The sequence below is a fragment of the Pseudovibrio sp. Ad46 genome (assembly GCF_001623065.1).
In the GTDB taxonomy this organism is placed as follows: Bacteria; Pseudomonadota; Alphaproteobacteria; order Rhizobiales; family Stappiaceae; genus Pseudovibrio.
This window is the reverse complement of the sequence record NZ_LMCG01000081.1, coordinates 1-57,085: the sequence shown is the minus strand read 5'-3', so window position 1 is coordinate 57,085 and position 57,085 is coordinate 1. Positions and strand designations below refer to the sequence as shown.

The window sequence follows — 57,085 nt, the reverse complement described above, 5'->3', positions numbered from 1 at the left end:
AGCGCAGCTGCGCTGGTTTCGTCTGGTGTTGCTTATGCAGCCGACCTCCCAGCACCTGTATTCGTAGAAGAGCCAGAGCTCCCACAAGTGGAAATTGGTGGTGGTTGGTATCTGCGTGGTGATATCGGCTACAAAGTCTATCAGAATCCAAAAGTGAAATTCTCCCATATCAAATTCAATGATGAAGAATTAGAGCCAACGGGAATTGTTGGTGTTGGTGTTGGTTATCGTGTGAATGATTTCATTCGCACAGACGTGACACTAGACTATGAATGGGATGCTGACTTTACAGCAAAAGCTGAGTGTATTGGTACTTGTAGTACCTCCGGTACCTCAGATGAGTTTGCGACACTCGATGTCTGGACTGTTCTTTGGAATGTCTATGCTGACCTAGGGTATTACAATGGCTTCACTCCATATGTTGGAGCTGGTGTTGGTGCATCTTATGTGAACGCAAAGAATGTACGTGCGATCAATCCAGATGGTACCAGAGTCAAATATCCAAAAGGACATTGGTGGAACTTCTCATGGGCTCTTATGGCAGGTACGTCCTATGAGATTGACGATAATTGGAAAATTGATGCAGGTTACCGCTATCTAAACATTGGTGCGGTGAAGACAAAGTCGTTCTCCAGCAATGGTAAAACCTCGGGTATCAAGTATGACAATCTTGCTGCGCATGAAGTGCGTGTTGGATTGCGTTATGAATTTGGTGGGTCTTCCAGTGGTGGATATGATCAGCCGATCGTCGCGAAATACTAGGTCACAGACTGGAGTGCCTCCAGTTTAACTTCTGACCAAAACTTTCAAGAGCCTGTCCTACGACAGGCTCTTTTTTTGAGCAAAACTAGAGGATATGCGGAATTGAAAGATTGGATATCCACTGGGTGGATATGTAAAATATATCCAATCGTACGCAGCGTTTAATTGATTGAATGTTGCTCTGCAAAAAAACAATTGTTGACGAGATAAGTCGTTTCGCATAGACCCGTCGGTGGGACACCCCTCCCCAACGAGGGGCACCTATCTGAAAGGGTAGTCATTATGACGAATACGACAATGCCGGCCACAAAACCGGTAAACCCGAACTTTTCTTCGGGTCCATGTGCCAAGCGTCCGGGCTGGACACCTGCAATCCTTGCAGATGCGCCTCTTGGCAGATCTCACCGTGCAAAGATTGGTAAGGCGAAGCTGAAAGAAGCTATCGAGTTGACGCGTGAAGTCCTCGAAGTGCCTGCTGATTACAAAATCGGAATTGTTCCTGCTTCTGATACAGGTGCTGTTGAAATGGCGCTGTGGTCGCTGCTTGGTGCGCGCCCAGTTGATATGGTTGCCTGGGAAAGCTTCGGGTCCGGTTGGGTTAGCGATGTCATGAAGCAGCTCAAGCTTGCGGATGCACGCAAGATTGAAGCTGGCTATGGCGAGTTGCCAGACCTCAACTCTATAAATTTCGACCACGATGTGGTCTTCACCTGGAACGGCACCACCTCTGGTGTGCGAGTGCCGAATGGTGATTTTATTCCGGCAGACCGTAAAGGCCTGACCATCTGCGATGCGACTTCTGCTGCTTTTGCGCAGGAGCTGGAATTCGATAAGCTGGATGTTGTGACGTACTCCTGGCAAAAAGTGCTGGGTGGTGAAGCTGCTCACGGCATTCTGATCCTGTCGCCTCGTGCTGTTGAGCGCCTTGAGAGCTATACGCCTGCATGGCCGATGCCGAAGATCTTTCGCCTTACTAAAGGTGGCAAACTGATCGATGGTGTGTTTGAGGGCGCCACCATCAACACGCCGAGTATGCTTTGCGTTGAAGATTATCTGGATGCTTTGGGTTGGGCCAAAGAACTGGGTGGCCTGAAAGCACTGATCGCGCGTGCTGATGCAAATACCGCTGCAATTACTACTTGGGCTAAGAAAACTGATTGGGTTGACTTCCTGGCAGTAGACCCGGCAACCCGTTCCAATACTTCTGTTTGTCTGAAGATTGTTGATCCGGAAATCACGAAACTTGATGACAAAGCGCAAGCTGCATTTGCCAAAGCGATCGTGAACCTGCTCGACAAAGAAGAAGTGGCATTCGATATTGGAGCATACCGTGATGCGCCGTCTGGTCTTCGGATCTGGTGTGGTGCAACGGTTGAAACTGCCAATGTGGAAGCGCTTATTCCTTGGTTGGATTATGCTTTTGCTGCTGAAAAAGCAAAGCTGGTTTCTGCTTAAAACTCCTTTTTTTGAACGAAAAAGTTCCGGTCGCCCTGTGTGACCGGTTAACCTGACGCAAGAAGTGTATCTGGCTCCCGCAACATGTGAATGGGAGGGTACCTTCGTTGACTTGAAAGGTTAGCCCGATGGCTCCTAAAGTTCTTATTTCCGATAAGCTCTCTGATAAAGCAGTTCAGATTTTCAAAGAACGCGGTTGCGATGTCGACTTCCTGCCAGACGTTGGCAAGGATAAAGAAAAACTCGCTGAAATCATTGGTAAATATGATGGTTTGGCGATCCGTTCCGCAACCAAAGCAACAGAGAAAATCATCAAAGCGGCGACTAACCTGAAGGTTATCGGTCGCGCTGGTATTGGTGTCGATAACGTTGACATTCCGGCAGCTACTGCCAAGGGTATCGTTGTGATGAACACGCCGTTTGGTAATGCCATCACGACTGCTGAACATGCGATTGCGATGATGTTTGCAGTGACCCGTCAAATTCCGGCTGCTGATGTTTCCACGCAGGCTGGCAAGTGGGAAAAATCCCGCTTTATGGGTAACGAAGTCACCTCAAAAACACTGGGTCTGGTTGGCTGCGGTAACATTGGTTCTATCGTTGCAGACCGTGCTATCGGCTTGAAAATGAAGGTGATTGCGTTCGATCCGTTCCTGTCTCATGAACGTGCTATCGACCTTGGTGTTGAAAAGGTTGAGCTGGAAGACCTCTTCAAGCGCGCCGACTTTATTACACTGCATACCCCGCTGACTGATCGTACCCGTAACATTATTGATGCGGATGCAATCGAGACCATGAAAGATGGTGTCTACCTCATCAACTGTGCCCGTGGTGGTCTCGTTGATGAAGATGCTCTGCGTGCTGCGCTGGACAGTAGTAAGGTTGCGGGTGCTGCGGTTGACGTGTTTACTGTAGAGCCAGCTAAAGAGAACGTTTTGTTTGGTGCTCCAAACCTCGTATGTACGCCTCACCTTGGTGCCTCCACTTCTGAAGCTCAGGAAAACGTTGCGCTGCAGGTAGCTGAGCAGATGTCTGACTATCTGGTCAATGGCGCTGTTTCTAATGCTCTGAATATGCCGTCTATTACTGCAGAAGAAGCGCCACGGCTTGCTCCATTTGTGAAACTGGCGGAGCAGCTTGGTTCCTTTGCTGGTCAGGCGACAGAGACAGGCATCAAAGCGGTTCGTATTGAATACGAAGGCGATGTTGCAGAAATGAACGTCAAGGCTTTGACTGCTGCTGCACTTACAGGTGTTCTGCGTCCTCTGCTGCAAACTGTGAATATGGTTTCTGCTCCTGAAGTTGCTAAAGAGCGCGGCATTGTGATTGAAGATGTTCGCCGCGAACAGCATGGTGCTTATGAAAACTATATTCGCCTGACAGTTATCACTGAGCGTCAGGAACGTTCTGTTGCTGGTACGGTGTTTGGTGATCAGAAGCCGCGTATCATTCAGATCAAAGGCATCAACATGGAAGCAGAGCTTGGCGAGAACATGCTCTATGTGACCAACCAGGATAAGCCAGGCTTTATTGGTCAGCTGGGCTCCATTCTTGGTGATGCGAAGATCAATATCGCGACATTTAACCTTGGCCGTAAGGTTGAAGGTGAAGAAGCGATTTGTCTTGTTGAGATTGATGGTGAAATTGCTGAGACGACCGTGGATGAAATCGCTGCGATTGCGCAGGTGAACCAGGCGAAACTTCTGCATTTCCCTCAACAGGGCTAAGCTATTTTGGGGAATAGATTAAGAAAAGGCGGTCTTCGGGCCGCCTTTTCTTTTTCCGGTGGTCATATGACTAGTGGAAATTGCTTATCTTTGAACTTGGCTCCATGATGCAGGCTGGTTCCATTTTGAAGTAGAAAGCTATTATGAATATTGATCTGCTGCGCCGTCTCTGTGAAACCCCCGGCGTTCCTGGGCATGAGCATCGAGTACGCGAGATTATTCTGAAAGAGATTGAAGGCCTGTTTGATGATGTTCAAACGGATGCCATGGGGTCTCTTATCTGCCGCCGTGATGCACGCAAAGCGCCTGAAAATGGTGAGAAGCCAAAAAAGGTTATGCTGCTCTGCCATATGGACGAGATTGGCTTCCTTGTTTCGCATATTACCGAGAAAGGCTTTGTCTATGTACAGCCGGTTGGCGGTTTTGATGCACGCAATCTCTTCTCCCGTCGCGTGCTGGTCTCCACAGATGAGGGTGATCTGAAGGCGGTGATGAATCCAGCCGGGCGACCGGTTCACATTGCTCCGCCTGAAGAGCGCAAAAAGATCCCTCAAGTTACTGAGTTCATCATCGATCTTGGTTTAGGTAAGAAGACCGGGGAAGTGGTCAAGGTTGGTGACATGGTCACTCTTGATGAGCCGCTGATCGAGATGGGTGAAAAGGTTGTCTCCAAAGCGATGGATAACCGGGTTGCATGCTGGCTTGGCATTGAAGCTATGCGTGCGCTTGGCGATGCGGATCATTCCTGCGAAATCTATGTCGCTTTTACCTGTCAAGAAGAGGTTGGGCTGCGCGGTGCGAAGACTGCGGCCTATGCCATTAAACCGGATATTGGTCTTGGCGTTGATATTACGCTTTCCTGTGATACGCCAGGGGTGCCGGAGCAAGATCAAACGACTGAGCAAGGTAAAGGTTTTGGGCTTCACGTGAAGGACGGTTGGTTCATTGCTGACCTGGAACTTGTGAAAGAAATCGAAAATCTGGCTATTGAAGAAGAAATTCCATACCAGCGCACCATGTTAAACGGTGGTGGGCAGGATGGGGCAGCAGCTCAGCAAGCCGCTGCTGGTGCTAAAGCAGTCGGTATCATGGTTGGCACTCGTTATGTGCACACAGTGACCGAGATGATTGATAAGAGTGATCTGCTTGCTGCACGCGATATTTTGGCTGCTTATCTGAAGCGCTGCTGATACCGCTGACTGTTGCTTAATAAGAAGCCTCCAGATCCTAACTGTGGTAGGGTCTGGAGGCATTTTTGTTATGCGATTGCTTGTTTCTTGCCTATCCATTTGCTGGTTAAGCGACCATCGATCAGTAGCAGTGCAATGAAGATTGCTGCCATGCCAATCCAGTGGTTGGCTTCGAGGCGTTCATTCAGGAAAATTGCGCCCAGAATGATTGCGCTGACTGGTATTACAAGCGTGACAGAAGCTGCGTTGGTTGCTCCTGCGAGTTTGAAAAGCTGGAAGTACAGGATGTAAGCAAAAGCAGTGCAAGCGAGAGCGAGAACGAGAACGCTTGCCCATGTTGAAGCGGATGCCTCCATCAGTTGCTGAGTTGGCGCTGTATAAATAAGCGCAGGTATCAGCAAGATTGTTGAAGCGGAGAGCTGGCCGGTTGCCAGAGCTGCTGGTGGTAGCTTTTTGAGGCGCATGATGATGAACGCGGCGAATGCATACGAGAGAGCGGCCCCTAAAACTGCGAGCTGAGGCCAAACCTGATTGCTGGCACCGCTTAGAGCATCACTGCCAACCATGATGGCAACTCCGATAACCCCGATCACTGCCGCGATGAGCTTGGTTGCTGTCAGCTTCTCCTCATTGCTGAGGACCTGCATGACAATCATCGTGAAGATGGGTGTGAAGGCGTTGAGCACGGATGCTAATCCGGAGGCAATGTATTGCTGCCCCCAAAAGATGAGGGAGAAGGGGACTACGTTATTTAAGAAGCCCAGCAGGAGGAAGCTGCCAATCCATTTTGTAGAGAGCGGTATGGACTGCTTTGAGATGAGTAAGAAGCCCCACATGGCGAGTGCTGCGATTGCTACTCTTAAGAAAACAAGTGTGATGGGATTAAATTCTGCAACCGCGACTTTGGCAAAGAAAAATGCGCCACCCCACAGGGTGCCCAGCAATAGAAGAATAGACCAGCCCAGCCAGTCAAGTTTTTGTGCGTTCATAAAGCGTATTCAACTTAGTGAAATTTCTTGCAGGAATTGCAAAAAATGAGAAATTGGAACTTACGCTAGTAATATCACTTGCTGTTGTGCCTGTACCACCCGATTTGCGAGTAAAACAATCAACAGAGGTTCACTCTGATCGCAAAAATTACAGTCTTGGCCTAATTTTGAAGGAAAAGGGCTCGTATTTAAGAGATTGACAGATTATAAGGCGCTGTAACTGCGCCCCGGCTCTTACGCCGGGGTTTCTTATGTTGTCTCTCACGATTTGCATTCTGAGCTGGCAAGCCACTTTATACAGAAATAGCAAATCGTATGACGGCGTATTTTAGGAATACGCTGGCAGCCGCAGGAGGGCTGAAGAATCATGGCCAACGTTGTCGTAGTTGGGTCACAATGGGGTGACGAAGGTAAGGGTAAACTTGTCGATTGGCTCTCTGAGCAAGCCGACATCGTTGTACGCTTCCAAGGCGGACACAATGCAGGTCATACGCTTGTAATTGACGGAACGAGCTACAAGCTGGCACTGCTGCCATCTGGTGTTGTTCGTGGGAAACTTTCTGTCATTGGCAATGGCGTTGTGATTGACCCTCATGCACTGGTTGCTGAGATTGCACGTCTTGAAGAGCAGGGCGTTAAGATCTCCCCGGAAATCCTGCGTGTTGCTGACAATGCTACTCTTATTTTGAGCCTGCACCGCGAGCTTGATGCTTTGCGTGAAGATGCAAGCCCGGCAGGCACCAAAATCGGTACCACCAAACGCGGTATCGGCCCTGCTTATGAAGATAAAGTCGGTCGTCGTGCAATTCGCGTGATGGACCTGGCAAACATGAGCACGCTGCCAGCCAAGATTGATCGTCTGCTGACCCACCACAACGCTATTCTGCGCGGTCTGGGTCGCGATGAGATCTCTGCTGAGACCATCTACAAAGAGCTGGAAGACGTAGCTGATAAGATCCTGCCGTACATGGATAAAGCCTGGTACATGCTGGACAAAGCGCGTCGTGAAGGTAAGCGTTTGTTGTTTGAAGGTGCGCAGGGCGCGCTGCTGGACAACGACCACGGCACTTATCCGTTTGTAACCTCCTCCAATACAGTTGCAGGTCAGGCTGCTGCTGGTAGTGGTCTGGGTCCAAACTCCATCGATTACGTTCTGGGTATCACCAAAGCTTACACCACTCGTGTAGGTGAAGGTCCGTTCCCAACCGAACAGCAGAATGAAGTTGGTGAGTTCCTTGGTACCCGCGGGCACGAGTTTGGAACGAACACTGGTCGTCGTCGTCGGTGTGGCTGGTTTGATGCAGTGATTGTCCGTCAAACCGTTTGCACCAGCGGAATCAATGGGATTGCATTGACAAAGCTTGACGTTTTGGACGGACTGGATGAAATTAAGATTTGTGTTGGTTATGAGCTAGATGGTGAGCGAATCGATTACCTTCCGGCATCTCAAGGTGCTCAGGCGCGGGTTGTTCCTATTTATGAGACCCTGCCTGGTTGGAAGGAAACGACCAAAGGCGCACGGACTTGGGCAGAATTGCCAGCACAAGCTGTGAAATACGTTCGGCATGTTGAAGAGCTGATTGGTGCTCCGGTTGCTCTGTTATCAACAAGCCCTGAACGTGATGACACAATCCTGGTTCAGAATCCATTCCAGGATTAAGTCTTGAAATGAAGCTCTGGGGGCAATGGGCAGTTAAATGGCGGACTACAATTCCGTTCTAAAAAAAGCGGTAGCTGGTTTACAAGAGAACACAGGTTCTGCACGGCGGGCAGTTTATCAACGCGCGCGGAATGCAATTGTAAAGCAACTTAAAAGTTACGACCCACCTCTGTCTCCCTCCCAGATCACTGAGGAGCAGCTGAAGCTTGAAGAGGCCATTCGTAAGGTCGAAGCGGAAGCTGCTCGTGAGTCTCTCGGGTTGGGGCGGTCTAAAACCACCCCAGCTCCAAGTGCTCCAAAACCTGCAGCTCCAGAAATCTCTGCTGCATCTTCACCTGCTGGCGATACGCCTAAGGCAGGTACAAAGGCCGATACTCCAGCGCGCGATGAGCCAAAAGCACCTGCTGCTAAAGCAGACGTGTTTAAAGAGGCGGTTCGTGCCGCGCAGGATCTCGGCAACGCCGCTCATCAGGCCAATCAGATGGCGCGTGATCAGCTGCCTGAATCTGCCAGCGAGCGCAAAGAGCCTGACCTTGGCTCTATGGATGACAAAGAGACGGGTGAACCTGCTGCGTCTCTGCCAACCAAAGGTGCTGTTGAGACGAGCGCAGAAGAGCGCTCCTGGGTGCCGGGTGAGGCACGTCGCACTAAGCTGGAAACAAAAGGTAAGTCGCGTCCTGAGATCGATGAGCCTGCCAAGGTTAAGCCAAAGACGAGCCGTAAACCTGCTTCCTCCCGCAAGCCAGCCGTTGCGCAGCGCGTTGGTGATGCGATTGAGCAGGAAGAAGGGCTGAAGCCTTCCAACACATCGGGTATTGTCGGCATCATTGTGGTCATACTGATAATCTTGGGCGTTACCGCAGGTGTCTATAGTCTGCGCGATGTTATTCTCTCTTTGGTTCTTCCAGTTGAAACCGGTGAGACTGTTGCGCCAGAGAGCGCACCTTCGAATGAAGATGAGCCGCTTCGGGTTCAGCCGGAACGCACGCCGAAGAAGAACACTGACCGCTTGTTGCCATCTGATGAAGGGGCAAAGGTTTCTCCGGATGCGACACGGGTTCAGACGACCCGGATTACCCGGAATTCATCCAGCGCTGCGCCAACCGAGACAACAACTGAGCCTCCAGTCGTGCGTGTGGTTGAAACTCCAGCAGCACCGGCAGAAGACACATCTTCTGAGCAGGTTTTGCCGGTGACGGAACCTGCTCAGCAAAGTACTGCAGTTGAGACCAATTCTGTTCCGCCAGCTGAAACCATTGGAACGGAAGCTGCGGTTTCTCCTGTTGCACAACAGAGCATACTTTACGAAGAGGCTTTGACGCCGGGTGCAGCAGGTTCTGCATCACGCGGGAACGTTGTTTGGTCATTGGATGAAGCTAATGGCGATTCTGTCATCAAGGCTGTTGCTACGCTGCCATCTCGTAACTTCTCTGTTGAGATGACGTTGAAGCCGAATAGCGATCAATCTTTGCCAGCCAGCCATCTGCTTGAGCTGAACTTCATCTTCCCAGAAGGGTTTGATGGCAAAGGTGTTGAGAAGGTGCCTGGCCTGATCCTGAAGAAGACAGAGTCCGAAGCAGGTGACCCGCTTGATGGTGCTGCCGTGAAGGTTTCTGACACTCTCTTCTGGATTGCGCTGTCTGACAGTGATGATGAAAAAGCGAAGAACCTGAAGCGTCTTGCTGAGCGTGAGTGGATTGATGTTCCACTGCTGTACAACAGCGGTCGCCGTGCAATGTTGACCTTTGAAAAAGGCACAACCGGCAACAAAGTTATCGCACAGGCAATCAAGAGCTGGAAGTAATCTAGTTTCAGCTGTTTAGCTTAGATTTCAAAGGCCTTGGCTCTCTTTGGGCTGAGGCCTTTTTCATTATGCAGTCGTCCATCAGAGTAAAATCTGCTTGCATCCTTCAGCAGAAACGCGCATGTTCCTTGCTATTCCGAGGGGTGCTTTTCTTTCGAAAAGCTGAGATTGCGATGAGCTAAACCCTTTGAACCTGATCCGGGTAATGCCGGCGAAGGGACGGGACCTGAGCCATTCTTCCCGGATCTCCATGTTTGCATTTTGCTGTAACGGGAGCTCCTGTGCTGAAAACATCCCAGAGAGCTAATGTAGCTCCGTTCTTCCGCCTGTTTGTGATGCCCAATACCATTGTTGGGAGTCTGCATGCTGAAGCGAGCTTTGAAACGAATTCTCCGAAGTCTTTTCGGGATTTTGCTTTTTATCGCCATTTGGGAAAGTGTGGTTCGGATTGGAGAGTTTCCTCCGTTTCTCTTGCCAGGTCCGGCGGCGGTTTTTTCCGCTTTTCTCAATCAGGGCGTCTTTCTGCTGCATCATGCAGGCATTACCGCTTGGGAGACTGTTCTCGGTTTTCTCTTTGGTGTGAGCGCTGGAGCTTCGCTGGCTGTTTTGCTGGCAGTGTCTCCTCGGATACGCCTGTTTCTGCTGCCTCCGATTGCAGCGACCCAATCTCTTCCTGTGTTTGCAATTGCACCGCTTCTGGTGCTGTGGTTCGGCTTTGGGCTCGCCTCCAAGGTTGTGATGGCCGTGATTGTGATCTTCTTTTCTGTGACCTCGACCTTCTTCGATGGTTTGCGCAGGACTGATCAATCACTGCTCGACCTTGGCAAGCTGCACGGTCTGAACCGCTGGCAAACACTTCGCTACATTCGCATTCCAGCCGCCTTGCCATCTCTGGCTTCTGGTATGCGCATTGCAGCGGTGTTCGCTCCTATTGGGGCGGTGGTTGGAGAGTGGGTTGGTGCAAAAGGGGGACTAGCTTTCATCATGTTGCAATCCAATGCACGCATGCAAACAGCGACGATGTTTGCGGCGTTGATTTTGCTTGCGGTGATGGTGTTGAGCCTGAGGGCAGTTGTTGAGTTCGCCACTTCTCGGATGATCTATTGGCAGAAAGAGATCTAGGTCTCAGAGTATGAGGACGTAACCTTATGAAAAAACTAGGTATGCTGTTTGGTGCGGCAATGCTTGCGAGCACGCTTCAAGTGCAAGCAGCGGACAAGCTGACTGTGTTGCTGGATTGGTTTGCGAATCCAGACCATGCACCAATCGTGGTTGCCAAGGCACGGGGTTTCTTTGAAAATGAGGGCCTTGATGTTGAGCTGATTGAGCCTGCTGATCCTTCCATGCCACCAAAGCTTGTTGCAGCAGGGCAGGGTGATATTGCGGTTTCCTATCAGCAGACGTTGCACCCTCAGATTGATGAGGGCATGCCGTTGATGCGGATCGGGACGCTGGTCTCTACACCTCTGAACACGCTAATTGTTTTGGAAAACGGACCGATCAAGGAGATTGCAGACCTGAAAGGCAAGCGTATTGGTTATTCCACATCCGGGTTTGAGAACGCCATGCTTGGGAAGATGCTTTCCAATGCAGGTCTAAGTTCTGATGATGTGGAGCTGATCAACGTAAACTTCTCGCTCTCACCATCTTTGATGGCTGGGCAGGTTGATGCGGTGATTGGTGGTTATCGTAACTTCGAGCTGAACCAGATGGAGATTGAAGGTGCGAAAGGTCGCGCGTTTTATCCTGAAGAGAACGGTGTGCCTGTCTATGATGAGCTGATTTATGTGGCTCACAAAGACAAGCTGGATGATCCGCGTTTGAAGAAGTTCATCAATGCGATTGAGGCAGCTACCGTTTATCTGCTTAATAATCCGCAGGACTCCTGGAAGAGCTTCCTTGAGATCTATCCAAATCTGGATGATGAGCTGAACAAGCGTGCCTGGGCGGATACTCTGCCGCGTTTTGCCAGCCGTCCAGCTGCTTTGGACAATGGTCGCTATGAACGGTTTGCAAATTTTCTGATTGAGCAGGGGCTCATTAAAACAGCGCCTCCAGTTGAAACCTACGCGGTTGAACTGCGCTAACCGGTATAGGTCTAAACTAAAATTTGAGCCTCCGAGTTTCGGGGGCTCTTTTTATTTGCAGGCCAAATGCCGTTATTGCGCTGCATCCTTGACCGCTTCGTGTTGAGCCAGATCGCTAAGGATGTATTTCTCAAAAGCAGCATAGATGGTGTTGTACTCGCCCTCAGAGAGTGATTTGCATTCATCTACCAGTGTCAGGGCTTTCTTCTTGTCATTCTCCTCAAACAGCGCGAAGACCATGTTGCAGTGGACGTTCTTGAGCTTGAGGAAGTTTTCTGAGAAGGCGAGCGACGGATCACCTAGCAACGCAAACGAACGCATCTGGTAACGGCTGGTTTTGACTGGAATTGTCTCCAAAGCTGCCAGTTCAGGCATCTGACCGCGTGTGGTTTCGCACATAAGAACGCTATGACCGGCATCTTTGCAATGACGGGCTAAATCTTCTGCTAAATCAACGCATTTACCGAGCGGGGCGTACCTGAAATGACGCCGTGTACCTGTTTCGCCAAGCGTTGCCAGGCCGGTTGAGATGCCGATATCGATTGTGACCGCGTGGTCCTTCATATTTTTCTGGTTGAAGTTGAACCGGTCCTTGAGATTGAAGCGCTTCATTTGCTTCTGCATTTCAATCGCTGTTCGACCGGCATGAGCAGCGTGGAATGGATCATCGAGCGGCGCGTTCCAGTAAGCGTTCAAGCCGGATGTGCTCAGCGTGTTCAGTGTACCATCGTGGATATGCACTTCATCGAGATGAGCTGTTTGGAAGCCGTTGGAGAAGCCTGCGAGATCCTGAGGAGACAAACCCTCATAATACCGGTGAAAGTGCCTCAAACGTGTCGAGAGGCTCGTGATTTCACGTTGCTGACCCTCAAGAGGGAGTTGCTCTGACTTCGCGAGTACTTTTTGCATTTGTTTGGGAGAAAGAATTCCTGCAAATCGTTCAGTTGTTTGGTTTCTGTGACTCTTGAATGTCACACGCCGGATTGTGCAGGAGAAAGCGAATATCAGCAGGACAACGAAGGATGGGAAGAATGGCTCAAGGACGGTGTTTTGCAGAGCGAATTGGTGGAATGCAACTCCGTTGATGACCAAGACAGCGACGCCTGTAAGTGACAGACTTAACCAGAAACCTTGCGTGGCGGATATGATCGCAATGGCGATGCCAAATCCGATTAGTGCCAGGATTTCAGCATATTGTGCCCAGGTGGATACATTGAGGAAGTTGCCAGACTGAAGTGTTTGCAGTGCCTGTGCATGTCGTTCTGAACTTCTGTCCTGAGTGCCTATGACGAACTGACTTCCAGAAGCTGGTGGCCAGAGTTTGGAGGATACTCTGTTCTTTAAGACATCGCTCGCCGCAAGGATGAAATTGCTGGCATTGTTTGTTTTGAACACCAGCATTTCCGTCTCTTCAGTGACAGGAATTTGGATATCAGTGCTTTTTAGCTGATAGCCATCTTCTGCTTGCGTGACTTGGAACGGTTGCGTGTTTGTCTGATTGGACAGGCTCCATGCCGCTAATGCGAGAGATGGCAACTGCGCTGTGTCGCTTTGGAGTTGAAGTGGATAGAACAGCGCATTTGAACCGTATGCGTATTGGGTGTCGCTTTGATACCCTGTGGCCTGCGAGAACCTTATGTAGTTGGAAAGAGGAGGTTTTTCAGCTACGGCCTCGCTCAACGGTCTGCTGAGCAGGACTGGGTAATGAGAGATGATGGTTTGTAAGAGCAGGTCGTGATTTGGATAAGTTGCCCTCAAGGAGGGCTGCAGATCGTCGTAGATTCTACTTCTTAAGGTGGGGGAGGTTGGATCGGCTTTTCTGAAGTCTGCATCTATAATCAGAAGCTTGGGATTATACTCCCCCAGTTTTTGAAGGATTTGTGCAAGCTCCAGACGCTGATATATCGGCTCCTGCGTTTGCTGGATTGATTCTGGCGTAAGATGGATCGTGTAAACTGGCGGCGTAGAAGTTGTGTTTGGCCATGCCAATTGCAGCGCGTTTTGGCTGAGATATCCGACGTTATCCAGTACCTGCGGGTATAGGGTACGGACAAGTATTGCTATTGCAATGAATAGACAGGATACAACCGCTGCAAGTGCACGGTTGGTTTGTGACAGCCAGCTAGAGCCGAACATGTAATTCCCCCCAAAAGGGGAAGTGACCCAACTCACATAAATTCCCCTCATCATTAACCTTAGGAAAGCTCTGAGGGGACGACAAGCTTAGCTGTTTATTTAAAAGGGTGTTCCTACAGTTGATTTGTATTTTAAGTTAATTCAACTCAACTTTTATGCAGCTGAGCGTCTTAAAGCACTTTGCAGCCATGTTGACTACGTGAGTTGCTTTAAGTTTTAGCCTTACCTGAGAAATCGGTAGCCCCGTGAGGGGAGCACACTTTATGCACCTGCCTCATGACCTGCCATTGCCATGGCGCTTTCCTGAACGGCCTTTTGAACCTTCTCAAAAGCACGCACTTCAATCTGGCGTACACGCTCGCGGCTTACGCCAAACTCGGTCGAGAGTTCTTCCAGAGTGATCGGGCTTTCAGAAAGTCGACGAGCTTCAAAAATGCGGGTCTCGCGCTCGTTCAGTACGCCCATTGCGTTTTTCAGCATATCGCGGCGGACATCGTATTCTTCCTGCTCAGCCAGAACTGCTTCCTGACTCTCGGCATCATCCACGAGCCAATCCTGCCACTCGCTGGATTCACCTTCGCTGGAGCGCAGAGGTGCGTTCAGGGAAGAGTCGCCACCCAGACGGCGGTTCATGGAAACAACTTCTTTCTCGGTTACACCGAGAGTTGTCGCAATGTGCTGGACCTGATCCGGACGCAGATCACCATCTTCAAACGCCTGAATTTTGCCTTTGACGCGACGCAGGTTGAAGAACAGGCGCTTCTGGTTTGCTGTGGTGCCCATTTTAACGAGCGACCATGTGCGCAGGATGTATTCCTGAATGGAAGCCTTGATCCACCACATGGCGTAGGTTGCCAGACGGAAGCCTTTGTCCGGTTCAAAGCGTTTTACAGCCTGCATCAGACCAACGTTACCTTCTGAGATAACTTCGCCCAGAGGCAAGCCATAGCCACGGTAGCCCATTGCAATTTTTGCAACGAGGCGCAGGTGAGAATTTACAAGTCTTTCAGCAGCTTTAGGTTCGTCGTGTTCCCGGTAGCGCTTGGCGAGCATGTACTCTTCCTGCGGCTGAAGCATCGGGAATTTTCTAATCTCATCTAAATAGCGGCTTAAACCGCCTTCGCCACCCGTGAGGGCTGGTAGGTTACGGGCCATAAAGCACCCCTCCTTGCTTGGTGTTCCCGCCTGATCGAAGGATCAGGCTTTTCGGCAAACACACATTGGTGCCTTCAGATGAAGCGCACCTGAAGTGTCTATATGGGAACATTGTGGCCAAAACGCTACCAGATCGGCAATCTTTTTGGCCTAAATTTTTCGTAATGATTGAAGAATACCAGCAAAATCAGCGGGTAACTCCGATTCAAACTTCATGAATTCCTGCGTTCTTGGGTGCGCAAACGCCAAAAGTCCTGCATGCAGGGCCTGTCGCTTGAAATCCGCCAACTGGGTTTTCAGTGGTTCTTGGAATTTATTGTATTTGGTTCTGAATCCGGAACCGTAATCCATATCACCTATTAGCGGATTTCCGATGTGGGACATGTGTACGCGGATCTGGTGGGTTCTGCCTGTTTCCAGACGGCACTCGATCAAGCTTGCAACGGGTGCTGCATCCTGAGGGCCAAACCGTTCCTGCACCTGCCAGTGAGTGATGGCGTGGCGACCGCCGGTTTTCAGCACCGAGATTTTCTGCCGGTTTGCCGTTGAGCGGGCAAGGTTGGCGTCTACTGTGCCTTTTGGTGCTGTTGGGGCACCCCAGACAAGAGCCTTATAAGCGCGCTCCAGTGGGCCGGTTTTGCCATGGTCGGCAAACTGAGCTGCGAGGCCCTGATGGGCCATGTCGTTTTTAGCAACAACGAGCAGACCTGTTGTGTCTTTATCGATGCGATGAACGATGCCAGGGCGCTTGACGCCGCCAATACCAGACAAAGATGAACCGCAGTGGTGAATCAAGGCGTTGACCAGTGTGCCCGTTGGGTTTCCGGCACCTGGATGCACAACAAGGCCCGCAGGTTTGTCGATGACGATCAGGTCGTCATCCTCAAAAACGATATTGAGCGGGATGTCCTCTGGCTGCGGTTCTGCGTCTTCCGGCTCTGGAACAATAAGAGTGATTGTATCTCCGGCACAGACTCTATATTTAGGCTCCAACACCGTGCGCTGGCCAATTTGAACCTGACCAGCCCGGATCAAGGCTTGAAGTCGGTTGCGACTGAAGTCATCTATATGCGCAGCAAGCACAGCATCCAAGCGGCGACCGGTATCTTCCGGCTCCGGGGTGATGACTGTTGGTTGCTGCTCGTCGGCAATTACAGAGTTTGTGAGTGGCTGGGTGCCCTCAGGAGATTTATCGTTCATGCGTGATCCTAATACTGACAGCGATGAGACTGTACAGAACGAACTTGATCCAGCAGCTTTGAGGCTTCAAGGGAAGTTACGTCGCCTCCTGATGGGATCAAGCCTTGTCATGGTGCTTGGCTTATTAGCTGTCTTTGCGGCTATCTTCTATAAGATTAACGCCGGCAATTCCAATGTTAGCGCAGATAGTATTGCTGCAACAATTGCGATTGGCCCTGAAGCACAGGTTATATCTGTTACTCAGATGGACGGAAATCTGGTGATGCTGATCAAAGAAGGTCCGACGCAGGCTCTTGTCTATGTTGATCCTGTCACCGGACGAAAAATCGCACGTACGGATTTTGTTGCGAGATAGGTGGATAAACCCCCTTTTCTTTCAAGGAGGGGGCTTGCCAAGCGGGGGATTAGCCAATATACCCCCGTCCATCGCGAAAGCGAAGCCTAGGCGCCCATCGTCTAGCGGTTAGGACGCCGCCCTTTCACGGCGGAAACAGGGGTTCGATTCCCCTTGGGCGTACCAAAGGCTTCTATTGCGATACCAGGCAGTTATCTGCTTGAAGACAAGACTATGAAAAGTCTTCTCACTATGTGAGCGCCCATCGTCTAGCGGTTAGGACGCCGCCCTTTCACGGCGGAAACAGGGGTTCGATTCCCCTTGGGCGTACCATAGTTGTCTTCTCAATACCGAGTGGTTATCTGCTTGAAGACCGAGCTTGAAAGAGTTCTCTCACTTTGTGAGCGCCCATCGTCTAGCGGTTAGGACGCCGCCCTTTCACGGCGGAAACAGGGGTTCGATTCCCCTTGGGCGTACCACTTTTTATCTCCCCAATACATCTTTGATAAATCTGAGCGCAGAGTTTTTCTCACGACGTATGCGTTGTGTTTGAGCTATATGATCCGCGATTTTGCAAAGAAGAAGATGTGGTCTTGGTTCCCCTAGATAGGGGGATGCAGCACTTCGAGATTGCGAATTGGTGTTTTGCAGCAAGCAGTCCTGGGACGTGATTTAGAACCAGCGGCCGTTTAGTCCTGCACCCAGGTGATGGTCTTCTTTGTCCCCGTCAACATCAGCCCAGAGTTTTTCGTCTGTCTGAGATTCATTGCTAACGGTTTTTGCCAGGCTTTCGCTGAGTTGAGCATTCATTTCTTTCAGGGCATCGATGTCATCAAGAACTTCGATGCGAGCCTCAGCAGTCTGGAGTTTGCTTTTCAGTGCAGCCGGTTTCTTGCCAGCAAACCTATTGGCACTGTATGGCCGTTCCATTACGCGAGTCACAGTTTGTCCCTCTTCGCTTTTTTAGCTGAACTTTGATAAGACAGTGTATTGATCCGCGTGAGCTTTAACGGGCTTCTTTGGGCGGTATCATGACAAAGATGGAAAAAGTTGCAGCTTGTCCCCTTTTTGTGACGTATTAGTACTAAGAGTAGGGGAGCAGAGGCAAGAGGACTTTTGTTTTGAACTCATCTAATAGTCGTCTGGATGCTTCTGTGCTTTTGGCTATAGTACTGTGAAACATCGCAGATTATAGACTGATGGCAATGTACAAAAAAATTATCGGACTTGATTCATGATGCTGGTTTCGCGCCACAACTCTATTCTTGATATTGCCCGAGAGACCGGGAAGGTGGAAGTTGATGAACTTGCCACACGGTTTTCTGTGTCTCCTCAGACAATACGTAAAGACCTGAAAGAGTTGAGTGACCAAGGATTGCTGACCCGTGTGCATGGTGGCGCACTTTTGGCATTTGGCGTTGAAAACCTTGGCTACTCTGCTCGTAAAGATCTGGCAGGCAAAGAAAAAGAGATTATCGGGCAGGCGGCAGCGGACCTGATCCCGGATCGAGCTTCTTTGTTCGTGAATATCGGAACGACCACAGAGGCGGTTGCGCGGGCACTCATCCAGCGCAGTGGCCTGATGATCATTACCAATAACCTTAATGTCGCGAGTACGCTGCGCCCGTTCTCAGAAAATGAGGTCATCATTTCTGGTGGGCTGGTGCGCGCAACTGACGGCGGCATTGTTGGTGAGGCGGCTGCAGATTTTATTCGCCAGTTTAAGGTTGATTATGCTGTGATCGGTGTTTCTGCTCTGGATCGTGACGGAGCGCTTCTGGATTATGATTATCGTGAGGTGCGCGTGGCACAGGCGATCATTGAGAACGCACGGCACGTTATTCTGGTGGCTGATCAGACAAAGTTCGAGCGTTCGGCGCCTGTCCGCATCGGCCATATTGCTCAGGTGGATACGTTTGTGACGGACACTCTGGTTTCTCAGGACTACCGGCAGCTGCTGGCTGACAATGAGGTGCGATTGGTTGAAGTGGCTGGTAAGGCTCAGAATGAGTCGGGTAGTGGCTCGCGAAGTACGACAGAGGCTTAAGCCTCTGCTTGGAGCTGTGTAGAGCGCGTCGAGTTCATGCGCATTCACACATCAAGCTCTAACTCTATATTTTCCGCGTATTCTTATCCGTAAACCGGGATCGATCTGCAAGAAACAAAAAAGGCGCCTTTTGGCGCCTTTGTCTTTGGATCAAGTTATTTGGGTTTAACCGCTCGAGCTTCCGGTTTTTCTAGCGTCTGCGATACGCTCCGCCAGATTTTTATCGGACTGGGGCGCGGGTGCTGCATCATCGGCCTTTGCAGCCGGAGTGCTTTTTGACGCGGCTGTCTTACTTGCTGCAGCTGGCTTACGGGTGCGAGGCTTTGCTGGTGCGCGCTTGGCACGTGTCGGTTTCGGCTTTGGTGCGTCTGCCTTTGGAGCACCTGCGGCGATCGTGCTGAGATCGTTCAGGACTTCGTCGTACTTTTCAGAGAGTGGTGGGTTCTCCGAGATTGCCTTCGCTGTAATCTGAGCCGCCAAATCTTTCAGTTCATTGCGCAGATCGACGGCTTCTTCGATCTTAGAGGAACTGTTTGTTCTCTCCTCAAGCTGCTTTGTCAGCTGCTCGATGGTTTTTTTTGCTTCGTCCAGATCGTTTTCTAGGCTTTTCATAGGCTCGGGCGTTTTAATGTTCGGATTCCTGGTGCTGCGCTTGGCAGTTTTTTCATTTGCCGCTTTTTCGAGTTGAAGCGCGTGCTTTAGGTTATCGCGCTCTCGTTCCAGCGAACCATAACGGCTCTTCAGTTTTGTGAAAGACCGTGAGGCCAGTTCGGCGGCTTCTGCTGGAGATGTTGGCTGATGTTTGGTTTCAGACTCAGCAGTCATTTCCGAAACTTGCTGGGAGATCTGCGTTGCCAGTTCTGCCAGAGGGTTGTCCATGTCCTGTAGGTCCGAGGTATCGATTGGACCTATCGGTTTGGTTGCAACTTCTTCTTCTTTCAGCTCTGCATCCAGCTCACGTGTTTTATCCGCAGCAGCCTGTTTGCTGAGTTGGATGATCTCAGCGGACGTGGTCTGATCTGCAGTTTGTGCTGCAGCTTCATCCTGAACTTCTGCTTCGGGTTCTGTCGTGATGCGATCATCTGCAGAGAACGGGATCGGCTCGGATGGATTTCTACGGCGGAGGAAGCGTGTTGCTTTCTGAGCCATGTTCTTCCGCTCGCGGGCTGATTTGAGCTGAACAACGCTGAGCTCTTCTTTGAGCTCTGCAAGTTGGGCTTCAGCTGCTGAACGGGCAGATGCGTTCTCAGCGAGTTTTTCCGTCATCCCTTCGAGGCGCACCTCCATCTGACGGATCGCAATGGCATGTTGAGCGCGTAATGCGTCTTTTGCCATTGTGGCACGGGCATAGCTTATGGGGTTGGACGTCTCAATCGCTTTCCGCGTGAGGCGTACAGCACGGCCCCAGATAAAGGGGAGGGCGGCGAGCGCTAGAATGCTCGCGAGGAAGAAACCCAGTGCAATGTATAGTGCAATTTCAATCACAAACTATGCCTGATCTGTTGAACGGTGTGAGGGACTGCCGCAGACTTAAGCGCATTCTCTCACACACTAACTTGCCAAAATATAACTAACGCAGGGTTAGTTATATCAGAAAGGATTCCATGTTGGCTTCCTAGTAAATTTCAAATAGCCCATGTTGAGGCCAAGGCGAGCGCCAACGCCTGCACGAACAGGCACAACGAAGATATCGTTGTTGGACAGAACCTGCATGCCGAAGCCGCCGACAAGGTAGGCTGAGCCCTTAGCGCCAACATAGCGGCGATAGATGGCATCGACACTTGGCAGATCGTAGACCAGCATCATAACGCGGGCGCCGTCACCGCCAACATCAAAGCCCAGGGATGGACCTTGCCAGAAGATCTGATGGTTGCCAGCGTTGCGAGTGTACAGTGTACCTTCGCCATAAGCAGCGCCGGCGAAGAACGCTGCTGAGCCTTCCTGCCCCAGGATATATCCGTTTGGTTCGCCGTACTGCTGAACTGCACGCTCAACAACCTTTGCGAGGCCGGTGGAGATGGAACCGAAAAATTCGCCACCGGCCGTGATGATATCTTTTTGGTGGTATCGCGACTGATCAACGGATGATTGCGCAAATGAATGTGTATTGAGCGCCAGCAGTGCGAAACTGGCGCAAAGGACGATTGCAGCTTTGTTGCGCAGATTGGCGAACAGGCTCGTCATCATGCCAACGTCTCCTTCTAAGAAACCCGAGAATTTGGATTGTTCAGAGCAATTCAAATGTTAAGGGCATAGTGCAACTTTTAGGTACAACAAGTTATAGTGTCTTACATCTACCTAGTGGTTAATCATGGTATAGCTGGGTAAATGATGTACATCCCGTTGGCCTGCAGTCATGAATTTTGTATCAGTTGTCGAACTTGCTCGTTTAGTTAATGCAGGTGATTCGGACTCTGGATGGACATTCCCATGATTTCTGAGGTTTTCTACAGAAAATTTGCGCGAACGGGCAAAATTCTATGGAGTTCTATCGTTTTTTTGTGTGCTGCCTCAGTTTTTGCAGGTGCGCAAGAGCGGTTCACCTACACACTCTCCATGTGTGATCCAGTGACCTATCAGGTCTCGGAAACTCCTGAAAAGGGGCGTGAAGACCTGACGCTGTCCTGGGGTGGACGGGTTTGGGCATTTTCCAATGAGGGCAACCGAGACGCTTTTCGGCATGCTCCGGAGGTCTATGCCCCATTATTTCAGGGATGCGACGCACTCTCACTTGCGCAAGGCTACCGAGCTGAGGGATTGGCGAAAATCTACCTTGTTTATAACCAGCGACTATTGCTGTTTCAGAGCCGTGAACACCGGGCTTTGTTTCTGACAGCACCAGAGAGTTTGCTCGCGAAGGCACAAAGTCGTGCACGCGATGTAAAATGCGGTCCATATCAATGATGTCCAGCTTGGAATTAAACCAGCAGGATTGTACCTTTTTCGCCACATCTCGAATCAATCATAGGGCCTATTGGCCAAAGTTCTGGAGCGGTTATGTCAGTATTTAAAGATTTGTCATCTCTTGATCTTGCCGCACTCGTCGCAAGCCGTGTGTGCCACGACATCATTTCACCAGTCGGGGCGATCACGAACGGTCTGGAAGTGCTGGATGAAGAAGGCAATGAGGACATGGCAGACTTTGCGATGGATCTCATCCGCAAGTCAGCGCGTCAGGCTTCTGCAAAACTTCAGTTTGCCCGTCTTGCTTTTGGCGCTGCCGGATCTGCCGGTGCTTCAATTGATCTGGGCGATGCGCAAGAAGTAGCGACTGGATACATGAGCAATGAAAAGGCGAATCTGGAGTGGACCATGCCACGCCTGCTTCTGCCTAAGAATCAGGTCAAACTGATTTTGAACCTGCTGCTGCTCATGAATCAGTGTGTTCCACGGGGTGGTACCATTACCATCAGTATGGAAGGGGATGAGGGTGCTCCGAACTTTCTCCTTAAAGCTGAAGGAACGAATGCGCGAATCCCTCAGGTTGTAAGTGAGATTCTTTCCGGTCAGGAGCCAGAACGCATTGATGCCCACACTGTTCAACCGATCTATGCGGTTTTGTTGGCAGGTGAAGCGGGTCTAAATATCGAGCTCCTGAAAGACGGTGATGCCGTCATATGCAAGGCAAATACTCAAGTTTCAGAGTCTGTCTGATCCTCTGTCAAAAACAACCAGTTATTGTAGGTTGGATGAATCTTACAATCTTTCAACCTATGTTAACCGTTTCGCTTAACACTCAACCTTAGTGAAATTTAGGAGTCTCGGTTTTTGAGGCTCCCCTAAGCATTGAGTGGGTGCGGGCCATGGACGATCTTCTCAGAGAGTTTCTCACTGAGACCAATGAAAGCCTGGATGTTGTAGATGTTGAGTTGGTGAAGTTCGAGCAAGAGCCGAATAACGCCACCATTCTAAATAACATTTTCAGGTTAGTGCATACAATCAAAGGCACCTGTGGGTTCTTGGGCCTGCCGCGTCTGGAAGCGATTGCTCATGCTGCTGAAACCCTGATGGGCAAGTTCCGCGACGGTGTTCCTGTGACACACGAAGCGGTAACACTTGTCCTCGCTTCTATTGATCGCATTAAGGATATTCTTGCGGATCTTGAGGCTGCTAACGGTGCTGAGCCTGATGGCACGGACCGTGATTTGATTGATGAGCTGGAACGCCTTTCCTTAAGCGCTGACAATGACGACATGGCTGACGAAATGGCGGCAGCGATGGCGGAAGAAAAAGCTGCTGAGGAAGAAGTTGGTACCGACATCTATCAGGTGCTGGAGCGGCCTCTGCGTCCTGGTGAAGTTTCTCTTGATGATCTTGAGCGTGCTTTCCAGGAAGCTGAAGTTGAGATTGAGCTGCCTGCAGTTGAAGAAGAAACTGAGGAAGATGGCGAGCCAGTTGGCGCTGCTGCTCCTAATTTTTCGGAAGCGAAGACTTCTCAGAAAGAAGTTGCCAAGCCGAAGAACCCAAGCGCGAAGGGTAAGGCATCCAGTCAGGGTGTTTCCAACCAGTCCATTCGTGTGAATGTTGAGACTTTGGAACACCTGATGACGATGGTTTCTGAACTGGTGCTGACACGCAACCAGCTTCTGGAAATTGTTCGTCGTCATGAAGACAGCGAATTCAAAGTTCCACTTCAGCGTCTGTCCAACGTTACCGGTGAGTTGCAGGAAGGGGTCATGAAGACCCGCATGCAGCCAATTGGGAATGCATGGCAGAAGCTTCCACGTATTGTTCGCGATCTCTCTCAGGAACTCGATAAGCCTATCGGTCTTGAGATGATTGGTGCGGAAACAGAGCTTGATCGTCAGGTTCTGGAACTCATCAAAGATCCGCTGACACATATGATCCGCAACTCTGCCGACCACGGTCTGGAAGATCCTGCAGATCGTGTGGCTGCTGGTAAGCCTGAGAAGGGTAACATCACCCTTTCTGCTTATCATGAAGGCGGACATATCATCATCGAAGTGAAGGATGATGGTCGTGGTCTAAACCTTGAGAAGATCAAGGAAAAAGCGCTTAAGAATGGCGTGACCACCGAAGCTGAACTTGAAAAGATGGTAGATCATCAGATCTACAAGTTCATCTTTGCTGCTGGCTTCTCTACCGCTACCAACGTGACCAGCGTGTCTGGTCGTGGCGTTGGTATGGATGTTGTGCGCAACAACGTTGAGCTGATTGGTGGCTCTATTGATCTGCGCTCGACACCAGGTCGCGGTTCCAGCTTCATCATCAAGATCCCGCTGACACTTGCCATCGTCTCCACACTGATCGTGGAAGCTGGTGGTGACCGTTATGCGATCCCACAGCTGTCTGTTGTTGAACTGGTTCGTGTTCAGTCCAACTCTGAACATCGCATTGAGCGGCTTAAAGATCGGCCTGTCCTGCGCCTGCGCAGTAAGCTGTTGCCACTGGTGCATATGTCGGAACTGCTTGGTCAGACTGAAGAGGCTGACCTTGATGAAGACAACGGCTTTATCGTTGTGATGCAGGTTGGCAGTCAGTCCTTCGGTGTTGTTGTTGATGGTGTGTTCCACACTGAAGAGATTGTTGTGAAGCCTATGTCTTCCATGCTCCGCAACATCAACATGTTCTCCGGTAACACCATTCTCGGTGATGGTTCTGTGATCATGATCATTGATCCGAACGGTGTTGCAAGTGCAATGGCAAGCCATGCTTCCGGTACTCTGACCGATACAGCTGAAGATGAGTACGAAAACGCGGAAGCTCATGTGATTGACGCTGATGCTCCAATTTCACTGCTGCTGTTCCGTGCTGGTTCTGAAGAGCCGAAAGCTGTGCCGCTGTCGCTGGTGACACGCCTTGAAGAATTCGATGTTAACAAGATCGAACACTCCAATGGCCGTGATTTGGTGCAGTACCGTGGTTCGCTGATGCCGTTGGTCTACGTAAATGAGGGTGATCGTCATAAGTCTGAGGGAACTCAGCCGATGCTGGTGTTCTCTGACAATGGTCGTTCAATGGGTCTGGTTGTTGATCAGATCGTAGACATTGTTGAAGACCGGATGACAATCGAAGTGGTATCTGAGCGTCAGGGTGTACTTGGTTCTGCAATCATTCGCGAGCGTGCAACTGAAGTTATTGACCTTGGCCATTACCTGCCATTGGCCTTTGATGACTGGTTCATGCGCAAGGAAATTGATACGACCACAAAGGTGAGAAAACTTCTCTTCCTCGATGACAGTGCCTTCTTCCGCAACATGCTGACACCTGTTCTGAAAGCTGCTGGTTACGATGTTACTGTTTGCTCCAGTGCCCAAAGTGGCTACGAGTTGATGGAAAAAGGCACCGACTTTGCTGCGATTGTGACTGATATCGAAATGCCGGACATCAGTGGCTATGAGTTCTGTGAGAGCCTGCGTCGTGATACCCGCTTCCGTCATATGCCAATCATCGCGCTTTCTGCTGTTGTGACACCGGCTTCTATCGAAAAAGGCCGTCAGGCCGGGTTCGATGACTATGTGGCCAAGTTTGACCGTCCGGGTCTGTTGGCAGCGCTCAAAGATGTTTTGACCAATGAATTCGGGGTTGCAGCATGACCGCTCATAAACTCACCACAGTCGACGGTGATGACAACCGTCAGGGCAGTGCCGATCACATCCAGTATGTGACTGTTGTGATTGGCAGCCAGTTGTTCGGTCTGCCAATTTCGCAGGTGCATGATGTTTTTGTGCCTGAAAAAGTAACGCAGGTTCCTTTGGCTCCGCCTGAAGTGGAAGGGGTGTTGAACCTGCGTGGACGCATTGTGACTGCTATCAATATGCGTCGTAAGCTTCATCTCAAGCCAAATGATGCTGACCAAGGCATGATGGCTGTTGGTATTGAGTACAAAGGGGAGTCCTATGGCCTTGTTATTGATGCCGTAGGAGAGGTACTCAACTTGCCAAGAAACGAGATGGAAGCAAACCCATCCAACCTTGATTTCCGTTGGGCCGAAATTTCTGGCGGGGTTCATCGTCTGGACGGGCGATTGATGGTGGTTCTTGACGTGGACCGTCTGCTCAGCTCCCTGATTGAACCTAAAGCTGCGTAAAGCATACCTTCGAAGCGAGAGAGCCGATTTAATGAAAAAGTGTCTGGTTGTTGACGATTCCAGCGTAATCCGCAAAGTGGCCCGCCGCATTCTGGAGGACATTGGATTTGAAATCACCGAGGCCGAGGACGGACAGAAGGCACTTGATGCTTGTAAAGCGTCAATGCCGGATGCGGTTCTGTTGGACTGGAATATGCCTGTCATGGACGGGCTGGAGTTTTTGGCCAAGCTTCGTGAGGAAGACGGTGGGGAAGACCCAATTGTTGTTTTCTGTACGACAGAGAACGACGTTGCTCATATCACCAAGGCTATCCGGGCTGGTGCGAACGAATACATTATGAAACCGTTTGATCGGGAGATTCTTTCAGCGAAATTTCAGGAAGTTGGATTGGTCTAAGTAATGGATATGGGCCGGCTGGGCATGTATGCAAAAGTTGAGGAGCCGAAGTCAGAGAGATCTGGTCAGATGGCACCTATCCGGGTCATGGTCGTAGACGATTCCGTTGTTATTCGTGGGCTTTTCAGCAGGTGGATTGAAGCTGATCCTGAGCTGGAAGTTGCTGCAACCCATCGTAATGGCGAATTGGCTGTAAAAGACATTGAGCGCAGCAACCCTGATGTGGTTGTGCTGGATGTTGAAATGCCCGTGATGGATGGCCTGACAGCTCTTCCTAAACTTCTTGAGAAAAAACGCGATCTTATCATTGTGATGGCGTCCACGCTGACGCGACGGAATGCTGAAGTGAGTTTGAAGGCTCTTTCTCTTGGTGCCACCGATTATGTCGCCAAGCCTGAAACGACTGGCCAAACGGCTGGTGCAGTTGAGTTTCAGAGAGAATTGCTGGAAAAATTGCGGTTGCTTGGGCGCGGTGGGAAGCGCGTTAAGCGAACCAGAACGACAGCAGAACCTGTTCGCAGAATGCGTGCTGAGATCGTCAATGATCCGCACAAAAAACGGAATGATGCCCTTACTGAGAGAACTGAAGCGCGCGCCGCGTTGCGACGTCCTCGCGGGACAGGGGTAAATGCTGCTGGAAAGCAGGAGATAACGCTCAAGCCGTATTCTTCGGTTGTGCCGCGGGCTCTTGTGATCGGCAGCTCTACCGGAGGGCCACAAGCGCTCCAGCGTGTGCTGACAGATGCGCGCGATGGTTTGCTGAAGGTGCCAGTTGTGATTACGCAGCACATGCCGCGTACGTTCACGACAATTCTGGCAGAGCATTTACATAAACAACTTCAGCTTCCTTCAAAAGAAGCTGAGCACATGGATGTATTGAAACCTGGGCACGTTTATATCGCTCCAGGCGGAATTCATTTGAAAATCGGCAAGCAGAACGGGCAGGCGGTTTCGTTGCTCGAAGACGGAGCTCCCGTCAATTTCTGTAAGCCATCTGTGGATCCACTTTTTGAAAGTGCAGCCGAAGTTTTCGGTACCGCGTGTTTGGCACTCGTTTTAACCGGCATGGGTAGTGATGGCGCAAGTGGCGTCAATGTCATTGCTGGTAAAGGCGGTAGCGTCATCGCGCAGGATGAGGCCTCCAGTGTTGTCTGGGGGATGCCAGGTGCTGCTGCCCGTACTGGGAACTGCAGCGGTATCGTGCCTCTCGATCAGATTGGTGCACATGTCAAGCGTATCTTAAAAGGAGCCGCGCGATGATGACTTCTGAATATGATTTCTTGAAGAAATTTCTGAAATCCCGTAGCGGCCTCGTTCTTTCCGATGAAAAGCAGTATCTGGTCGAAAGCCGACTGATGCCAGTTGCTCGACGTCACAACCTGAATGGACTGAGTGAGCTTATTCTTGCGATCAGCAAGCCGGGCTCCATGTCTATGCAGAATGATGTGGTTGAAGCTATGACAACCAATGAGTCATTCTTCTTCCGTGACAAGAGCCCTTTCGAGAACTTCCGGAATGTGATGCTTCCTCATTTGCTTGAGGCACGCAAAACACGCCGGAGTGCGCGCATCTGGTGTGCGGCGGCGTCTACGGGTCAGGAACCTTATTCTCTCAGCATGTATCTGAAAGAAGACAAGGCCAAGATCGGTACATTCCGTTTCGAGATTCTGGGAACTGACATTTCCACTGAAGTGCTGGAAAAAGCCCGTACTGGTATCTACAGCCAGTTCGAGGTCCAGCGTGGTCTGCCTATTCAGATGCTGTTGAAGTACTTCTCGCAGCAGGGCGAACTGTGGCAGATGGCTCCGGAAATCCGGGCTATGGTGCAGTGGCGTAAGCTGAATTTGCTGGAAAACTTCAGCCACCTTGGTGAGTTTGACGTTGTCTTCTGCCGTAACGTGCTGATCTACTTCGATCAGCAAACGAAGATTGATGTGCTCAACCGCATCTATCGGCAGTTGCCGGATGATGGTTTCCTCGTGCTTGGTGCTGCGGAAACTGTGGTTGGTTTGACGGATGGCTTTGAGCCCTATCCAAATCTGCGTGGTGTATACCGCAAAAAGCAGGCTGCAAGCCGTCCGGCTGGTTCTTCCAGCTTCTCACGCTCTACGGCGAAGCCTTCGGCCACACCTTCCAAAACGCGGCCCACCATTCAGGCCTTAGCAAGTGGTTCCCGGTTTTAGGGATACAAAACGAAACAGGCCAGCAGATTTGCTGGCCTTTTCTTTAGGCTTTGTTGCGTTCATATACATTCAAGCCCCAAGCTCTCACTCGTTATTTTTATGCGTATTCTCATCCGAAAACCGGAGCCGTTTTTCGGAAGTACGAGCTGACTCTCTCATTTTTTTGAACGAAGATTTACTATTTGGCTGGTTGTCGTCAGTCGCAATTCAAGTTCAATGCGAGTAAATTTCTCCAAACGATACTTAGAGTTTCCCGATAGTTTGTGACTGTTGACCACCTTTGTTTGTGGTGTGTCAGGCTAATGGAGTGTGAGTGATGAGTTCTCGTGATTTCTTGAAATTAAGCCGACGAGGTGCCCTTGCTCTGGGTGCTGGTGGATTGCTTGCCACAGGGATGCGGAGTTTGGAGGCAGCTGCAGAAACTCCGATAGAAAGCTCCAATCAGCGTGCGCCAGCAACTGAATTTCAGCTTGGTGAGTTCAAGGTCTACGCTTTGCTTGATGGCACCTTTATTGCTGAGCACCCGCAGGATACGTTTGGTATGGAGCAGACGAGTGAGGTGTTTGAAAAAGCGAGTCAGGATCACTTCATCTCCTCCAACAAATTCCGAGGTTTCTTCACACCGGTTCTGGTGAATACAGGCGATAAACTCATTTTGTTTGATACTGGACGAGGCGTTCTTTCTCAGCCGCAAAGTGGGAATTTACTGAAGGCGCTTGCGACAGCAGGCATCCGGCCAGCTGATATTGATGTGGTTGTGCTGACGCACATGCATGCGGACCATACGGGCGGGTTGATGCAAAACGGTGTCCCAACTTTTGCAAATGCGAAGTATGTCACGAGCCCGATTGAGTTCAACTACTGGGAAAAGCTCGGTCCAGCCGCTAATGGAAGCGCTCGCGTTTTTGCTGAAAATGTGCTGCCTCTCAAAGATAAATTCGACTTTATTGATCCGGGCAGAGAAGTTGTTCCCGGTATCACTGCCGTTGAGGCTTATGGCCATACACCCGGGCATATGGCGTATTTGGTTGAAGCCAATGGACGCAAGCTGATGCTCACGGCTGATACAGCCAACCACTTTGTATGGTCACTGGCCTATCCTGATTGGCGTGTTGTGTTTGACATCGATAAAGCGCGCGCGGCGGAAACGCGTCGGCGTATCTTTGGGATGATTGCGGAAGAACGCATTCCGTTTATTGGTTACCACATGCCGTTCCCTGCCATGGGCTTTGTTGAAGCCGTGGGAGAGGGCTTCCGATTTGTCCCTGCAACTTATCAGCTACAGCTTGGCCATGAGGATGAGCAGAACAGGCCTGAGTGATTGTCAGGGTGTGTTGGGTTTTCTCCGGTAGGCGGAAATCCCAACACCGCAGAGCACCAATGTGGTGGCGATGATGAAGCGGCTATCGATGGCTTCTGCAAGGAAAACAATTCCACCGGCTGTTGCGATGATTGGCACGGTGAGCTGAGCAACTGCTGCCGTGCTTGTCTGTAATTGTGGAATGATTGCGTACCAGAGAGCGTAGCCAAGTCCAGAGGTTATAGCACCGGAGATGATGGCGAGGAGAACGCCTGAAGCTGTGATGGTGGTTGTGTCCGGAAACAGAAGCAGTGCCAATGAGATGATTGGCACACCGTAGAGAAAGTTCATTCCTGTGTCTTTGAGCGGGTTTGCTGCGCCTCTGCCGATGATGGAATAAATCCCCCAGCCGATGGCGGCAATTGTCATCAATCCTGCTCCGAGCGGGTCTATGCCTGCGTTTGACGGGGAAAGAAGGTAAACGAGGCCAGAGAATGCGAGTGCTGCGCCGATCCACTTCTGGAGTGTCAGGTTTTCGCGCTGAATGAATGCACCGATGAACATGGTGATTTGTACAGCGCCGAAGAGCAAAAGCGCACCGAAGCCAGCATCAAGGGAGATGTAAGCATGCGAGAAGCCAAGAATGTAGGCACACAGCGCAAGGACTGCTGTGACGCTGGGCTTTGAGAATGAGAGCTTGTTGCCGCCTCGAAAGAAGATGAGTGCCAGAAGCATGAGTGCGCCAGCGACAATGCGAATACTGGCAAATGCAGATGGACCAATCTCTCCGTCTGCCAATGCCAGACGATTCAGAACTGAGTTGGCGGCAAATGCGACCATGACAATAGATGTAAGAATAAAAAGCCTCATGGCCGCACCATGGCAACAAAGACAGCCCATGGGCAATACACTTAGGCGTTATTGAAGGTGTTTTACCTGTTAGCCTCCACTAAGACCGCAGAGGCTAACAGTTGGCTTTACTATGTGAACTCAGCTGCCCAGTTGAAGTCGGCTGATGCCTCATAGGATTGCGGCCAGTGTTTGCACCAGTTTGGTCCATGACTGGTTTCTACTCTGTCTGAGGCAGGGAAGTAGGGCTTTATGTCCAGCAGCGGTGTGCCGGGTGCTGCGTCAATGTAAGGGACAGTGATGAGACCATTTTGCTCATCCACGTTTAGAAGCGAAACCGAAGAGAGGCCGATTGGGTTCGGACGGGCAGGGGACCTTGACGCAAACGTGCCGATCTCATGATTTGTTTTGGCATATGGAGCTGGGAACTGCAGAGTGCTCCGGTCTTGTACTGTTGCTGCCTGATCTGCCCACCACAGGATGAGTGCGTGGCTAAAGTCTGACAGGTGCAGAAGGGCTGGCGTGTACTCTGGGTGGATATTGAGTTGGAACTGCCCGTTGTTTGCTGTGATGATCCCGATAGATCTCAGGTCTGCAAGAGATTGCATCTTCGTATCCTCATATGTGTTTCGGAAGTCATCAAGCTTGATGAACCTACCCTCCGCTTACTTTCATGAAAGTGCAAGCTTTGGTTGAATTGAGGAGGAAGTGCTTTTGAATTCAGATGGTTACAGAAGAATCAGAAGGGTGTCTTCTTTCGGGTTAATGCGGGAGTTTTGGTTTCATTCCGAGTGCTCGGCGGATCCTGTTCTTGATCTGCTTTGATCTGAGTTTTGTTACGCGGCCTCTTAGGTCTGCGACGGTATTCTCGTAAAGATCGGGGTGAATGATATCGAGGGGGAGCGGGGAAGTCGATTGTGCCGCTTTATGATTGGTTTTGGAGTACAGCAGGACGTTCTGCTTGTACCAGACGCTCACATTAGGGTTGTTCCATATCGCTGGTCTGACAATATCTATCGGGAAAAATCCTTTCTCCTCCATCAGTTTCGCCCAATAGCTTTGCCGTTGCTCGTTGATATGATGGATACCGCCTTGCTCTGGGACGGCAACGGAAAGCAAGACATTGTCTGCGCTTTCAGTCATCTTCTCCAGGACTGTATGCGCTGCAGAGCTTGACAGATGTTCAAGCACTTCAAGGCTCATGGCCAAGTCAAAATGTCTTTTTGTTTGAATGCTCTCCGGCTTTTCCAGATTAACCTGAACAAAGTTTTCCGAGGGTATGCGGAGGGAAGGTTGAGGTACCCATGCGCCGTCCAAACCGAGGATTTCTTTTGCACCGAGTTGTGTAGCTGCCAGAAGCCAGCTGCCAGTACCGCATCCAAAATCTATGACGCTCTCTGGCGACAGATGTTGGAAGACGATGGGAAGGATTTCCTTAGCTGAAGCCAGCGAGCCATCCTGTTGGTTGTCGTAGAAACCTTCGTCATACGGTTGCATCTGGCTTGTTCCTTGAAACAGTGGAAGTGTTGCCGATGCATAATGCGAAGGGGAGCGCACATAAAAAACCCCCTTACAATCAGGGTTGTAAGGGGGCTTCTACTGAAACTCTCTGAAAGTCAGCTGATAAAGCTATTAAGCTGCTTTCTCTTCTGGTTCGCGCAGAACGTATCCGCGGCCCCATACTGTTTCGATGTAGTTTTTGCCAGCTGTTGCGGAAGCGAGCTTCTTGCGCAGCTTACAAATAAACACATCGATAATTTTGAGCTCTGGTTCGTCCATACCACCGTAGAGGTGGTTGAGGAACATTTCCTTAGTGAGGGTTGTGCCCTTACGAAGGGAAAGAAGCTCTAGCATCTGATATTCTTTACCAGTCAGATGTACGCGCTGACCTGCAACTTCGACAGTTTTGGTGTCGAGGTTTACAGTGAGGTCGCCGGTAACAATAACAGACTGGGCATGACCTTTAGAACGACGCACAATTGCATGAATACGTGCAATCAGCTCGTCCTTGTGGAATGGCTTTGTCATATAATCGTCAGCGCCGAACCCAAGGCCACGGACCTTGTCTTCAATGCCAGCCAAACCGGACAGAATAAGAATAGGTGTCTTCACCTTGGATACTCGCAGTGTGCGCAGTACCTCATAACCGGACATGTCCGGCAGGTTCAGATCCAGCATGATAATATCATAATCATACAGTTTGCCGAGGTCGATGCCTTCTTCGCCGAGATCTGTCGTGTAGACATTAAAGTTCTCGGATTTGAGCATCAGTTCAATGCTTTGTGCAGTAGCACTATCGTCCTCGATCAACAATACACGCATGTTAATCCCCTCGTGTTGCCTTTCCTGGGCAGTCGCGCCGGCCCAAAAACACAAACCGTTGCGAAGGAATACTATAAACCCGACTCAATTGAATGAGTTTATGGTTAACAGAACTCGAATCGCTACCGCAAGCGTTTTACTCTCACGTAGAACAGTTCTCTGGGTACAACCTAGAATTCAAGGGTGTAACCTTTCCTGTTCACCAATTTGAGACCGGTTGGCTTTCAATCGAATCAAGTGCTACTGAAAGCCATGTTTAGACGCTTCGTTTCCTTGAAAGGGCTATACGCCATTCAAAGTCTCCCCAATAACATTAAGCAGAAGCGTAAACGATCGGTTACCAACGACGAAAATGATTAATAGGGAATCTGTTTTGGACTCGCTTTTTGCAGAAATCGAATCATGCCTCCCAACCGAAATTTACGGGAGAGTAGAAGCAGTTAAGGGACTTCTGATTGAAGTTGCAGGGCCTGTTTACGCCATGAGCGTCGGCGCGCGTCTACTAATAGAAATAGGGGAGAACGCAGCGTCAATTCAAGCTGAAGTCGTCGGGTTTCGAGACGGAAGAGCGCTTTGTATGCCATTTGGCGAGCTCGATGGTGTGCGTCATGGTAGCAAGGCAAAGCTGATTTCACGCGAGAGTATTGTCCATCCATCGAGTGCCTGGCTGGGGCGTGTTGTTAACGCTTTAGGCGAACCGATCGATGGAAAAGGACCTCTTCCATTCGGTTCGATCCCGAGAAAATTACGTGATTCACCACCTCCGGCTGCAGAACGAGCCCGTGTTGGGAGCCCGATCGACCTGGGTGTGAGATCCCTTAATAGTTTTGTAACGTGTTGTCAGGGGCAGCGCCTCGGTATTTTTGCCGGGTCTGGCGTGGGTAAATCGGTCCTTATGTCCATGCTTGCACGTAACGCGGAAACAGAAGTGTCTGTCATTGGTCTTATTGGTGAACGTGGACGTGAGGTTCAGGAGTTCATCGAGGATGATCTGGGTGAAGAGGGGCTGGCGAAATCTGTTGTTGTTGTCGCAACGTCTGACGAAAGCGTTTTGATGCGTCGGGAAGCGGCTTATCTCACTCTTACTCTCTCTGAATATTTCCGTGATGAGGGCAAGAATGTTCTTTGTATGATGGACTCTGTTACGCGCTTTGCCATGGCGCAGCGTGAGATTGGTCTTTCTGTTGGAGAGCCGCCAACCTCTAAAGGGTATACGCCCACCGTCTTTACTGAATTGCCGAAATTGCTGGAACGAGCCGGACCGGGTGCAGTTGGCAAAGGGGCTGTGACAGCTCTCTTTACTGTGCTGGTGGAAGGCGACAACCATAATGAGCCTGTGGCCGATGCTGTTCGCGGTATTCTGGATGGGCACATTGTTATGGAGCGTGGGATTGCAGAGCGCGGTCGCTACCCGGCTATTAACGTGCTAAAATCCGTCAGTCGAACCATGCCGCGTTGTGTGCCTGAAGAAGCCTTACCGATTCTTCGGCGTGCCAAGCAGCTGATGTCTGCTTATGCGGACATGGAAGAACTGATCCGTCTGGGTGCCTATAAAGAAGGTGCAGACCCCCTTGTTGATGAGGCAATTGCCAAAAATGACGCCCTTGAAGCGTATTTGGGGCAAATGAAGGGGGAAAAAACTACAATTGAAGAGGGATATTTCCAGCTTGCTCATCTTTTGGAAATGACTCAGGCGTAAGCTCACTCTCCGGTAAAGGGAGTATTGCGTATGAAGAATCGTGAAGGCCTTTTGAAGCTTAAGAAGTTCAATGTTGATGAGAAGCGCCGTCAGGTGACTCAGATTGAAACGATGTTGAGTGATTTTGATCGAATGGCTGAAGATCTGGAGAACCAGATTGTTCAGGAGCAAAAGCGTGTTGGTATTGATGATATCAGCCATTTTGCGTATCCGACTTTCGCTCGCGCGGCTGCACAGCGCCGAGATAACCTGAAGCACTCGACTGAGGAATTGAAGTCTCAGCTTGAGAAAGCGCAGGACGAGCTGACTGACGCTGTTTCCGAGTTGAAAAAGATCGAGTTGATGGATGAGCGTGACCAAATGCGTCAACGTGCTGCCATGGATGCGATTGAACAAGACGGAATGGACGACATTGCGGGGCGGATGGCGCGTCGCTAATTCTTCCCGAGGTTGAGGGTGTCTCTCGTTCTTAGTCGGAATGACCTGATACTCTGATAACCCGAACTGGTCTTAACCTCTTCATAATCCTTTATTGATCGCACTGCGCCTGTTCGCGGTGCGATACCTCGTGGTTGCTTTCATTTCACCAATGTTTATTTATAGGCTGTTGCGTCCAGGTCTCGCGCTGAGAACTGAGCAGTGTCCACTTTTCGGGAAGACGCTTCAGGAGCCTTTATGCCTGTTTTACTTGGGTTTTTAATTCCACTTGCCGCGTTTTCGTTCGGTCTGGGGCTGACATTGCCACTCTTGAGTATGGAGCGCCTTTATTTTTTGGAGGATACGCCAAGCCTGTTGCAGGTGATTGGTGGGCTCTATGACGAAGGTGAGGTTTCAATTGCCGGGCTTGTTTTTGTGTTTTCTGTCTTTCTGCCTGCCCTGAAGATTCTCGTACTGGGTATTTCCGCGTTGCATCGGTCATCCAGCAAGTGGCTTCGGGCGCTCAGCTATCTTGGGAAGTGGTCCATGATGGATGTGATGCTAGTGGCCTTGGTGATTTTTGCAGCCAAGACAAGCGGGCTTGCAAGTGCTCAGGTTTTGCCGGGATTGTGGTTTTACGCTGCTGCGACCCTTTCAACGGCGACTGCTGCATTCATGGTTGGGCGGGTTGCCAGATAACCCATGCATGCTTTCACCTGTCAAAAACTCTGATTGCGCAGGGTTATTTTGTCGGTTTGTCTTCACTGGATCTTCTCGTTTATGGTGTAAAGCGATAGTGTTCGCTTGAATTTTGCTCGTTTCCATTCTGGGTGATCCATGCTTTTCCGGTTTCTAATCGCAGCGTTTGCTGCGGTCTTTCTCAGTTTTGCCAGTGCTGCGCAGGCTCAAAACTCGTCCACTTCTGCTGAGGGTGGGGCTGATGTGCAGCAAGCCAAGCAAGCTCTGATCAAGGTGCTTGAAGACCCGAAAGGGCGTGAGGCACTTGTCAAAATTTTGCAGGAGCAGCAGGCCAATGGCTCGTCTGGTTCCGGCACATCCACGGCCACAGCAAATCCGGCTGCCAAAGCAACGATTGCGGCGCAGATCGGGACTTATGTGCAGGATGGTGTTTCGAGTTTTTATGACTTTGGCACACTCATCATCTCCGGGTTGTCCGGTTATGAGGACTTGCTGGACGGCCAGTCAAAGGTGGACCATTCGCGATTGTGGGATGGTATTTTCAGCATTATTCGCGTGCTGCTGCCTGCTTACCTCATCTTGATTATCTTACATAAGGCATCAACAGCCTACATGCGGCGGCATGAGAAGGGGCCAGAGGCTCATTCCCTCTTCTTCCGTGTTGGGTTGCTGGCGGTGACATCTGTCTTTGATGCTGCCTTTGTCGGTATTGCGTCTGGTGTCGGTTATTTATCGGCCTATATTTTCTCGACAGATCCGACGGTGCAGAGCATCAACAATGTTGAGCTGTTTGCCATCAATGCCTTCTTCCTGATTGAAATGTCGCGTGTTGTGATCCGGTTTGTGTTTGCACCGCACAGGCCTTCCTTCCGTCTGTTGCCATTCTCAGATCCGGAGGCTGTTTTTTGGGCCCGACATCTGATCCTGATTGTCGGCATCCTTGGGTTTGGTGTTCGTCTGGCCGTGCCTATGGTTGGGGTGAACTTTTCTTCGCAGTTGGCGGGCAGTGTGCGTGTCACCGTTGTGCTGGTCTGTCTTATCTATCTTGTTGCGATTATTCTCCGGTCACGACTGCGGGTGCGCCATGCCATTCGCAAGTATGCTGAGAGCTTTACCGGAGCCAACTTCTCTGTTCAGCTCTTCAAGGGGCTGGGCTTTGTTTGGCATCTGTTGGCTCTGCTGTATGTGTTTGCGATCATGGTCGCGTGGCTGCGTACGCCGCTTGATGCCATCAACTATATTGCCAGAACCAGCGCAATGTCCTTGCTTGTGATCTTCATCGGGCTGGGCATTATGATGTTGCTGACACGGGTTATTCGTAAGGGTGTCGACCTTCACGATGCGCTGGACCATGTGTTGCCGACGTTTGAAAAACGCCTGAACTCCTTCCTGCCGACTGTTTGCATGGTGCTGCGAGTTATCGTAGGTCTTTGTGTGATCATTGGTGTTCTGGAAGTCTGGGGTGTTGGCAATTTCTGGCAGTGGATCTGGGCGGGTGACGGGATCTCCTTTGCGAATTCCCTGATGTCTGCGGTTATTGTTATTCTGATCGGCTTTGCTCTGTGGTTGACGATCATGTCCTGGATCGACCTTCGCATTTTGGAGCGGGAAGGCAAGACAGTGTCCAGCCGCACCAAGACGCTGTTCCAGCTGTTCAGCAATGCACTTTCGATCCTGATGATCGTGATGTTCACGCTTCTGGCGCTGTCAGAGCTTGGCATTCAGATTGCGCCACTGATTGCAGGTGCTGGTGTTGTTGGTCTGGCGGTCTCATTTGGCTCGCAAAAGCTGGTGCAAGATGTGATTACAGGGGCCTTCATTCAGCTTGAAAATGCGATGAATGAAGGGGACTTTGTTGAGGTTGGCGGTATTAGTGGCACCGTTGAGCGTTTGAGCATTCGCAGTGTCAGACTGCGTGATCTCAATGGTACGTCACACATCATTCCGTTCTCTTCTGTGACGAGTGTTTCCAACTCTACCCGCGACTTTGCTTATGCAGTTTCGGTTATGGGTGTTGGATATGACACGGACATTGAGGTGGCCAAAGAGGCCATGCAGGAAGCCTTCCGCCGGTTGGAAGAAACACCGCACAATGTTGCGATCCTTGGTGAGTTGGAAATGCATGGTGTTACGGCGTTTGGTGACTCTGCCATCAACATCCGGGCCCGCATCAAAACCTTGCCGGGCAGCCAGTGGGCAATCGGGCGGGCTTATAATGAGTATCTGAAGGTCGTGTTTGACGAGCGCGGCATCGATATTCCATTCCCGCAAGTGACCTACCATGTGGCAGGCGACAGCAAGCCAGAGGATGTGCCTCAGGTTGAGCAGAAAGGTGCGCAGACAAAAGCACAGGGTGCCAAAAGGTCTGGTGGAGAGGGAGAGGACATTCCGCCGGACGATGGTCCCAATTGATGTGATCTGAGTTGAAACAGATACCGAAACAACGCAGTTTCGGTTTCATATGAAAAAGGCGCGTTCGTTTTGATTACGAATGCGCCTTTTTGCTGTTGCCCAGTGTTAAACAAATTGACGAGAGAAATAAGCCAAAAAGACGATTTTTTCGCTTGCTTATGGGAGTTTCGTTTTAATACATATATATGATAATAGGTTTCGTTGACTTTCGAAAATATTCGAATAGGTTCGGCGTAATGAATATGCGTGCTTTCACGGATTCACTGGCGAGAACCGTGACATTGAGGGGCCAGTCATGAGCAAGACCATGAGTAAGAGCTATGATCTATTTGTCATAGGGGGCGGGATTAACGGCTGCGGCATTGCTCGTGATGCTGCCGGACGAGGACTTTCAGTTTTTCTGGCGGAAAAGACTGATTTTGCAAGCGCGACCTCTTCGGCCTCTACCAAACTGATCCATGGCGGACTGCGGTATCTGGAATATTATGAGTTCCGTCTTGTTCGTGAAGCTTTGAAGGAACGCGAAGTTCTTTTGAATATGGCGCCGCATATCATCTGGCCGCTTCGTTTTATTCTTCCGCATCATAAAGGCTTGCGTCCCGCGTGGTTCCTGCGCCTTGGCCTGTTCATGTATGACCATCTGGGTGGTCGTAAGCTTTTGCCGGCAACGAAGACTGTACCGCTGGACAGTGCTCCGTTTAATGATGGCTTGAAGTCTCTTTTTACACGCGGTTTTGAATACTCCGATTGCTGGGTGAATGATGCGCGTCTGGTTGTGCTGAATGCGCGTGATGCTGCTGCACGTGGTGCTGAAATTCGCCGTAACACTGAAGTTGTTCGCGCCTCCCGCACCGCTGGTGGTTGGGAGATTGAAATTCGTGATAGCGTGAGCGGCAAGAACGAGCTGGTGCATGCGAAAGCGCTGGTGAATGCGGCTGGGCCTTGGGTGTCTAACGTTTTGAAAGGCGCGATTGGGCTGAACAGTCAGGCGAATGTGCGTCTTGTGAAGGGCAGCCATATCATTGTACCGAAGATGTTTGGCCATGATCGCAGCTTCATTTTCCAGAATGCGGATGGCCGTATTGTCTTCGCGATCCCTTATGAGAATGATTTCACGCTGATTGGGACCACTGACGTTGACTATCAGGGTGATCCGGCAGGTGTTTCCTGTTCTGATGATGAGGTTGCGTATCTGTGCAGCGCGGTGAGTGAGTACTTCTCTAAAGAAGTGACCCCGGACATGGTTGTGCGAACCTATTCCGGTGTGCGTCCTCTTTATGATGATGGTGCGAGCGAAGCGCGTGCGGCGACGCGTGATTATGTTCTTGAGATGGATGAGGGTGAGAGCAAGGCTCCATTACTGAGCGTGTTTGGCGGCAAGATCACCACATATCGCCGTCTTGCTGAACATGCGTTGGAGAAGCTGGCGGATTATCTGCCGCAGGCTGCCAAGAAGAACAGCTGGACCAAGGACAGCGTTCTGCCGGGCGGTGACTTTGAGCCGAGTGACTTTGGCGCGAAGGTTGCTTCTTTGAAATCAGCTTATCCGTTCCTTGAGCATGATCATGCCTATCGTCTGGTGCGGTCCTATGGCTCTGATGCCATGAAGATCCTCGGATATGCGAAAACCACTGCTGAGATGGGCGCACATATTGGCGGCGATTTGTATGCCTGCGAGGTCAACTGGATGGTTGAGCAGGAATGGGCTGTGACTGCGGAGGACATTTTGTGGCGGCGTTCCAAGCTGGGATTGCATCTGCCGAAGGAAGCAGCAGGTGTGCTGGAGCATTACCTTGCCAGCTACTTTGAAGCGAGCCGCATGGCTGGTTAAGTTTCAGGCTCTGTTTTTCCTAGAGAAAGGCAGGGCCTGTTTTATGTCATGGCGCCTTGTATGGGATGGTATACACAAAGGTTGGTCGTTATCTTGGTGTTTTGACCCTTATATTTTGGTAAGTGACATTCTACGTTCATCATTAGAGCACATCACGTGCATTCTCATTTACGTGCCGTGCTCTAATTTGTTTGCTTAAGCGAATTCTTATCGCTTGATTGTGAGTAATCAAGCGGAACGCGCTGTAGATTGTTTCGGCGCCTCAGAAAAATAGCTGGTGCCAAATTGGATTTTCGAAGAGGGGAACCCTCTTCCGGGAGGAATAAATGACAGGGTGGGTGCTCTCCATTGATCAGGGGACGACGTCAACGCGTGCGATCGTTTTCAATGACAGTTTTGAAAGTGTGGGTGTCGGGCAACGGGAGTTTCCGCAGCACTTTCCGCATGAAGGCTGGGTAGAGCACGATCCTGATGACCTCTGGACGACGACTGTTGACACATGCCGTGAGGCTTTATCCGGTGCTGACCTTGCTGCAGGGCAGATTATCGGTGTGGGCATTACCAACCAGCGTGAGACAACGCTGATCTGGGATCGCGCGACGGGTGAGCCGGTTTACAACGCGATTGTCTGGCAGGACCGGCGAACTTCTGCCTTCTGCAGCACGTTGAAAGCGGCGGGTCATGAGGAACTGTTTACTAGCCGGACAGGTCTGCTGCTTGATCCTTATTTCTCCGGCACCAAGGTTGCTTGGATTCTGGACAATGTTGAGGGCGTGCGTGCGCGGGCAGAAGCTGGTGAACTGGCGTTTGGTACCGTTGATACCTGGCTGATCTGGCGTTTGACAGGCGGCAAGTCCCATGTGACTGATGCGACCAACGCTTCACGTACTCTTCTCTATAACATCGGCGAGAACCGTTGGGACGAAGAACTGCTGGCTCTCCTTAACATTCCGATGAGCTTGCTGCCGGAAGTGAAAGATTGTGCGGATGATTTCGGCACAATCACAGCTGATCTGTTTGGTGCCGAGTTGCCGATTTATGGCGTGGCTGGCGACCAGCAAGCGGCAACGGTTGGGCAGGCATGCTTCAAGCAGGGCATGGTGAAGTCCACCTATGGCACTGGCTGTTTTGCATTGCTGAACACCGGTGAAGAGCTGGTTTATTCCAAGAACCGGTTGCTCTCTACCATTGCGTATCGCCTCAACGGCAAAACGACTTATGCGCTGGAAGGTTCCATCTTTATTGCGGGTGCTGCCGTGCAGTGGCTGCGTGATGGGCTGAAGATTATTGAGACTGCTGCGCAGACGCAGTTGATGGCGGAAAATGCAGATCCGGAAAGCCATGTTTATCTGGTTCCGGCGTTTGTTGGTTTGGGGGCTCCTTACTGGGACCCTGAAGCACGTGCGGCGATTTTCGGTATGACGCGTTCTACCGGTCAGGATGAGATCGCACGGGCCGCACTGGAAAGTGTTGGCTACCAGACTGTTGATCTGATCAACTCCAAGTCTTCTGACATGGGCTCTCCACTCAACGGCGATACCGTGCTGCGCGTTGATGGCGGTATGGTTGCTTCTGACTGGACCATGCAGTTCCTTGCGGACATTCTTGGCCGTCCGGTGGACCGCCCGGTTGTTCAGGAAACCACGGCGCTTGGCGTTGCGTGGCTTGCTGGTATGAAGGCGGGTGTGTGGCCGAGCATGGAAGAATTCTCCAAGCGCTGGCATCTGGACCGTCGTTTTGAGCCGAACATGGACGCGACCGAGCGTGAGAAGCGACTCTCCGGTTGGCATGACGCTGTTTCCCGGACCCGTTCTCAGGCCTCCTGAGCTATATAATATTAAGCTGCGGGAGGTGCCGGATTGCCGGTTACACACTTTCCGCAGCGTTATTAACTTGCTGAATTTATTGCTTTTCCACTGTGGTTCTGGATTAATTTGTTTTCAGATATATCACAGTATTGACCTTTGAAGGTTTGAGGGTCATATTGCCTGTAATATATCACAGGTGAGGATAATCAAAATGTGGACTGGTGTTTACCCGGCTGTCACAACAAAGTTTACAGAGAACGATGAGCTTGATTTTGCAGAGATGGAGCGTTGCTTCCAGCTGCAGATGAACGCCGGCTGCGATGGCATTATTGTTTGTGGTTCTCTTGGTGAAGCGATGGCGCTGGAGCCTGAAGAGAAAATCGAAATTCTCAAGCTTGCCAAAAAGATTTGTGGGTCCAAACACGTTATCATGACTGTGTGCGAAAGCTCCACACGCCGCGCGATGAAAGCGGCAGCGGATGCAGCGGCAGCTGGCGCAAATGGTCTGATGGTTCTGCCCGGCGTTCCCTACCGCTCTGCACCGCATGAGACTGTGGCGCACATCAAGGCTGTTACCAAAGCTGGCGGCGTTCCGGTGATGGTTTACAACAACCCGGTTGCTTACGGTGTTGATGTGACATTGGATATGTTCGCTGAGCTGGCAGACGAGCCGCTTATCGTGGCGATGAAAGAGTCCACCGATGACATTCGCCGCGCAACAGAAGTGATCAACCGCTTTGGCGATCGTTTCAAGGTGCTGACCGGCGTTGATAACCTTGCGCTTGAAAGCCTGATGATGGGCGTAGATGGCTGGGTTGCTGGTCTTGTTGTGGCTTTCCCACGCGAAACTGTGGCAATCTACAAGCTGGCAAAAGCTGGTCGCTATCAGGAAGCGCTTGAGATTTACCGCTGGTTCCGCCCGCTGCTGGATCTGGATGTCTCCACCAATCTAGTCCAAAATATCAAGTTGGCAGAGATGGTCGCTATCGGCTCTAATGACCGTGTTCGTGCGCCACGTCTGGCTTTGTCCGGTGCGGAGCGTGCGCGTGTCATCAAGGTGGTGGAAGATGCAGTTGCATGCCGCCCGGAACTGCCGGAGCTTAAAGAGCTATGCGACACATCCATGTAATCGGAGCCGGGGTTGTTGGATTGGCAACAGCCCTGCGCCTTCAGCAAGAAGGCCATAAGGTTGCTCTGATTGACCGCAATGGTCCGGGTGAAATGGCCAGCCGTGGCAACGCGGCTGGCATTGCATGGACTGATGTTGCGCCTTTGGCATCCAAAGGCATTTGGCGGAAAATACCCGGCTGGTTGCTAGACCCGCTGGGGCCACTTTCTGTGCGCCCTGCTTATGCACTCAAGATCCTGCCATGGATGCTGCGGTTCTCGCGGGCATCGCTTCCTGACAAACTGAAACACAGCGTTCTTGGCAAAGCTGCGATCAACAAGGCTTCGTTGCCTGCATGGGAACGGCTGTGGCAATCCTCAGGCACGCGACATCATGTGTTTATGAAGGGCTGTCTTGAGGTCTATACCGAGCGCAGTCAGATTGAGGGTGTTCGCAAAGGCTGGCAGGAGCAACGTGAGCATGGCATCGAGGTTGAAGAGCTCAATGGCAACCAGATCCGTGAGTTAGAATCCGATTTTTCTGAGAATGTTGTTGGCGGAGCACTGGTGCCGGGATGGATGAGTGTTGATGATCCGCATGCCCTGTGCCTGAGCCTTGCAGAGGCTTTTGAGCGCAACGGCGGTAAGATCCTCAAGTCCTCGGTTTCTCATATTCAGCCGCAGGGCGATCACATTGTTCTGCATCTGGAAGGTGAAGAGCAAATCCTCAGCGATCATGCGGTGATTGCCTGTGGGGCCTGGTCCAAAACACTGGCGGCTCAGTTGGGAGACAAGGTGCCGCTGGAAACGGAGCGCGGATACAACACCATGTTTTCCGAGCCGAATGTTGCTTTGAAGCATGCTGTTATGGTGCCAGGACTTGGCTTTGCAGTGACGCAGCTTTCCCACGGACTGCGGGTTGGCGGTGCTGTTGAGTTTGGCGGGCTGGAGATGGAAGCCAACTGGAAGCGGGCTGACGCGATGGCCGAGAAGGCATCTCGTTTGTTACCCGGCCTGAACCGTGAAAACGGCATTCGCTGGATGGGACATCGGCCTTCTATGCCGGACACGCTACCAGTGATCGGACATTCTAAACAAAGCGACCGCGTGACTTATGCGTTTGGGCATGGTCATCATGGGCTCACACAGGCAGCTATTACGGCTGAGCTGGTCAGTGACCTGATTTGCGGTGAAACACCAAAAATAGATTGCACGCTTTACAGTGCTCAACGATTTTAAGCGCGGTTTTGCCGGGGGAGAGAGAGGGCTCCATCGGTTGACCGCCGGCATCCTGCATTGATGCCATGGAATTAGGGGAGGGGAGCTTGGTCTCCAAGAGTTTTTTCTGTGTTGATGGGCATACCTGCGGTAACCCTGTACGACTGGTTGCGGGCGGCACGCCAGCCTTGCGCGGCAATGATATGCTGGAGCGGCGGGCGGATTTTCTCAAGCGTTATGACTGGATCAGAACCGGATTGATGTTTGAGCCGCGTGGGCACGACATGATGTCCGGCTCCATGCTGTTTCCTCCAACACGGCCTGACTGTGATGTGGCGGTGTTGTTTATTGAAACATCCGGTTGCCTGCCCATGTGTGGGCACGGCACTATCGGTACGATCACTATGGCGCTGGAAGAGGGGCTTATTGAGCCTCGTGAGCCGGGCAAGGTGTATTTGGATACGCCTGCTGGTCTTGTGGTTGCCGAGTATTTTGAAAAAGACGGATATGTTGAGAGTGTTCGCCTGACCAATGTGCCAAGCTATCTGGCAGAAACTGGTTTGAGCGTTGACCTGCCGGGTGTGGGTGAGATCAGCGTTGACGTGGCATATGGCGGCAACTTCTACGCCATTGTTGAAGAGCAGGAAAACTTTCCGGGCCTTGAGAATGTAGGTGTTTCACAGTTGCTCGACTGGAGTCCACGGTTGCGGGCTGCATTGAATGAGAAGTACTCCGTGACTCATGCCGAAGATGAGCGCATTCACGGTATCAGCCACATTCAATGGACTGGCAAGCCAACCTCTGATGCTGCTGATCGGCGCAATGCCGTGTTTTATGGCGACAAAGCACTGGACCGTAGCCCTTGCGGGACCGGCACATCTGCCCGCCTTGCGCACCTTTACGCCAAAGGTGAGCTGAAGGTTGGTGACACCATGCGCCATGAATCCATCATCGGGTCTGTGTTTGTTGGCGGTGTGAAGGAAGCAACCAAAGTGGGTGGCCATGACGGCATCATCCCAACCATTGAAGGCTGGGCCCGCAAAACCGGCTACAACACCCTCTTCCTCGACGACCGCGACCCCTACATGACCGGTTTCCAACTGGCAGCCGACGGTGTGAAGCACTTTCCGGAGAAGGGGACATACGGAGAGTGATTGTGAATGGTAGGCAAGAGTGAGTTTCTTGCTTTGGCAAGCCACTCTTACCTTTCCAAGCATTAGAGCACGTCGCGTTCATTAGCATTCACGCATCGTGCTCTGACATCTTTGGTGGAGCGAATTCTTCTCGTTTGATTGAATCCAATCAAACGGAACGCGCTCTAGGTGTCAGATGTCGTTCCAGCGACCCAGAATTCGTTGCGGCGGGTGGTGATGCGTTGGGCTATGAAGTCAACGAAGAGGCGGACGCGGGCGGTGTTGCGGAGGTCTCGGTGGAGGAGGAGCCAGATGCTGCGGTAGGGCATTGGTTTTTGGAAGGGCGCGCGGATGAGTAAGGGATGCCTGTCGCCCAAATTGCAGGCAAGGTAAGCCATGCCTAAGCCTGCGGCGGCCAGAGAAATGAGCGGCACCAGTTCTGAGACCCTGTGCTTCAGGAGCGCTTTTGGGTAGCAGCCACTTTTGATCCATGGTGCCGTTGTCTCGCCTTCTGCCTCATGCCAGCCGATGAAACTCAGGCCTTCGCCGCTGTTGTCTTTGATCTTTTCAGCGTATTCCCGTGTGCAATACGCTGCTTGTGACATCTGCACGAGCTTTCTGCCCACAACGTCTTGTGTCACCTCGTCAGCGATGCGAAAGCCAACGTCTGCTTCTCGTCTGGTTAGGTCAGCGACATTGTTTGTGAAGTTCAGGTTCAGCTCGATTTCCGGATACTTTTCTGCAAACAAGACCAGATCATCCATGATGGACGTCATGGCCAGACCATGGGGCATGGTGACGTAGATGGTGCCGTGCGGCTCTGCATCTCGCCCGACGATGATGCGTGAGGCTGCCGTCATCTCGTCTTCAACCCGCTCTGCGTAGGGAAAAAGCGCTTCGCCCAGTTCTGTTAAAACAAGTCCTGTCTTGGAGCGGTCAAACAAGCGGTTGCCAACATGTTCTTCCAGAACTTCCAGTCGTCGGGCAAGAGTTGTGTGGTTGACCCGGATCAGGTTTGCGCCGCCTCTCAGTGTTCCGCTGCGGGCCACGGCCAGAAAGTACTTTAGATCATCCCAGTTCAGAGCGTAGTTTTCTTGCATGATCAGGCCTATACCCTGTGGTTCAAATTTGGAACATAACGTCCATTTTTACCTATCTACACTTCAAATTTCAACCAGCGTACGTTTCCTTCATCGAACATACTTCAACAGGAAACGCAGCAATGTCTCCGATCAGATCTGTTTTGATTACCGGTGCGAATGCAGGGTTAGGCCGTGAGGCGGCACGACAACTTGCAAAGACCAGCAGTATTGAGAGGATTTACCTCGCCTGTCGCAATGAAGCCAAAGCTTTGGCAGCAAAAGCTGCGCTCGAAGCTGAGGCCAAACGCGCAATTTTTGAAATTATCCTGATGGACGTGATGGACCCGGAGTCTGTGCGTCAGGCCATCAGCCAGATGGCGGCACCGGTGGATGCTCTCATTCTCAATGCAGGCGGCGTGGGTGGCCGGTCGCCCAATGGCATGACTGCACATGGCGTGACCAACATTTATGCCGTGAACCTGCTGGGTCATGTGGTGTTGGTGGACGAGATGCTTGAGCGTCAGTTGATCACCTCTACCGTGCTTTACGCTGGTTCTGAAGCTGCGCGTGGTATTCCTAAGATGGGTGTTGCCCGCCCAGTGTTGAAAGAAGCATCCGTGGACGAGTTCCGCGCTATGGCGGATGGGCGCACGTTTACTAAAAAGAGTGATCCAATGGATGCCTATGCGAGCGTGAAGCTTATTGGCGCTCTGTGGATGTCTTCCATGGCTCGTCAGCACCCGCATATTCGCTTTGTGACCATGAGCCCGGGCGGTACCACTGGCACCAACGGGTTTGATGATATGCCCTTCCTCAAAAGGCTTTTCTTCAAGCATGTGGGCGGCGTTCTGATGCCTTTGCTGGGCATGATGCATGGCGTTGAAGATGGTGCGAAGCGCTATGTGGATGGCATTCTGGATCCGAAGTTCAGGAGCGGTGTTTTCTACGCCAGTGCTGGCGAAGGTGCTATCGGCAAGCTGACTGATCAGGCCACTCTCTTTTCTGCTCTCAACAATCACAGTTTTCAGGACAACGCCAATCAGGCTGTCCATCAACTCATCTAATTCCCTAAAGCAGTTCGCATTTAAGTTGAAACACCTGAACTGCTTTCGTCTTTGTTTTTGCGTATCTTTATCCGAAATCCGGTTTCCACTTTTCGGAGACACGCTGTAGTTATTTAATCTGGAGAGAACCTATGGATCTTATCTATCTAATTATGGTTGGCGCCCCGACACTTATGCTTCTCGGTCTGGGGACCGTCTCAATGTTTGCTCCGTCGCGCATGACGAAGAACTTTGCGCTTGAGCCCGTTGGTGTTGCCGGTCTGAGCACGATCCGATCTGTGATTGGTGGGCTGTTCTTATCAAGTGTTGCGCTTTTGATTATTGGGTTTGTGACGGCGCAGCCGCAAGCCTATGTTGCCGTTGCCATTTTGCTGGGTGTTGTTGCGCTGGGCCGTGTTGTCGGCTTGCTGGCAGATGGATTTGTAAAAGAGGTTGTTCCGCCGCTTATTGTTGAGCTCGTTCTTATCGCAGCTTTGCTTGGTGCTTTCTTACGGCCTTTCTAAGAGGACCAATGCTCCTTTAAGGGCTTGGAGTTTTAGGCGGTGGGGAACCAGAGTTCTCCGCCGTTTTGCTTTTTTAAAAGGGTCGATAAGCTAGCGTGACCTGATCTTCAACCAGCGGAAGGCTTGGTCAAGGTAAGCAGCACCGTCAGTGGTTACAGGATCACCGTGTGCGACTACGACCGCTTTTGTCGGCCAGCCGAGAATTTTTTTGAGTGCTTTTCGGGCTGTTGTCTTATCGCGGAAGGCGACGCGGAACTTGCGTGGCACACTTGGTGTTGGCTCTGTCATCAAATCGAGCCGTGCAACGAGGGCCCGCCATCCTCTGAACCATCCTTTAGGAAACTGCTGCAACAGGTCTGTGAACAGCGTGGTTCTGCTGGCTTTGTGAAAGAACACCACCTCTGTTGTAATGGAGTTGCCACCCACGACAGACTGGGTAATCTCTGTTTGCCAATCTGCCTGAGGCGTGTTGCTCAGGGTAGAGGCGAAGGACAGATCTGGTCTCTTTTCAGCCAAACCGGGAGCGGCGTGAAGTTGGGCCTGAGGATAAGCCGTGGCCCATTCCGTGAGGAAGCTGTCGTGCAGATGGTTTGGTGCGATGATGTGGCGAACGGGGCCGAGCGCATCTATTTGGTCTTTCAACTTGTCTGACAAAGCTATGGGCGACCAGATGAAGAGCTCGCCATTTTGCAGGCGGATGACCGCCATGCGGGTTGAGTAACGAAAGCCAAGTGCGGCTGTGATGACTGGTCCACTTGCCAACCAAATTTCCGGAGCGAATGAGTAAAGCGTTGACATGACGTTCCTCATTGTGGAAGTCAGGCGCGTGGTATTTTGTGCCCTATGGTCATAATTCTAGAATATCCCGGGATGTGATGAAACCATCTGTTTTGCCAAGAGTGGAGGACAAAAGTGGGATGAATGCCAGCTTGATGAAGGGAATTCATGCTCTTTTGCGAAATTGAATAAAGTATAGGGGTAATAACCTATAATATATCCACAGTCACAAATACGCGGTTTGATAGCAAAACGTTTACATATATCTCGTGATAAACTAAGCGGTGGCCTATAAGACCTCCTGTCTTATTAAGATCTGCCGAGTATGCCTCGTATGCATCGCACAGATTTTGCGACCAGAACTCTCTGATTTACTTCTCGAAGGACTCTAAGACGATGTCTTGGGAAATGCTTTTCACCTTCTTCGTATTGTTTGCAGCCGTCATCCTGTTTGTTTCCGACAAGCTGAGGTTGGACCTTGTTGCGATCATGGTGATGTTGGCGCTTGGGCTGTCTGGTATTCTGACGCCTGCTGAAATGCTTTCGGGTTTCGGATCCACCGTTGTTATTCTGATTGCCGGACTGTTCATTGTTGGTGAGGCGCTGGCTCAAACCGGGATTTCTTATGCGGTTGGAGACAAGATCGTTCAGATTGCGGGGGATCAGGAGTGGAAGCTGATCGTGCTGTTGATGCTGACGGTTGCGGCGCTGGCGTCTGTTATGAGTGTAACCGGGGCAGGGGCGATCTTTATTCCGGTTGCTATCCGCCTTGCGAGCCGCTCCAACCTTTCTCCTTCGCGGCTGCTAATGCCACTTGCTTATGGGGCGCTGATTGGCGGGATGCTGACCTTGATCGGTACACCGCCCAACCTGATTGCCAATGCTCAGTTGCAAAATGCTGGCATGGAGCCGTTCAACTTCTTCATCTTCACGCCGATCGGGCTCGTTATTCTCATTGTCGCAGTGATTTACATGCTGGTGTATGGGCGCCTGTTTTTGCGCGGTCAGCAGCGACCACAAGGGGCGACGGAGCAGGGACGCCGGACGCTGCAGGGGTTTTTGGAAGCCTACGATATTGAAGACAAGATTGTCCGTCTGCGGGTCCGTGAGGATTCTGAGCTGGTTGGGCAGACTGTTGTGAGCGCGAAGCTGCGGCGGCGGATTGGGCTTACACTGTTTGGGTTGGAGTATACCTCCACCACGACCAAGCGGTTGAAGGTGACATCGACCCAGACAAACCGTGCCTTCAAGGCTGGTGATATTGTGTTTGGGGTGATGCAGGAGCCTATCAGCGGGGATGTGTTTGCCTGCATTGGGCTGGAGCTGTTGCCGATGGGCGAGGAGGGGCATCACCTTTCTGCTCGTGAGCTTGGCATGGCGGATTTGATTGTGGCGCCGGATTCCAAGCTGATCGGCAGAAAGATCAGTGGTGCCGGATTTCGGACCAACCACAACCTGAGCGTTGTGGGGCTCATCCGTAAGGGGGAAACTCTGCACGGGAACTTTGGGAACATCGAGCTGAAGTTTGGGGACCAGTTGCTTGTGGTGGGGGACTGGGAGAACATCAGCAAACTGCAGGCGGCGCGGGAGAGTTTTCTTCTGTTGGCGTTTCCGGAGGAGATCAAGAACTATCTGCCCCGGCGCAAGCTGGCGCCTGTCGCGCTTGGTATTCTGGCGGTTATGCTGGCGCTCATCATCTTCCGCGTGGTGCCCAGTGTGACGGCGGTTGTGCTGGCGGCGACGGCTATGGTGTGTGTGGGGTGTGTTTCAGTCAATCGGGCTTACACCTCCATCAACTGGCCCAGTCTGATTTTGATTGCGGGGATGATGCCCATGGCCACCGCTTTGGAAAAGACGGGCGGGCTGTTGTTGATCGTGGATCAGATCGTTGGGCTTTATGGCGATAGTCCGCCTTATGTGATGCTGATGTCGCTGTTTTTGCTCACCTCTGTTTTCAGCCAGTTTACGTCGAACACGGCGACGGCGGTGCTTATTGCGCCTGTTGCGTTTGAGGTGGCTGCGATTATGGGCGTGCGGCCTGAGCCGTTTTTGATGAGCGTTGCGATTGCGGCTTCGACGGCGTTTTGTACGCCTGTGGCCTCGCCCATTAACACGCTGGTGATGGGGCCGGGGAACTACCGGTTCAAGGATTATGTGGTGATTGGCGTGCCGCTGCAGATCATGGCGCTGGCGATTGCCACCCTGCTTATTCCGGTGTTTTTGCCGTTCTAGCTGAGGTTCAGGATCCAGTCTTCGTATTGTCGGCCTTGCTTGACTTCTCCCTGAGCGGCTGCGGTGATCTCAAAGGATTTTGAGCGCACCTGGCGGGGGGAGAAGCCGAAGTATTGTTTGAACATACGACTGAAGCTGCTTTCATTCATGAAGCCAAAATCCAAAGCCACCTGATAGGTTGCTCTGTAGGCGTTGCGCGGGTCTAGCAGTGCGCGCAAGACGGCCTTCATGCGCCTGTCGCGGATGTATTTGCTGACGCCGCCGAAAGACAGAAACAACTCGTAAAGTTTGCTGCGCGATACGTTTATGGCGCTGCCGAGATAGTCCGGAGACAGGTTGGGGTTGGTCAGGTTTGCCTCGATAATGCGGCGGGCGCGGGTCATCAAGGCCAGATTGACACCTTCCTGCCCTGCCTCGCTTTCATGAGGCATTCCATTCAGGCACGCTGCAATCAACCCCATGGTTGCGGGCACGAGTTGCTGGGCTTGCTGCATGTTTAGTTTGCTGGTCTGGGCGCTGACTGACGAGAGGTGTTCGCGCAAAATCACGTTTAGTGGATGGGCCGCCGGGAGTGTTTTTAAGTTGCTGTCATCGGGGCTGTGCAACAGGGGGGCAAGCTGCTCGCGTGCAATCAGAATGGAGCGATTGCTGTAACTGCCCGAGATTGAGCCACCTTCCTGTGAGAAATCCAGAAAAATGCAGTCACCCTTGTTGAGGTTGACGCTCTTTGGTCCTGCATAGAATTCGGCGTCGCCCTCATCATGAACCATCAGCAAATAATGATCTACGCCATCTCGTGCCATGGCCGCATTGGTGCGGTTGGCGATGTGGGCCTGTGCTGTCACCTGAGAGAGCATGAGGGAATCGAACAGCACAGACTGGATCTCACCAAAGAAATCCAGCTGATCCTCGCCGCGGTGAATTTCTGCCTCGCAAAGACAGGCTAAGCTCTCTCGCCAGAACGCAAATCTGTCTTTTCGCCGGATGGAATTTAATGAGAATGAGTTTTTTGGTAGGCCGACGATCGGTTCCGTTTGAATTGCCTCACTCAACGGCTCGCCTCCTGCTGCATGAATGCTTTAGACATGCATACTATGTGATGTATTTGACAAGTACACAACTGCAGGCACCTATATAATTTAGTAGATGCCTATGGCGTTCAGGAGGGTTTTGAAGCCTCAGTTATCACGAGCAAAAAAGCGTTTCGCAGCCTGCACCCTCATGATAGTTGCGACGGTTTGCTTCTTACCACCTGCAATCGGTTTTGCATCAGAAACAGGTTTGTTATCTGCACCCTCAATATTTTGGGAATATTGCGATGAGTTTGGGCGCTTTAGAGTTGCGTGACCGACTTCAGCGCACATGAGCAATATGGTGGTGAGATGTTCTATCTTGGGTTTAAAGGCAGGTTGGGCAGAGCGAAGTTCTGGCTACTGAGTTTGTCATGGACTGGCTTGCTTTTGTCTACTCTTTTGTATGTGGTCCATCCGCTCGAAGTTGGTTCTGACACTGTTAAGTTTTCACTCGTGGCTCTTTTGTTTGCAGCCTTCTACTACGTCCAGCTCTCATTGTTGGTCCGGCGCTTGCACGATATTGGCAAGTCTGGCTGGTGGTATGTTCCATACTTCTTCATTCCCACAACCTACCTCCGCTTTTTCAATCAAAACCCAGAATATGAAGCCCCACTTATTGTCAGTATTCTGATTGTTTTATTGGCTATCTTTGGCATGCTGAACGCCGGTTTTGCTGCGGGGACCAAGGGGCCGAACAAGTATGATGTGGAGCCGACCCCGGTAGCTGCGTGAGTTGATGGGGACAATGAGGATGAAGTTTTGTTTTCTGGTCAGTTGAGTTGTTGCTTCTAATCAACAAGCCGGCAAATGAACTAAGAATGCTGACCTAGCCTTAGTGAGGAACCCACCATTGTTGGTTTCCTCACAGTTCTTATTTTAGTCTTTGAAACTAGTTAGTTCGAGTAATAACGAACTGCTGTAATGACACTATCTCTGTTCCAACCAATAGGATCGCACCACGAAGCCTCTTGGACAATCCTTGGTATGCGTTCTTGTCCCCAAGGCCTAACTCCGATGATTGGCTTTCTCAAACGTTTTGCTTCAGAGATTTCGTATTCAATCCAACCGCTATGGGCTGCATACATTCCTCCAAGTACTAATACAACTTGGCTTGGATTGATCTGGCGGGTCATGCCTGCTTTCAGTCCTCTGACTGTTTTATCAGGTAAGCCATCATGACTTGGTACACTGCAGTTCCTCCAGGAAAAGTTGGCAGCGCCGTTAAACCATTCAACAATCTTATTATAGTGCTGGTTGTATCCCCAAGCATGGCTGATAAAAATCATTCTAGTTTTGAGGCTAGGCATCAACAGTGCTCCCTGAAATGCTATTGTTGTAAAAATCGATGACTTTTTGCTTTCCTTCGAGATAAGTTTCCTTTTGCCAATCTGCAGAAAGCAGCTCGAAGAAATGAGCTTCATAGACTTCAGCGTCTGCGGTTTTACCGAGTGCATAGCTACAATTCGCGAGCGTTGCATAAATCCAGTGCTTATCGGCCCTTTCGTCGAAATCATCACTGGCTATGGTGATAAGCAGACTCTCGAGAATGGCGTTGCGAATTTTTGTTGCCGTCATGCGATCATAAAGCGCTTCGTCTTTTTCTTCCTGAAGGGCTGATCTAATTTCTAGGCAGGTGGCTGCATTTTCACCATTGTAGTAATCGCCTCGAAGCTCGAAGCCTTTTTCATAAAATTGAATGGACTGATCTAGTGTTGCTCTATCTTGATTGTGTTGCCACAAGCGCTTATGGATCGCGCCGGTTAAACCAAGAGTCTCTGGGTCGTTAGATTTCTCGGGCTCTAGAGATTCAAGCAAATGCAGTGCTCTCATTAGAGCTAAAGGTTCAGAAGGATGCTTGGATTTATAAGTGTGAAGAGCAGTCTGTTGACGAAGGTATGGGTTGTCAGGTCGCATTTCTAGAAGAGATCTAAATTTGCTTGCAGCTTTGGAATGTTGAGAGGCACCTGCAGCATCTTCGGCTTCACTTAATAATGAAGAGAAGTGTTCTTGAGCTTCCTCAGCATCGGTGAGAACCTCTTCAAATTCGTCGTCTGTGAATGTTGGCTGTTTTAAAAAGGGTATGTATGTGTAAACAGGGCTATCAGGCTTTGGGTCAGACGATACAGCTTCTATCAGCTTACTAAGTTCTGTTTGAGCGCGCTTGGCTTCACGATTGCCAATATCTTCTCCTAAGTGCTCATACATGAATGTTGCTGTATGATCTAAGTCGAAGTGAAGTTTGCCTAGTTTTTCTTTCATCACGATTGTTGAGTACGGTCGCAATGCATGTCGCACACCTAGCTCATAAACCGCGTTGACATTTCCAGTCGAGATATCTGCTACAACTAAATCGGCTCGAAGGAGCATTTCATACATTTTGACGTCAATAACGCCAGAGTGCAGAATTTCATTCGCTCGGATGCATCTATAGCCATTTGCTTCAACTGAAGGTTGAATAATGGCTTCGTAAGTGGCATCCAGATCGAGCAATCGCCCTGACTCGTAATCAGTTTTCTTACCAAACCCCATTACAACAAAGCAAATTTTCTGCTTCTCGCTCATCGCAACCTCTTAAGAACTATTAGATGTATGAAAGCTAACTTCGAGCTATAAGTTGTGCAATCTATAAGTGTAATATAATTTTATTATATCTATAAGTGTTGCGGCTAAATCTCCAAACCCCGCCTTTTAATGGTCTGTCTCACTCTCATGTAATGTCTTCCTGTTAGAGGTACGGCGCGATTGCTCCTGTTGGTGTCTAAAAGGAACCCCTGCTGATGATCGATATGATTATCGTGGCTGGCTATTTGGTTGGCATACTTGTGGTGGGGCTTTGGGGTGGTCGGATTCAGCGGGGACTGAAGGATTATGCGACGGCGGGGCGTGAGTTTGGGGCTCTTGTTATCTTCGCCACCATGTCCGCCTCTTTTATCGGCGGGGGCTTTTCTACCGGCAATGCGGAGAAGGTGTTTTTATATGGCGTTGCCAACATTGTGGCGCTGTGGGGCTTCAGCTGTAAAGAGATTGCGGTTGCCACGCTGATTGCGCCCAAGATGAAAGCGTTTCCTGATGCGGTTTCTGTTGGGGATGTTATGGGCAAGGCCTATGGCAAGCTGGCCAGACTGACCACGGGTGTCTGCGGTTTGTTGTTGTGCTGCGGTATTGTGGGCGCGCAGGTTGGGGCGATTGGCGTCATCTTCAATGTGTTTTTTGGGTTGGACCGGTTCTGGGGCATTGGGATCGGTTGCGGCATTGTTATTCTATATACGACACTGGGTGGTATGCGGGCGGTGGTTTACACCGATGTGGTGCAGTTCGTTATTCTGGCGATTGGCATGCCGCTGGTGCTGGGCTTTGGCATTTATCAGATTGGCGGCGTTGATGCGCTGTTTGCGGCGGTGCCGCCGGATCATCTAAGCCTGCCCGGGCCGGACTTTGGCTGGATGGGGCTGATTGGGCTTATTCTTGTCTTTATGTTTGGGGAGACTTTGGTGCCTCCTTATATGCAGCGCTTGCTGGCGGGGAAGACCGCGTCTGCTGCGGCGCGCGGTACACTCTATTCCGGGCTGTTCTCTTTTCTCTTCTTTGCAATCACCGGAGCCATTGGTTTGGTGGCCTTTGCGCTGGACCCGGACCTGAACCCTAATAATGCCATGGCCTTTGTGATTGTGAGCGTTATGCCGCCTGTGCTGAAGGGGCTGGTGTTTTCCGGTGTGATTGCGATTGTGATGTCCTCGGCGGATTCCTATCTCAACTCTGCCAGTATTGCGTTTGTGAATGATGTGTTGCGGCCTTTGCGGCGCAAAGAGATGCGGGAAGAGGACCTGCTGTTCATCGCCAAGCTGGTGACGCTGGTTGTGGGGCTGCTTTCTATTGTGTTTGCCGTCTCTATAGAGAGCATTCTGGATATTCTGATTTACGCCTACAATTACTGGGCGCCGATTGTGCTGGTGCCGCTGGTGGCTGCTATCTATGGCGCTCGTCGTGGAACCCCTGCGTTTGTGGCCGGGGCGGTGACGGGTGTTGTTGCGACGGTGTTGTGGCAAAGCGGGCTCGACTCGCCTTTTGATCTGCCCGGACTGGTGATTGGTGTGCTTGCCAATCTGGTTGTGTTCCTCTCCATGCCGAAATCTTCCATCTATATGCATGAGTGAGTGAGGGCGGCTGGTTTGCTCAAGACATTTTGATGTTTTGTGGGTTGCGGGGCGGGGTTGGTGCGCTAGCCTTTCAGCTAATCTGGAGCTTGATGCGTTCTTTTACGATCACGCATCGTGCTCTCACATATTTGGTGGAGCGGTTTTATTGGGTTTGATTGCATAGGATCAAACGGATCACGCTCTTATGGAGGCTTTTATGCGTGCTTTTGTTTCTGGACTATTCCTCAGCTTATTGGTGACACCGGTTTTGGCCGGAGAGGCTGATGTGGTCAACGTGAATGTGACCCCGCAGGCGGAAGGCTCCTATCGGTTTGAGGTGAGTGTGCGCCACAGCGATGAAGGGTGGGACCATTATGCCGATGCGTGGGAGGTGCTTTCTGAAGACGGTAAGGTGCTGGCCGTGCGGGTGCTGGCTCATCCGCATGTGGATGAGCAGCCGTTCACGCGGTCTTTAAGCGGTGTGCAGATTCCAGAAGGGATGTCGCGGGTGGTTGTTCGTGCCAGAGACAGCGTTCATGGGTATGGCGGTGAGACGGTAACCGTGGACCTGCCGGGGCGGTGAGGCTGGTTCTGCTGGGGCAGGCTGTCGTGGTTTGCGGTAGATTTTGGTGAGGCGGGCATAAATTGGGTTTGGGCTGGCTGGCTCGGGCCTGACGGTGAGGGGCATAAGTTGGGCTCGGTTGGAGCTGCGGGTGCGGGCGGCTGGATCAGGCTTTCGCCTTGTTTGCCGACATAGGAACGCAAGATCGCGCGTCTCACACCGAAATAACGCAGACTAACGCATAAGAACGCAAACCCGGTGAAGGGCGGTTTGCAGCGGTTGAGCGACTCGCTGAAGTATCAGAGGGACGTTTGCGGTGGTTTGGGTGTGTTGGGGGTGTGAGTTTCGTTTGAAAAAGTTGGATATCCCCGTCTGTGCAAATTTTGGTTTTGTTAATTTTTGGTGTTTTGGCTGGTTGTTATTGGCTTGTTTCTGGGGTTTTTGTGGTGTTGGTGGTGGTGTGTGGGTTGATATATGAAGTTATTGAATTGTTTGAATTTTAGTTTTTGCCCGATTGTTTTGTTTTTTTGGAGTTTGCGTGTTGACGGGTCGGTCTGGTATCCCTATAACCCGCTTCACGCCACCGGGGCGGGCCACTGAGGCGCGGTTCTGGAGGCACAAAAACAGAAGGATTTACGGGGTTTTTAAGAGGTCTTGTAAGTCTGGATATTGAGGATGAGGACA

Annotated in this window: 49 protein-coding genes, 3 tRNA genes and 1 riboswitch (1 of these 53 cut by a window edge); of the genes, 36 read left to right on the top strand and 16 right to left on the bottom strand. The window is 51.0% G+C overall.

Annotation, left to right across the window (positions count from 1 at the left end; genetic code table 11):
• From PsAD46_RS25535 to PsAD46_RS25520, 4 genes are all read left to right on the top strand, one after another.
• Positions 1-762, top strand: the 3' portion of a protein-coding gene (locus tag PsAD46_RS25535) for an outer membrane protein (protein ID WP_063308168.1). 30 nt of this gene lie to the left of the window's left edge; only the last 762 of its 792 coding nucleotides appear in the window; the start codon falls outside the window, past its left edge; it ends in the stop codon at positions 760-762.
• A 282-nt stretch (positions 763-1,044) separates the two neighbouring features.
• Complete coding sequence (locus PsAD46_RS25530) at positions 1,045-2,217, top strand: phosphoserine transaminase (RefSeq protein WP_063308167.1); 1,173 nt, start codon at positions 1,045-1,047, stop codon at positions 2,215-2,217.
• A gap of 128 nt (positions 2,218-2,345) precedes the next feature.
• Positions 2,346-3,944 (top strand): phosphoglycerate dehydrogenase, encoded by a 1,599-nt coding sequence (gene serA, locus PsAD46_RS25525; RefSeq protein WP_057461971.1) that lies wholly within the window; start codon positions 2,346-2,348, stop codon positions 3,942-3,944.
• 143 nt (positions 3,945-4,087) lie between these two features.
• Positions 4,088-5,134: a M20/M25/M40 family metallo-hydrolase gene (locus PsAD46_RS25520; RefSeq protein ID WP_063291539.1), complete on the top strand. Its 1,047-nt coding sequence runs from the start codon at positions 4,088-4,090 to the stop codon at positions 5,132-5,134.
• A gap of 68 nt (positions 5,135-5,202) precedes the next feature.
• Here the strand turns inward: PsAD46_RS25520 and PsAD46_RS25515 are convergent, their stop codons facing one another.
• Positions 5,203-6,123: a DMT family transporter gene (locus PsAD46_RS25515; RefSeq protein WP_063291540.1), complete on the bottom strand. Its 921-nt coding sequence runs from the start codon at positions 6,121-6,123 to the stop codon at positions 5,203-5,205.
• A 367-nt stretch (positions 6,124-6,490) separates the two neighbouring features.
• On the opposite strand from PsAD46_RS25515, the gene PsAD46_RS25510 reads away from it, so the two are divergent.
• The 4 genes from PsAD46_RS25510 to PsAD46_RS25495 all read left to right on the top strand — a co-directional run bounded on the left by PsAD46_RS25510 (position 6,491) and on the right by PsAD46_RS25495 (position 11,674).
• Entirely contained in the window at positions 6,491-7,783 is a 1,293-nt protein-coding gene (locus PsAD46_RS25510) for an adenylosuccinate synthase (protein WP_057461970.1), read from the top strand.
• A 37-nt stretch (positions 7,784-7,820) separates the two neighbouring features.
• Complete coding sequence (locus PsAD46_RS25505; RefSeq protein ID WP_063308166.1) at positions 7,821-9,587, top strand: hypothetical protein; 1,767 nt, start codon at positions 7,821-7,823, stop codon at positions 9,585-9,587.
• Between the two features lie 129 nt (positions 9,588-9,716).
• Positions 9,717-9,824, top strand: a riboswitch (TPP riboswitch).
• 126 nt (positions 9,825-9,950) lie between these two features.
• On the top strand, positions 9,951-10,709 hold the full coding sequence (locus tag PsAD46_RS25500) for an ABC transporter permease (protein ID WP_208982037.1): 759 nt from the start codon (positions 9,951-9,953) through the stop codon (positions 10,707-10,709).
• A gap of 26 nt (positions 10,710-10,735) precedes the next feature.
• On the top strand, positions 10,736-11,674 hold the full coding sequence (locus tag PsAD46_RS25495) for an ABC transporter substrate-binding protein (protein WP_063308165.1): 939 nt from the start codon (positions 10,736-10,738) through the stop codon (positions 11,672-11,674).
• Between the two features lie 72 nt (positions 11,675-11,746).
• On the opposite strand, the gene PsAD46_RS25490 is transcribed toward PsAD46_RS25495, so the two are convergent.
• The 3 genes from PsAD46_RS25490 to PsAD46_RS25480 all read right to left on the bottom strand — a co-directional run bounded on the left by PsAD46_RS25490 (position 11,747) and on the right by PsAD46_RS25480 (position 16,165).
• Complete coding sequence (locus tag PsAD46_RS25490) at positions 11,747-13,810, bottom strand: CHASE2 domain-containing protein (protein WP_063291543.1); 2,064 nt, start codon at positions 13,808-13,810, stop codon at positions 11,747-11,749.
• Positions 13,811-14,071: 261 nt separating this feature from the next.
• A complete protein-coding gene (gene rpoH / locus PsAD46_RS25485; protein ID WP_057461965.1) occupies positions 14,072-14,965 on the bottom strand; it encodes an RNA polymerase sigma factor RpoH in 894 nt (297 codons plus the stop codon).
• 150 nt (positions 14,966-15,115) lie between these two features.
• Positions 15,116-16,165 carry an RluA family pseudouridine synthase gene (locus PsAD46_RS25480; protein WP_057461964.1) on the bottom strand — a complete coding sequence of 350 codons (1,050 nt, stop codon included), beginning with the start codon at positions 16,163-16,165 and terminating at the stop codon, positions 15,116-15,118.
• On the opposite strand from PsAD46_RS25480, the gene PsAD46_RS25475 reads away from it, so the two are divergent.
• The 4 genes from PsAD46_RS25475 (at position 16,164) to PsAD46_RS25460 (ending at position 16,978) form a co-directional block, all read left to right on the top strand.
• On the top strand, positions 16,164-16,520 hold the full coding sequence (locus PsAD46_RS25475; RefSeq protein ID WP_057461963.1) for a hypothetical protein: 357 nt from the start codon (positions 16,164-16,166) through the stop codon (positions 16,518-16,520). The genes PsAD46_RS25480 and PsAD46_RS25475 overlap by 2 nt on opposite strands.
• Positions 16,521-16,610: 90 nt before the next feature.
• Positions 16,611-16,685: transfer RNA gene (locus tag PsAD46_RS25470), tRNA-Glu, on the top strand.
• A 72-nt stretch (positions 16,686-16,757) separates the two neighbouring features.
• Positions 16,758-16,832 (top strand) — tRNA-Glu (locus PsAD46_RS25465).
• A gap of 71 nt (positions 16,833-16,903) precedes the next feature.
• Positions 16,904-16,978 (top strand) — tRNA-Glu (locus tag PsAD46_RS25460).
• A gap of 193 nt (positions 16,979-17,171) precedes the next feature.
• Here the strand turns inward: PsAD46_RS25460 and PsAD46_RS25455 are convergent.
• Positions 17,172-17,429, bottom strand: coding sequence for a hypothetical protein (locus tag PsAD46_RS25455; RefSeq protein WP_063291544.1), 258 nt, complete (start codon positions 17,427-17,429; stop codon positions 17,172-17,174).
• A gap of 304 nt (positions 17,430-17,733) precedes the next feature.
• Between PsAD46_RS25455 and PsAD46_RS25450 the strand changes: the two genes are divergently transcribed.
• Complete coding sequence (locus PsAD46_RS25450; RefSeq protein ID WP_057461961.1) at positions 17,734-18,546, top strand: DeoR/GlpR family DNA-binding transcription regulator; 813 nt, start codon at positions 17,734-17,736, stop codon at positions 18,544-18,546.
• A 165-nt stretch (positions 18,547-18,711) separates the two neighbouring features.
• On the opposite strand, the gene PsAD46_RS25445 is transcribed toward PsAD46_RS25450, so the two are convergent.
• Positions 18,712-20,031: a hypothetical protein gene (locus tag PsAD46_RS25445; protein ID WP_063308164.1), complete on the bottom strand. Its 1,320-nt coding sequence runs from the start codon at positions 20,029-20,031 to the stop codon at positions 18,712-18,714.
• A gap of 105 nt (positions 20,032-20,136) precedes the next feature.
• A complete protein-coding gene (locus tag PsAD46_RS25440; protein ID WP_108819076.1) occupies positions 20,137-20,733 on the bottom strand; it encodes a DUF1134 domain-containing protein in 597 nt (198 codons plus the stop codon).
• 312 nt (positions 20,734-21,045) lie between these two features.
• Between PsAD46_RS25440 and PsAD46_RS25435 the strand changes: the two genes are divergently transcribed.
• From PsAD46_RS25435 to PsAD46_RS25400, 8 genes are all read left to right on the top strand, one after another.
• Positions 21,046-21,450, top strand: a complete 405-nt coding sequence (locus tag PsAD46_RS25435) for a hypothetical protein (RefSeq protein ID WP_208982036.1) — start codon at positions 21,046-21,048, stop codon at positions 21,448-21,450.
• Between the two features lie 93 nt (positions 21,451-21,543).
• Positions 21,544-22,200, top strand: coding sequence for a histidine phosphotransferase family protein (locus PsAD46_RS25430; protein WP_057461958.1), 657 nt, complete (start codon positions 21,544-21,546; stop codon positions 22,198-22,200).
• Positions 22,201-22,349: 149 nt separating this feature from the next.
• The gene (locus PsAD46_RS25425; RefSeq protein WP_063291547.1) at positions 22,350-25,103 is read left to right on the top strand and encodes a hybrid sensor histidine kinase/response regulator; all 2,754 of its coding nucleotides are present in this window, start codon (positions 22,350-22,352) and stop codon (positions 25,101-25,103) included.
• A complete protein-coding gene (locus tag PsAD46_RS25420; protein WP_057461956.1) occupies positions 25,100-25,597 on the top strand; it encodes a chemotaxis protein CheW in 498 nt (165 codons plus the stop codon). Before PsAD46_RS25425 ends, PsAD46_RS25420 begins: the two co-directional genes overlap by 4 nt.
• A 31-nt stretch (positions 25,598-25,628) precedes the next feature.
• On the top strand, positions 25,629-25,994 hold the full coding sequence (locus tag PsAD46_RS25415) for a response regulator (RefSeq protein ID WP_057461955.1): 366 nt from the start codon (positions 25,629-25,631) through the stop codon (positions 25,992-25,994).
• A 24-nt stretch (positions 25,995-26,018) separates the two neighbouring features.
• Positions 26,019-27,254 carry a chemotaxis response regulator protein-glutamate methylesterase gene (locus tag PsAD46_RS25410; protein ID WP_193757847.1) on the top strand — a complete coding sequence of 412 codons (1,236 nt, stop codon included), beginning with the start codon at positions 26,019-26,021 and terminating at the stop codon, positions 27,252-27,254.
• Positions 27,251-28,177, top strand: coding sequence for a protein-glutamate O-methyltransferase CheR (locus PsAD46_RS25405; RefSeq protein WP_063291549.1), 927 nt, complete (start codon positions 27,251-27,253; stop codon positions 28,175-28,177). Before PsAD46_RS25410 ends, PsAD46_RS25405 begins: the two co-directional genes overlap by 4 nt.
• Positions 28,178-28,493: 316 nt before the next feature.
• Positions 28,494-29,498: an MBL fold metallo-hydrolase gene (locus PsAD46_RS25400; RefSeq protein ID WP_057461953.1), complete on the top strand. Its 1,005-nt coding sequence runs from the start codon at positions 28,494-28,496 to the stop codon at positions 29,496-29,498.
• A 3-nt stretch (positions 29,499-29,501) separates the two neighbouring features.
• Here the strand turns inward: PsAD46_RS25400 and PsAD46_RS25395 are convergent, their stop codons facing one another.
• The 4 genes from PsAD46_RS25395 to PsAD46_RS25380 all read right to left on the bottom strand — a co-directional run bounded on the left by PsAD46_RS25395 (position 29,502) and on the right by PsAD46_RS25380 (position 32,648).
• Positions 29,502-30,347 (bottom strand): DMT family transporter, encoded by an 846-nt coding sequence (locus tag PsAD46_RS25395; RefSeq protein ID WP_084404539.1) that lies wholly within the window; start codon positions 30,345-30,347, stop codon positions 29,502-29,504.
• Between the two features lie 110 nt (positions 30,348-30,457).
• Positions 30,458-30,934: an SAM-dependent methyltransferase gene (locus PsAD46_RS25390; RefSeq protein ID WP_063291552.1), complete on the bottom strand. Its 477-nt coding sequence runs from the start codon at positions 30,932-30,934 to the stop codon at positions 30,458-30,460.
• 154 nt (positions 30,935-31,088) lie between these two features.
• Positions 31,089-31,823: a methyltransferase domain-containing protein gene (locus PsAD46_RS25385; protein WP_063308163.1), complete on the bottom strand. Its 735-nt coding sequence runs from the start codon at positions 31,821-31,823 to the stop codon at positions 31,089-31,091.
• A 135-nt stretch (positions 31,824-31,958) separates the two neighbouring features.
• Positions 31,959-32,648: a response regulator transcription factor gene (locus tag PsAD46_RS25380; RefSeq protein ID WP_008551652.1), complete on the bottom strand. Its 690-nt coding sequence runs from the start codon at positions 32,646-32,648 to the stop codon at positions 31,959-31,961.
• A gap of 373 nt (positions 32,649-33,021) precedes the next feature.
• Between PsAD46_RS25380 and fliI the strand changes: the two genes are divergently transcribed.
• The 9 genes from fliI to PsAD46_RS25335 all read left to right on the top strand — a co-directional run bounded on the left by fliI (position 33,022) and on the right by PsAD46_RS25335 (position 44,993).
• Positions 33,022-34,347 (top strand): flagellar protein export ATPase FliI, encoded by a 1,326-nt coding sequence (gene fliI, locus PsAD46_RS25375; protein ID WP_063290411.1) that lies wholly within the window; start codon positions 33,022-33,024, stop codon positions 34,345-34,347.
• Between the two features lie 30 nt (positions 34,348-34,377).
• Positions 34,378-34,785, top strand: a complete 408-nt coding sequence (gene fliJ, locus PsAD46_RS25370) for a flagellar export protein FliJ (protein ID WP_057461950.1) — start codon at positions 34,378-34,380, stop codon at positions 34,783-34,785.
• Positions 34,786-35,022: 237 nt separating this feature from the next.
• Complete coding sequence (locus PsAD46_RS25365) at positions 35,023-35,463, top strand: paraquat-inducible protein A (protein WP_057461949.1); 441 nt, start codon at positions 35,023-35,025, stop codon at positions 35,461-35,463.
• A 138-nt stretch (positions 35,464-35,601) separates the two neighbouring features.
• Positions 35,602-37,875 carry a mechanosensitive ion channel domain-containing protein gene (locus PsAD46_RS25360; protein WP_063308162.1) on the top strand — a complete coding sequence of 758 codons (2,274 nt, stop codon included), beginning with the start codon at positions 35,602-35,604 and terminating at the stop codon, positions 37,873-37,875.
• 307 nt (positions 37,876-38,182) lie between these two features.
• Positions 38,183-39,706: a glycerol-3-phosphate dehydrogenase gene (gene glpD / locus PsAD46_RS25355; protein WP_063298517.1), complete on the top strand. Its 1,524-nt coding sequence runs from the start codon at positions 38,183-38,185 to the stop codon at positions 39,704-39,706.
• Positions 39,707-40,032: 326 nt separating this feature from the next.
• Positions 40,033-41,532 (top strand): glycerol kinase GlpK, encoded by a 1,500-nt coding sequence (glpK, locus tag PsAD46_RS25350; protein ID WP_063308161.1) that lies wholly within the window; start codon positions 40,033-40,035, stop codon positions 41,530-41,532.
• A 193-nt stretch (positions 41,533-41,725) separates the two neighbouring features.
• Positions 41,726-42,643, top strand: coding sequence for a dihydrodipicolinate synthase family protein (locus tag PsAD46_RS25345; RefSeq protein WP_063308160.1), 918 nt, complete (start codon positions 41,726-41,728; stop codon positions 42,641-42,643).
• Positions 42,625-43,860 carry an FAD-dependent oxidoreductase gene (locus PsAD46_RS25340; RefSeq protein ID WP_063308159.1) on the top strand — a complete coding sequence of 412 codons (1,236 nt, stop codon included), beginning with the start codon at positions 42,625-42,627 and terminating at the stop codon, positions 43,858-43,860. The genes PsAD46_RS25345 and PsAD46_RS25340 overlap by 19 nt, the downstream gene beginning before the upstream one ends.
• A gap of 86 nt (positions 43,861-43,946) precedes the next feature.
• Positions 43,947-44,993, top strand: coding sequence for a 4-hydroxyproline epimerase (locus PsAD46_RS25335; protein ID WP_063308158.1), 1,047 nt, complete (start codon positions 43,947-43,949; stop codon positions 44,991-44,993).
• A gap of 164 nt (positions 44,994-45,157) precedes the next feature.
• On the opposite strand, the gene PsAD46_RS25330 is transcribed toward PsAD46_RS25335, so the two are convergent.
• Positions 45,158-46,072, bottom strand: a complete 915-nt coding sequence (locus PsAD46_RS25330; RefSeq protein WP_063308157.1) for a LysR family transcriptional regulator — start codon at positions 46,070-46,072, stop codon at positions 45,158-45,160.
• A gap of 122 nt (positions 46,073-46,194) precedes the next feature.
• Here PsAD46_RS25330 and PsAD46_RS25325 point away from each other — a divergent pair, with 122 nt between their 5' ends.
• Both PsAD46_RS25325 and PsAD46_RS25320 read left to right on the top strand, forming a co-directional pair.
• Positions 46,195-47,118 (top strand): SDR family NAD(P)-dependent oxidoreductase, encoded by a 924-nt coding sequence (locus tag PsAD46_RS25325; protein WP_063308156.1) that lies wholly within the window; start codon positions 46,195-46,197, stop codon positions 47,116-47,118.
• Between the two features lie 131 nt (positions 47,119-47,249).
• Positions 47,250-47,621 carry a DUF4345 family protein gene (locus PsAD46_RS25320; protein WP_063308155.1) on the top strand — a complete coding sequence of 124 codons (372 nt, stop codon included), beginning with the start codon at positions 47,250-47,252 and terminating at the stop codon, positions 47,619-47,621.
• A gap of 90 nt (positions 47,622-47,711) precedes the next feature.
• Here the strand turns inward: PsAD46_RS25320 and PsAD46_RS25315 are convergent, their stop codons facing one another.
• Positions 47,712-48,419: a DUF4336 domain-containing protein gene (locus PsAD46_RS25315; RefSeq protein ID WP_063308154.1), complete on the bottom strand. Its 708-nt coding sequence runs from the start codon at positions 48,417-48,419 to the stop codon at positions 47,712-47,714.
• Positions 48,420-48,794: 375 nt separating this feature from the next.
• Here PsAD46_RS25315 and PsAD46_RS25310 point away from each other — a divergent pair, with 375 nt between their 5' ends.
• Entirely contained in the window at positions 48,795-50,630 is a 1,836-nt protein-coding gene (locus PsAD46_RS25310; protein ID WP_063308153.1) for an SLC13 family permease, read from the top strand.
• On the opposite strand, the gene PsAD46_RS25305 is transcribed toward PsAD46_RS25310, so the two are convergent.
• Complete coding sequence (locus PsAD46_RS25305; protein ID WP_063308152.1) at positions 50,627-51,682, bottom strand: helix-turn-helix domain-containing protein; 1,056 nt, start codon at positions 51,680-51,682, stop codon at positions 50,627-50,629. The genes PsAD46_RS25310 and PsAD46_RS25305 overlap by 4 nt on opposite strands.
• 291 nt (positions 51,683-51,973) lie before the next feature.
• On the opposite strand from PsAD46_RS25305, the gene PsAD46_RS25295 reads away from it, so the two are divergent.
• Complete coding sequence (locus tag PsAD46_RS25295; protein ID WP_208982033.1) at positions 51,974-52,435, top strand: DUF805 domain-containing protein; 462 nt, start codon at positions 51,974-51,976, stop codon at positions 52,433-52,435.
• Between the two features lie 161 nt (positions 52,436-52,596).
• Here the strand turns inward: PsAD46_RS25295 and PsAD46_RS25290 are convergent, their stop codons facing one another.
• Complete coding sequence (locus PsAD46_RS25290) at positions 52,597-53,010, bottom strand: TIR domain-containing protein (protein ID WP_063308150.1); 414 nt, start codon at positions 53,008-53,010, stop codon at positions 52,597-52,599.
• Positions 53,003-54,265, bottom strand: coding sequence for a TRAFs-binding domain-containing protein (locus PsAD46_RS25285; protein ID WP_063308149.1), 1,263 nt, complete (start codon positions 54,263-54,265; stop codon positions 53,003-53,005). The genes PsAD46_RS25290 and PsAD46_RS25285 overlap by 8 nt, the downstream gene beginning before the upstream one ends.
• Positions 54,266-54,480: 215 nt before the next feature.
• Here PsAD46_RS25285 and PsAD46_RS25280 point away from each other — a divergent pair, with 215 nt between their 5' ends.
• The gene (locus PsAD46_RS25280) at positions 54,481-55,857 is read left to right on the top strand and encodes a sodium:solute symporter family protein (protein ID WP_063290177.1); all 1,377 of its coding nucleotides are present in this window, start codon (positions 54,481-54,483) and stop codon (positions 55,855-55,857) included.
• A gap of 199 nt (positions 55,858-56,056) precedes the next feature.
• Positions 56,057-56,422 (top strand): hypothetical protein, encoded by a 366-nt coding sequence (locus tag PsAD46_RS25275; protein ID WP_063308148.1) that lies wholly within the window; start codon positions 56,057-56,059, stop codon positions 56,420-56,422.
• Positions 56,423-57,085 lie beyond the last annotated feature (663 nt).

What these genes read in the sequence shown, in the direction of transcription:
- PsAD46_RS25530 (WP_063308167.1), top strand. Translation starts at nt 1,045, where the DNA reads ATGACGAATACGACAATGCCGGCCACAAAACCGGTAAACCCGAACTTT.
- serA (WP_057461971.1), top strand. Translation starts at nt 2,346, where the DNA reads ATGGCTCCTAAAGTTCTTATTTCCGATAAGCTCTCTGATAAAGCAGTT.
- PsAD46_RS25520 (WP_063291539.1), top strand. Translation starts at nt 4,088, where the DNA reads ATGAATATTGATCTGCTGCGCCGTCTCTGTGAAACCCCCGGCGTTCCT.
- PsAD46_RS25515 (WP_063291540.1), bottom strand. Translation starts at nt 6,123, where the DNA reads ATGAACGCACAAAAACTTGACTGGCTGGGCTGGTCTATTCTTCTATTG.
- PsAD46_RS25510 (WP_057461970.1), top strand. Translation starts at nt 6,491, where the DNA reads ATGGCCAACGTTGTCGTAGTTGGGTCACAATGGGGTGACGAAGGTAAG.
- PsAD46_RS25505 (WP_063308166.1), top strand. Translation starts at nt 7,821, where the DNA reads ATGGCGGACTACAATTCCGTTCTAAAAAAAGCGGTAGCTGGTTTACAA.
- PsAD46_RS25500 (WP_208982037.1), top strand. Translation starts at nt 9,951, where the DNA reads ATGCTGAAGCGAGCTTTGAAACGAATTCTCCGAAGTCTTTTCGGGATT.
- PsAD46_RS25495 (WP_063308165.1), top strand. Translation starts at nt 10,736, where the DNA reads ATGAAAAAACTAGGTATGCTGTTTGGTGCGGCAATGCTTGCGAGCACG.
- PsAD46_RS25490 (WP_063291543.1), bottom strand. Translation starts at nt 13,810, where the DNA reads ATGTTCGGCTCTAGCTGGCTGTCACAAACCAACCGTGCACTTGCAGCG.
- rpoH (WP_057461965.1), bottom strand. Translation starts at nt 14,965, where the DNA reads ATGGCCCGTAACCTACCAGCCCTCACGGGTGGCGAAGGCGGTTTAAGC.
- PsAD46_RS25475 (WP_057461963.1), top strand. Translation starts at nt 16,164, where the DNA reads ATGCGTGATCCTAATACTGACAGCGATGAGACTGTACAGAACGAACTT.
- PsAD46_RS25480 (WP_057461964.1), bottom strand. Translation starts at nt 16,165, where the DNA reads ATGAACGATAAATCTCCTGAGGGCACCCAGCCACTCACAAACTCTGTA.
- PsAD46_RS25455 (WP_063291544.1), bottom strand. Translation starts at nt 17,429, where the DNA reads ATGGAACGGCCATACAGTGCCAATAGGTTTGCTGGCAAGAAACCGGCT.
- PsAD46_RS25450 (WP_057461961.1), top strand. Translation starts at nt 17,734, where the DNA reads ATGATGCTGGTTTCGCGCCACAACTCTATTCTTGATATTGCCCGAGAG.
- PsAD46_RS25440 (WP_108819076.1), bottom strand. Translation starts at nt 20,733, where the DNA reads ATGATGACGAGCCTGTTCGCCAATCTGCGCAACAAAGCTGCAATCGTC.
- PsAD46_RS25430 (WP_057461958.1), top strand. Translation starts at nt 21,544, where the DNA reads ATGTCAGTATTTAAAGATTTGTCATCTCTTGATCTTGCCGCACTCGTC.
- PsAD46_RS25425 (WP_063291547.1), top strand. Translation starts at nt 22,350, where the DNA reads ATGGACGATCTTCTCAGAGAGTTTCTCACTGAGACCAATGAAAGCCTG.
- PsAD46_RS25420 (WP_057461956.1), top strand. Translation starts at nt 25,100, where the DNA reads ATGACCGCTCATAAACTCACCACAGTCGACGGTGATGACAACCGTCAG.
- PsAD46_RS25415 (WP_057461955.1), top strand. Translation starts at nt 25,629, where the DNA reads ATGAAAAAGTGTCTGGTTGTTGACGATTCCAGCGTAATCCGCAAAGTG.
- PsAD46_RS25410 (WP_193757847.1), top strand. Translation starts at nt 26,019, where the DNA reads ATGTATGCAAAAGTTGAGGAGCCGAAGTCAGAGAGATCTGGTCAGATG.
- PsAD46_RS25405 (WP_063291549.1), top strand. Translation starts at nt 27,251, where the DNA reads ATGATGACTTCTGAATATGATTTCTTGAAGAAATTTCTGAAATCCCGT.
- PsAD46_RS25400 (WP_057461953.1), top strand. Translation starts at nt 28,494, where the DNA reads ATGAGTTCTCGTGATTTCTTGAAATTAAGCCGACGAGGTGCCCTTGCT.
- PsAD46_RS25395 (WP_084404539.1), bottom strand. Translation starts at nt 30,347, where the DNA reads ATGAGGCTTTTTATTCTTACATCTATTGTCATGGTCGCATTTGCCGCC.
- PsAD46_RS25390 (WP_063291552.1), bottom strand. Translation starts at nt 30,934, where the DNA reads ATGCAATCTCTTGCAGACCTGAGATCTATCGGGATCATCACAGCAAAC.
- PsAD46_RS25385 (WP_063308163.1), bottom strand. Translation starts at nt 31,823, where the DNA reads ATGCAACCGTATGACGAAGGTTTCTACGACAACCAACAGGATGGCTCG.
- PsAD46_RS25380 (WP_008551652.1), bottom strand. Translation starts at nt 32,648, where the DNA reads ATGCGTGTATTGTTGATCGAGGACGATAGTGCTACTGCACAAAGCATT.
- fliJ (WP_057461950.1), top strand. Translation starts at nt 34,378, where the DNA reads ATGAAGAATCGTGAAGGCCTTTTGAAGCTTAAGAAGTTCAATGTTGAT.
- PsAD46_RS25365 (WP_057461949.1), top strand. Translation starts at nt 35,023, where the DNA reads ATGCCTGTTTTACTTGGGTTTTTAATTCCACTTGCCGCGTTTTCGTTC.
- PsAD46_RS25360 (WP_063308162.1), top strand. Translation starts at nt 35,602, where the DNA reads ATGCTTTTCCGGTTTCTAATCGCAGCGTTTGCTGCGGTCTTTCTCAGT.
- glpD (WP_063298517.1), top strand. Translation starts at nt 38,183, where the DNA reads ATGAGTAAGAGCTATGATCTATTTGTCATAGGGGGCGGGATTAACGGC.
- glpK (WP_063308161.1), top strand. Translation starts at nt 40,033, where the DNA reads ATGACAGGGTGGGTGCTCTCCATTGATCAGGGGACGACGTCAACGCGT.
- PsAD46_RS25345 (WP_063308160.1), top strand. Translation starts at nt 41,726, where the DNA reads ATGTGGACTGGTGTTTACCCGGCTGTCACAACAAAGTTTACAGAGAAC.
- PsAD46_RS25340 (WP_063308159.1), top strand. Translation starts at nt 42,625, where the DNA reads ATGCGACACATCCATGTAATCGGAGCCGGGGTTGTTGGATTGGCAACA.
- PsAD46_RS25330 (WP_063308157.1), bottom strand. Translation starts at nt 46,072, where the DNA reads ATGCAAGAAAACTACGCTCTGAACTGGGATGATCTAAAGTACTTTCTG.
- PsAD46_RS25325 (WP_063308156.1), top strand. Translation starts at nt 46,195, where the DNA reads ATGTCTCCGATCAGATCTGTTTTGATTACCGGTGCGAATGCAGGGTTA.
- PsAD46_RS25320 (WP_063308155.1), top strand. Translation starts at nt 47,250, where the DNA reads ATGGATCTTATCTATCTAATTATGGTTGGCGCCCCGACACTTATGCTT.
- PsAD46_RS25315 (WP_063308154.1), bottom strand. Translation starts at nt 48,419, where the DNA reads ATGTCAACGCTTTACTCATTCGCTCCGGAAATTTGGTTGGCAAGTGGA.
- PsAD46_RS25310 (WP_063308153.1), top strand. Translation starts at nt 48,795, where the DNA reads ATGTCTTGGGAAATGCTTTTCACCTTCTTCGTATTGTTTGCAGCCGTC.
- PsAD46_RS25290 (WP_063308150.1), bottom strand. Translation starts at nt 53,010, where the DNA reads ATGCCTAGCCTCAAAACTAGAATGATTTTTATCAGCCATGCTTGGGGA.
- PsAD46_RS25285 (WP_063308149.1), bottom strand. Translation starts at nt 54,265, where the DNA reads ATGAGCGAGAAGCAGAAAATTTGCTTTGTTGTAATGGGGTTTGGTAAG.
- PsAD46_RS25280 (WP_063290177.1), top strand. Translation starts at nt 54,481, where the DNA reads ATGATCGATATGATTATCGTGGCTGGCTATTTGGTTGGCATACTTGTG.
- PsAD46_RS25275 (WP_063308148.1), top strand. Translation starts at nt 56,057, where the DNA reads ATGCGTGCTTTTGTTTCTGGACTATTCCTCAGCTTATTGGTGACACCG.